A 57,671-nucleotide genomic window follows, 5' to 3' on the forward strand; every position below is an offset into this window, starting at 1 on the left:
CCAGGTTTATTATTCTATACTTTACATTCCCTCTCATTATGACAATGAGGGGGTTTGTTTTTGAGGTGATCTGATCCATGATCTGAGTTTCAGATCCCGGACTTCTTAAAGAAGTCCGGGATCTAAGACTAGCAAGTTCTACTGATGTTAAAAGATTCAGCAATTTGTTGATCTTTTTCACCAGATAAAAATTTATCTAGCACTTGTCGCTGTTTAGGGGTTAGTCCGTTAAGTGCGGTCTGGAACTTATCAATGTTCACGGTACTGTGTGGGTAATGTTTTGATTGGGTATATTGTTAGATTAGTGAATATTATACACAGTTGTGAGTTGTTCTACACAGTTATAAAAATTTAGAAATTACTGAGTATGATGGAGTCAGGGTTTGTTCACGGGTAATAGTTACGGAGAGCGAAGCTATCGCTCTATTTGGTTTCCTATATATAGGTCAAGTAGATAGGTCAAGAAATTTTCTTAACTTTTTTCTTACCTTTTGCAACACAGTGTGAATCTACTTCGTATATAAATTATGGACGATTATGGACGATATTTAACATCTCTACTTAGTTCAACAATATACTTTGTCATTGAGAAAACATTAGTTACTACTGACTAACACTATGTCAAATTCCATACCACCGGAAAATCAAAATGCTCAAGAACTAACTGATGAAGATGATTTAGATTCGCTTTCAGCAGTTAATCTTGCTACATCTAACTATAAAAATCCAAAGTTATTAGTAGAAACGGGTAAAAATGCTGTTTTAGATGTCTGGAGTGCGTTAAAACTGATTTGGAATGATCCTAATAATGGACTAGAAACGGCAATTAATAGTTTGGGAGATAGTCGAATTTTATACGCGGGAATCGCACTTTGTATTCTATTTGTTTTAGCTGTTTGGATGGCAGTATTAAAAACCATAGAATCCCTTGCACCATTGTTTTCTTTCGGGGGTTTATTTGGTGCAAGTTATAGTACCGAGTTAAGTTTTTCAGAACAATTGCGAGTTATTTTAGCCGCCACAATTCCCGTGTTAGGGATGATAGCAGTTTTGTGGATTACCCGCAAAATATTTAAGGGTTCGGGAAATTATCAACAATTTACATTTGTGACAGGTTTTTGTTTTGCTCCTATTACCTTTTTTCTGTTCATGTTGTGGTTATTAGGTAATAATGCAGCAGAATTAATGGCTTTAATTTCTGTGTTTTGTTGGACTACATTTGTTTTATTTTTGAATACAGCACTGATAGGAGTGTTGGGTTTATCTTCTCGAAATTCACTATTACTTGTGCCGATAGTTTTGGTTGCTGATTTTTTCATCACTAGAGTTGGTTTAGATATTTTGTACTGAAAGCAGTTTGGGAATAATTAGCAACCTGTCTCACTTTGTTATTATCAATATTTTAAGGAGTCTATCATGGGTCAAACATTTGTTTTTCTGTTAGCAATGCTGGGATTGTTAGGATATTTTGTATCGAAAATTTACAATGAAATGAATAGACTTAATTCCAGAGTTAACAGAAACTTTTCTGGAATAGATACACAATTATCCAGAAGACACGCTGTTATTAAAAAGTTGGTTAGTAGTATTGGTGCAGAACAAAAAAGCATTATTAATCAGTTTGAAGCATTGACTAATTTAGTAGAAAAAGTTATGCAGTTGAGAGATTCTTTACTGGTAATGGTTTTAATACTAGACTAATGGAAGTAGAAACTGCTAGACAGGAAAAGATTAAAAATCAGCTAATTTTTGGGGGATTAATTTTAACTGCACGGATTGTCATTGGTATTTTGGGTTGCAGTATTTTGACTTTCATAATCCTATTTTTTGTAGAGTCAGTATTTTCTTATATTCTGGCTTCTCTAGTAAGTTCAGGTGTTATTTATGGGCTGATGCGTGGTATTAATTGGGCTAAAAATCGCATTGATTCTTTTGTCAGAAAATATAACAATTTACTGTTTTATCTTCGTAAAGATGCAATTGAAGGCTTTGTAAAAATCATTTTTCCGAATGCAGAACAGATAATATTTGAACCTCAAATTTCATCTAAGAATCAGATGCAACCAATATTAGCTAATTTGTTTTACAACAAACTTTATAAATATACAGAAAAAAACACCCTTTCATTTACAATTAATAAACGACCTTTTTACATGGCAGATGTAGAACCTGTTTATATCCTTAATTCCCAGAAAGAATCTATCGAGATTGATAAATTTATTGATAGATATGATAGAAGAACTGTGTGTTATTTTAAAGGCATTGTTTATCAAATGGAATATGAAAAAGAAAATCTTAATAGTGATTTTTTAACAGTGATGATTCCTAAAAAAGCAGCACCTAGTCCCACCAAAAAAATCAGAGAAGACCGTAAAACAATTACAGTTAGTAAAGATTATCCTAGATTAGAACTGTTAAATAGGGATAAACGCAGACCAGAAAGATTTATTCAGCGAGGTTTTGAGGAATACAGTGTAGAAAATATGGAAATAGAAGATAATTTCTATATTTTTACAAACAATGAAAACGCCTCCAGAAAACTACTATCCTATCGGTTTATGGAAAAGATTGTAGAAATTACATCACCCAAAAAAGAAGAAACATCTCAACCAAAAGTAGTACAATTACTTTTAGGTAATCAGGAAAATACTCCTAATTTTTGGATGCAATTTATCAATATTACTCGCGGAAATAATAAACCATTCCAGAAAGTTACAGTTGTAACTACAAATAAGAATTTGACTTTTTTTGAGGTAACAGGAGAAAAATCCTGTAAATTAGATAACTTTTTGGACAGCTTTCAAGAACTGGAAAAAATATTAAGTTCCATAATTACTGCATTAAATGTAGCACCAACCGCTGGAAATTGATATGGAGTGATAACTATGGATTTGAATCTTCAAAATATTAATCTCTATATCTCAGAATCTGACGTGGTAACAACTATCATCAATCAGCGTCTTCAGCAATTAAAATTGCAAGAACCCGAATTAAAATTAGTTTTTCCCCGTGGAACAATCGCTTTTATTTGGTTATTTATGATTCTAGCATCGTTTACTATGTTGGGAATTTCTGTAATTAGTTTTTATCTCAATTTAATAGTGATATCAAAAGTATATTATGATTTTGGTGTTTTTCTAGTATGTTTATTGTTGATACCTTTAATAAATTCCTGGAGAAAATATGTACAAAACACAAAAAGACATAAAAATCAGTTGCATTTTTCAAAAACAGAAGCTATTAATATAGTAGAGATAGAAAGCTATTTTTCCGATCAAAAAAACAATTTTATCAAAACATATCAGGAGTATGTAAACTATGTGCATGAAAAGATAGAGAATATAGGAAAAAGTCAGCATCTTAGTTCAACAACAGTAGATGAAATGCAAAATTTACAAAATCGAATTTCTCAAGCTGTTGATAGACTAGAAATACTAAGAAATGATTACTTTGCACGGTTAGATAGTGTGGAATTGGAATTAAAAAATAGGCTAATTGAGCATAAAAGTGATCAGGAAACAGAAGTAGTGATAGAATCTCAAATTTTAGTAGAAAGATTAGAGGAGGAGGTAGAGGCTATGAATTATTATTTACAAGCTGTGGATGAAATATAGGACTCCTATTTGATTTCTGAACACAGAGATCCCCGACTTCTCGAAGAAGTCGGGGATCTGAAACCCTCACGGTTTACAAATCAAATATGATTGCTATAGTTTAGAGATAATATTGCTGCTAGAGTTTATCTGAATTTAGTTAACAAAAAATGAGGTAAAAAATTATGGGTTGTCTGGCAATTTTCTTGAATTTATTGTTTCCCGGTTTAGGAACTCTGTTGTTTACTAACAAGAGAGTTGAAGGATTTATTCAGTTGTTTTTATCTATTATTAATGACCTGCTGATTTTGGTAACGCTAGGATTTTGGCTTGTTATTGGTTTGTTGATTCATATAGGACTTTTTGCCTGGGCGTTAGCATCTACCATTGGTTTTATGAGTGAACGAGCAGCGAAAAAAGCGATTCAGGAAGAACGCGAACGTCAAGGTTAATTAATAAGAAGTAAAAATAGTATCCCCATCAAAAAAATCAAATTATCCAAATCGTCAATACAAGGGTTAGTATATGCGGCTTAATCAAATAATTGCTACCGGGTTAATTTTTACCAATATTATGTTTTTGTTTTCATCATCAGTACAAGCACAAAATAGAAAACCATCTGTTGAATGTAATGTGTCTTTACAAAGAGCAAAAAAACAAATTCAAAAAAATAGAAAAGTCAAAGTTGTTCATACAAGTCAAGAAAATATTTCTCAACATTACAAAAGTTATCCTAATAATCGTCCATTTTCCTATCTGTTTGAGTTGACTGGTTCAGCAACACAATCAATCTTAAGTTCTGAAAAATTCTTAACTGCGATTTCCACGGAAATTATTAATAAATGTCCATCAATTAGTATGGTTGAATTTAACGAATCACGAACTGATCATGTTGAAAGTTACGGCTTATTAGAAAATAACGACGTTGGACTTTTTAAATGTCTTGATATGGATGATCCAATGGCAAGAACAAAATTGCATTGGGGATACGTGGTTTGCCTTTAAATAACAGATAATAACTAATAACAACTTACTGGATTATTGGAGAAAAAATGAAAAACTTGTTTATCAATTTCACAATCACAACTGTATTAATTACATCAATATCACCCTTAGCATTTGCATCACCCAAACCAGAATCTAAACTTCCTTCAGGTGCTTATTATACCCCAGGAACTATGTTTAATAACTCCAGGAGAGAGATTTTAAATCGTAATGGAAAAATTTGCATCAAAATAGTTGACGGACCACCTAATAACTATCGTGGACGAGAAGAAATTATGATTAGTAGCGTATCAAATCGAGGAGGTAAACTTTACATTGATGGGAACAATCAGGAAATCCAGGTAATGAATGTTAGAGAATTACCAGAGTATAAGTATTATGGACAAAAGACTATAGCTGCTTTTGACGATAATACAGGTGCTGCTGGTGCTTGGTTATTGATAGCAGGAAATAACTCTGATTCTCGCAGTACTCCAGCGCAAAATAAGAGAATGCAGGAATGTATAAATACTAAAGGTAATTATGTCCGTAAAATCAAAGGTAGAATGCTGCAAGGACAATTTTAGATAATTACCTTGGATTACCAGCATTTTTGGGTATTTTGCCTATTTTTCTTATCCTGCAAAGGTTTGGGGCTTATTTTTTCCTGATAAATATTTACAGCACATTCCATAGAAGATTAGCGGGCAAGATGCCCGCACTACATCGCCCCTTTCTATTTTGTTTTTCAAGATTTAGTAGAGGAATTTTTCAACTTTTTGCAACACGGAGTAAATCTGGTTCGTATATAGATTATGGACAACATCTAGTTCAGCAATCTACCTTATTACTCATCAAATATTCATTTCAAAGGAATTGGAAATTATGATCAGAAGTCTTAGTAGTGGAACAGCAATTTTACTATTTACCTTAGTCAATATCATTACCTTACCAACAACGGTAAAAGCACAGGATTCAAATGTAGAGTGTAAAAAGGCAGTTGCTAATGCTAAAAGTCGTTTAAGAAAAATTCCTAATGTGTTAATAGAGAATACTTATACAAAGAATCTTAACCAGTTTTATTCCGATTTCCCAAAAGAACGACCTATGAAATATATCTTTTATCTCACTGGTTCAACACGTAAAGGTCGTACTGTAGAAACTGGTATTAAAAAGGTTGAAAACTCAAAACAATTCATGAAGAATATTAGCCAAGATATCATATCTAAATGTAGTTCAATTGGTGCAGTCGCTTTCACCAGTACAATAGCTCCAACTTGTAGTATCGCTTTTGGATTAATGCGAGATAAGAAAGTTAAACTATTCGACATTGTAATAGTAGACCCAAATGAAGATACATCCCTAAAGTGGGGACAAACATTCTGCTGGTGACCATCAAGCAAATTTTAGTAACATTAACATCGAAATTTATTTGTTTTTAATTACCAACATAAGTTATTAAATCATGAGTAAGTCAATGATAAAAACATCACTTTTATTACAGTATCTAATTACAGGTTTTACCCTTGCTACTTCTATAAATGTAGCTAACGCTAGTCCTTTTGCACGAGCAGATTTCGTCAATGAAAGTCAATTTAATTCCCAAGCTATATTTTCCTATGTTGATTTAGGAAGAGTTACAAAATTAGGAAATAGTAAATATAAATATCTAAGATTAATTACACCAGCAGATTTTGTAGGAGAGTATATAGAGTCTGAAAAAAATCTAGCAAAAAGAAAATTGCTAGAAAGTGAAGTTATCGTCAACTGTAATGATACGAATTCACTGCAAATTCAACAAGACCGTTACTATAGAAATGGTAAATTGATAAAAACAGAGAACACTAATAAAGTTATTAGACATAGCGAATCTAACCCGTTAAAAGAGGGAAATTTAATTGTTTGTCGTCTTTTTGATCCTGCTTCTTCCCAAGCACTAAAACCCGGATTTTATTTTCGTGGCTCCATTGGTATTCAAATTGCTATCAAAGGAAATCGTATCTGTTATGAAGGTATGAGTCGCTATGGTAGAACAGTTGCTTCTGTCATTCGTGACCCCAAATACCTAAATTTTTATAAACTGGAATCTGTTACAAGAAAAGGTTTGTCAAAAGATCCTTTTTATTTAATGCAATTGACATCAGATGCAATTCATTATGGTGATTTTATGGGACTTTCTAGTATTGAAATTGACAGAAATGGGGAAAATACAAATAGTAAAGAAATGCAGCGATGTTTAAAATCCAATAAAACTTTTTCGTTTTTTGAAGAATCCGATAAACATAGGAACTAAAATCAACCTGTAAACATTCATTTCAAAGGAATTGGAACTTATGATCAGAAATGTTAGTAGTGGAACAGCAATTTTATTATTTGCTTTAGTCAATATCACCACCTTACCAACAACGGTAAAAGCACAGGATTCAAATGTAGAGTGTAAAAAGGCAGTTGCTAATGCTAAAAGTCGTTTAAGAAAAATTCCTAATGTGTTAATAGAGAATACTTATACAAAGAATCTTAACGAGCTTTATTCCGATTTTCCAAAAAAACGACCCCTTGAATATATCTTTTATCTCACCGGGACAAAACGCAAAGGTAACATTGTAGAAACTGGTATAAAAAAGCTTGAAAATTCACCACAATTCATGAAGAATATTAGCCAAGATATCATTTCCAAATGTGGCTCAGTCGGTGCAGTTACTTTTGGCACTGTGTTAGCTCCAGGCTGTGGTATCACCTTTGGACTAATGCCTAATGGTAAAATTAAAGCATTTGAGGATGTAGATGTTAATAGACCTTTAAAATGGGGAGAGACTTTCTGTACTTAATTATGCAAAAAGTAAATATTAAATTTACACACTGTACCTTACTCACAAAATAAAAAATCATCCCCAAATATCAATTATGCGTAAATGGCGTTTATTTTTTATTACTCTCATCAGCTTTATAGCTATCTTACGAGAAAATTGGCTTAAAAAAATTATCCCTATTTCTCTCTGTATTTTGCTAAATTCCAACTCCGCAGCTTGTTACATCAATTTTAATGATGGTCGAGTTGACGCTGCTATTTCAAATATTAATTTAACTGATAATAGTAGTCATAAAATTTTGAAGATAAATCAAGATTTACCCACAAAACAAGAGGATGATTTTCAGCACAAATTACCCTCACAACTTGCCATACCTCCCATTATTAGACCAGCAGAAACTAACTTATATCTCCAAAATGCTTTACCTAAAGATTTCCGCATTAGTAGTCAAATACCTTATAGTTCAGGTAAACAGGAAATTCTTCTAGTATCTCCCTCCACAGGTGCAGAACAGTTATATACTTTTAATGTTCCAGGTTCTAGGAGCTTTCAGCTATTTGAAGTTGAATATAAGAAAGTATCAGCTATTGATTTTACCAGTTTAATCAACACAGATAGTTTAATTGTTAATCCAGAACAAATAAAATCTGTACTGAATAAATTTAAAATTACTTTTGCTAATAACTCTTTATCTAAAATAACTTTATCAGATGGTACAACAGCTAATTTTTTCGCAGGACAAGCTATAATCAAATCCCCCCAAGGTCAAACAGTGGAAACAGTGCAAATTTCCCAAAATGAATTTATTGATAAAAATATATTTATTAGCCAAGAAAGAGGTAAAATGAACAAAAATATAGAAGATATTAAAACTAATAAAGATGCTAATTTATTAGCTAAAACTTCAGAATCAGCTTGTCAAGCTGCGGTGAGTTCATCACTCAATTTTATATCAGATAGTCTAGGTTTATGGGGAAACAAATTAACTACCAGTAAATCCCCAATTACTAAATCTGTAGGTTGGGCTATATCTTTTGGATCTGGAGCAATTAAAAGTAATATTAGTACCAAAAACCCGATGTTACAAGAGGTAAATTGTAGACCTCCTGTACAGTGTGAAGAACAGCGTGTAAGTGGAGGTAGTGAAATTAGAACTGATTTATTTCAAGTTGCTAAAGGTGCAAATAGAAAAGTTAATCTAAAATTTGAATTTTATGTAATTCCCGACAGAATAGAATTATATTTTGATGGTAAACAAATCTTTGGACTTGGACCTAAATCTGGTCCAGGTAATGAAACTTTTGATTTACCAACTAATGCAGAGTATGTGGGAGTGAAGTTAATCGGTAATGACAATGTAAATACTAGATGGGATTATACTATATCTTGTTCTGGTGGTGAGCCAGAAATCGCTTCTCTTAATAAATGGTGGGCGACTATTGGTGAAAAATATTTGCCAATAAAATTAACTATTAAAGTACCCAAAAAAGGAAAATATAGTCTCAGTGTCAATGTTGAAAGTATACGTGGTTGGCAACTAAAATCTTCATCTAAAGTAATCATTGACGGTAAGACATTAGAATCAAAGAAATTTTTATTTCCTCGTTCTTCACCAAAAGCCATGCCAAGTTTTCGTCAGGCAATAGTAGAGTTAGATGAGCTTGATGCTGGTGAGCATAAAGTTGAGATTGATGCTTTTGAAGTCCCTCCCATGCCTATAGTACAGGAAATTTTGTTTAAATTAAAAGGTGATAATTCTCAGCAAGATAAACTCGTGGCTCTTTTTGTAGCTGATTGGCCAGAAACTGGTAATTATCAAGCTTTAGTTGATAAGTATGCACCAATTCTTTACTTTGATAATGGTCAAGGAACTCCAGGGAACAAACCAGAAAAGTATAACATTCCATATGATGTTGAAAAGACAACATGGTTAAACAAACCAAAAGACTATAAACTTGGTGACTCAACTACTGTGATTGATCTTTCCTCTTATGCCATTAAGCCACGCAATAATACTTCAGGAAAAGTTTATGCTGCTGTTGTCAAACATCCCACCAAGGGTGAAGTAGCTATTAACTATTATTTCCACTACCCACGTAGCAACTGGGAAGAGCATGGTGGACATAATACTCATGAAGGAGATTGGGAAGGTATCACAGTATTCCTTGATAAATATTTCCGCCCATCACAAGCTTCTTTTGCCCAGCATATAGAGGTAGGAAAAGTATTGATAAATACCCCCATTAATCCATTCGGCGAAGGTGATGGTGGTCAAACTGTTTTATGGCAAGCTCTAGAATTGGAAAAGGGTAGACCAAAAGTTTATGTTGGTCTTGGTGGTCATGCAAGTTACCCTTATCGTGGCACTACACTTTGGAAATTACCCTCCCAAAAAAAAATTGTTGAGTTTCATCGAGGTAACTTAGCTAATCCATTTGATTCTCAAGGACGAATCCAATATCTATCGAGAATTGGTAATCCAATAGCTCCAGATTGGCTCAGATATCCAGGTTATTGGGGTCGTCAAAATATCTTAAATAAAAACGATGGAAACGATGGAGACGACGGTCCACGAGGTCCCGTATTTTTAGACCTGAGCATCATCAATCTTATGAGATCTACTGGGCGTGGAGAGCGTTGGTTAGATCCTTGGGAATGGTCGAAAAATTTCGATGTAGTTGAGAAGAAATAGCTTAACTAATAAATATTAACTATGTCCGCTTAAACATCAGGAGCAATCAATAATTATGAAACTTTTACGCAATTCAGGTTTAGCTTTATTTGGTGCAATACTATTCACCAGCACCAGCTTACTACTACCCAATCTCAAAATCCTATCCATATCGCCATCGGTAGCAGCTACTCCCACAACTAAATCAGAAAACATCCATAAGTCACCAATCTTTCAACATCACAAACTGTTTCAAGGTGAAAATGTAGGGAACAAAGCTGAAGATACTACAAATTTCACTAAATCTAAATCACAGATTGTAGCCACATTACTACAAAAACAAGGAAACCTCAAACCAAGTGATTCAGTAATCACCGATGATAGCACTTTCTATGATCAATACACTTTTTCAGGTTCTAAAAATCAATCAATCAAAATTTACTTAGAAAGTCAAGACTTTGACCCCTATTTGATGCTGCTGGATGCCCAAGGTAACAAATTGGCTGAAAATGACGACCGGGGAGAAGATAGTTCTAATTCATTTCTTCATGTTAGCTTACCCAAACAAAATACTTATCGTGTAGTTGTTAATAGCTACCAACCTCAAAGCCAAGGTAAGTATAATTTGAGGGTAGTTGAAGATAATTTAGATGAACTTTCTGAAAATGATCTGAAAGATTATCTGATCAGTGCCAATACTAACAAATCTAGCCAATACTCCCAGAAAGAATTTGAAACTTTACTGAAAGCTGATAGACTTTACCAACAGGGAAAAAGAACAGAAGCAGAAAAACTTTATCGTCAAGTCAAAAAACCTTTTGCTCAAGATAGCAAAAATAGCAACTTCCCAGAAGCGATAACTGATCCAGAACAATTGTCACCTGCTGGTAAAGTATATTGGCGCAATGCACAAGCAGGTTTTCAACAGGGATTAGAAAGTAAAATATTCGTATCATTACAATTGTTGAGCGAAAAAAATCCCGAATTTGTACCTGGTCATATCTTACTAGCGCAAGCATTGGAAAAATATAATAAGCCAAAAGAAGCAAGAGAAGTTTTAGAAAGAGCCTCTAGTTTATTTCCCTATAATCCAGATGTGGCTAAGGCCAGAGTTAAAGCTTTAGAAGCAGATGAACAATGGTTAGAAGCCTCTATTGCTGCTCGTCAGTTTGCTATTGTTAATCCCGATCATTCAGAAAAAGCAGAATTTGTAAATCTTGCTGACAAAAATTTTGGGCTGTTTCGTGGTGATTTGAATAATCAAATTATTACCACAGCAATTTTGGGTGGTCTTGGTGGTTTCTTGACAGGTGATTTTAAATCTAGTGCTTTTCAAGCTGTACAACTTGCCCAATTGATGATTAAAGGTGAGTCAGCAATGGGAGAGCAATTTGCCAATGGATATAAACAGCAATTACCCTTGGTACAAGATGAAATAGTTCAAAGTTATATCAATACCATTGGTCAGGATATTGCTAAGTTGATGGGACGAAGTGAATTTAATTATGAGTTTTATGTCGTCCAAGATGATTCTCTTAATGCTTTTGCTTTACCAGGAGGTAAAGTATTTATCAACACTGGGTCTATTCTTAATACCAAATCTGAAGCAGAATTAGCAGGTTTAATTGGTCATGAAGTTGGCCATGCGGTTCTTTCTCATGGCTATCAACGTATTGCTAATGATAGCTTATTAGCTAATTTAAAAGGAGTTATTCCCTTTGGCAACTTTTTTACTACTTTGGTAAGTAGAGATTATAGTCGTGGTAATGAACGCCAATCTGATATTATTGGTTCTCGCGCTATAGCTAGTTATGGTTATGCTGCTGATGGTTTGCGTGGCTTTATGCAAACTCTACACGAACGCTATGGTTCTAGTGGTCAAAATTATGCTTCAACTCATCCATCTTCTCAAGAACGGGTTCGCTATTTAGAAGATTTGATTACTAGCAGTGGTTATAATCGTTATGCTTTTGAAGGTGTAGAAAAACACAGTTTGATTCAAAAGCGAGTTAGAGAGTTGGCGGGAAAATAGGAGTGTCAAACTCAAAATTAGTAGGGGTAATTCATGAATTACCCCGATAAAAGAATCGGGTTTTTAGTGCAATATTAACTATAGCAATCCTATTTGATTTGTGTTAGCGTAGCGTCCTGTAGGGATATACTCCAAGGGTCAGATCCCCGACTTCTTTAAGAAGTCGGGGATCTTGTTGTTCATAACTCATTGAGGACTGCTATATAAACAAATATAAATAACTATTTGCAACACGAGTTAATTATTTTTCGTATAAACAATAGAGATTATTATATACTTAATGATGTTATTACTACAATCATAAGTGTATGGATGATCTAAACCTCCACCTGCAAATCGTCGTCAAAGCAGCTTGTACCTACCCCAAAAACACCTGCCAGCATCGTCAAGCAATTAACGATTTGCTGCGCTCTCTCCTGAAATCAGGACGTATTTGGAGTCCATCAGCAGAGAATGATAACAACGACGATATCTATGAAGAAGCATTACAAAAAACTATGCTTAATTTAGTCAACAAAACATTATGTGAGAAATATGATCCAGAACAGGGATTATTTCTACATTGGTTTAACAAATGTTTAGAGAATAAGTACAAAGATGAAATCAGAAAAGTCAAGCGTTATCAAGATCGGATACAATCTGTCTTAGAAAATGATGAAATGTCTATTGATATGATAGATAAATTAGTTTCTCCCATAGATGCAACTTTACTCACGCAAATTTGGGAATCATTTAAGCAATGGATCACAGAAGATCCTGATAATGTTCTTAAAAATTGTCACATCAGAAATAATCCAAAAGCTAATTGTCAATTATTGGCTGAGTTAAAACTGATCATGGGTAAAGAATGGCAGGAAATAGCTGATACAGTTGGATCACCACAGGGTTCGCTTAGATCCCATTGGAATAGAAAATGTGAACCATTGCTGCAAAAATGGTTAGCAGAAAATCAAAAATTATTTGGAGAAGAAAACAATGAACGATAAACTAGATAAACTAAATGTATTACAGGATCTAGCCATTCCCTTTCCCATTACTGCATCATTTCGCCACCAAGCTAGAGCTTATGCAGCACAATATTTTACACCAAATCTTCAACACAGAATTTATTTTCATACCTTAGCTGTATTTATTGCTGATGCTTATTTTCGGATGCTCGGTTTTGAGACTAACCTGAATCTGCCAGAAAGATGGAATGCAATTCATCGTTTATGGAGTGAAGCTAACGAATTAGAATTATTAGGATTAGGTAATTTAGAATGTTGTGTCATCAAAAAAGAACAAGAAAAAATAATTTTGCCATCTGATATTGTTAGGAATAATATCGGTTATTTATTTATAGAAATTGCTGATTCAGAAAAAGAAGCCGTATTGATGGGTTTTTTACCTGCTTTTGATACTGAAACTGCTAATGAAGAATTACAAATAACAGATTTACAATCTATGGATGATCTAATTGATTATTTATCTCAAAAAGAAACATCTTCACTAGCAGAAACAGCAAAAATTGATGAGTTATCCTTAGAATTTACAGAAAAAAAAATTACTTATTTAAGAAATTGGTTGAATAATATTTATGAGGGAGATTGGGAACCCTCAATGCGGGATCTGAGAAATGCTACCTGCAAGAAAAATATCCCCCTAGCAGGACAAATATTTAAAATGCAGCTTTCTGTTTCTCAAAACAGTGAGGAATTAATTTCTGTGATAGTCATTATCCAAGGTGAAAATACTTTTTTACCTATCGGTATGCAGGTGAGTGTACCAGACGAATCAGATATTTATACAGAAACAGTGAATGAATCTGGAAATTTGATAAAAATAGCTCTAGAATTATCTCCAGATGAGGAATTTTGGGTAGAGTTGCGGATAGGAGAAACCTTTGTTAGAGAATACTTTATTGCTTAAAAAGGAGTATTTATGACTTGGAAAATCTCCTTTAAAATTGGTGGTAGGGTGCAAATAAATAATCAAATAAATAATGCTGAAGTTTTACCTGTCACTCTTGCTATTTATGATCAACATGGACAAATAGAAGAACTGGTTTCTTTTCTTTCTCCTCTACCAAAATCTTTATCAAACAAGTTTAAAGATTGGCAAGATTATATTGGTTTGCAAGGCGATCGCAAAGTTGTCAAAAATCGGGAAAATCGCACTTCTGGAGTAATTAATCTCACAGAATTAGCCAATTCTTTGAAAGCAGAATTAAATAAATGGTTAGGTATGGATGGTTGGGTTGATGAAAATGGACAACCAGATCCTCGTGTAAGTCTGGTTTTGGAACAATTTAGGGAGAAAATAACTGAAAAAGATGAAGTCCAAATTATTGTTCAAACAGAAGATAGACAATTACGAGGACTTCCTTGGCAAGAATGGGATACTTTAGCAGGTTATACTAGCAATGGTGTAGAAGTTGCCATTAGTGCTACTAATTTTAAACGCTTGACACAAAAGCAAACAGCACAATTGAAAGCAACTGCTCGGATATTGGTGGTATTTGGTGATGAAAAACTTGATTTTGCAGAAGAAATCAGTTTTATTAAAAGTTTGCGGCGACATGGCGGAGATCCTCAGATCCTCAGACAACCTACACGCCAGGAGTTAGAAAGGAATTTACAAGATAGTCAAGGTTGGCACATTTTCTTTTTTGCTGGTCATAGTGAAAGCGATCGCAATGGACGCATTGGACGGATTCAAATTAATCCCGCCGATGGGGAAAAAGGAATTATTGAAATTGCCGAATTGAAAGATTTATTAACAGGTGCAATTGAGAAGAAATTACAAATAGCTATCTTTAATTCCTGTGATGGTTTGGGATTAGCAAATCAGTTAACTGAGCTATCTTTGCCTTATTGTATTGTCATGCGCGAAAGGGTTGAATCTGCCGTAGCTAGAGAATTATTAAGGTATTTTTTAGAGGCATTTGTACAAGATCGCTCTTTATTTGCGGCGATGAATTATGCCCGTCAACAGTTACAAAAAAAATTTGAACCCGGTAAAAGTTGGCTACCTGTAATTGTTGCGAACCCCTTAGCTAAAGAAGTAACTTGGAATCGTTTATTTTCTGAAAGAAGGTTATCTTGGCAATGGGAAATGGTTTTAGGATTGATAGCGATCGCCATACTTATTTGTCTACCTGTGGGCATATTCACCGAGTTTAATGGCCGGGAAACTTTAACACTTTATGCTCAACTTTACCCCCATATTACAGTTTATCCCTCCCTATTTCTTTGGATGTCTCTATTTGCAGCTTATAGAGCACATTGTATGATTCGGGTACAAACTCGGTCTTTTTTAATTTTAACATTGGTGACAATTTTTATTACTTTAGGGGCGTTGTTTTTCGAGATTAATGGCGATCGCATGATGTTTTTAGAATTTAATTCCCAAGCAATGACAACAATTAAATCTGAGAAACTAAAAACACTGTATTTAGATTGGGGAACTTCAGAATCACAGATCAAAAGTATTCCCCAAGAAATTTTTAATATTGATCAAGCTTTTGACAACCAAGGAAATTTAATTATCAAAAAATCTGCATTAGAAACAGCTATTAAACGACTACAAAAAAGCAATAATAGAACAGGATTTCAAGGACTTTTAAGAATTGCTACCTCCTATCAAGTTTGGCGACAAAATCATCAATATTTTTCCCTAAGTAGATGGTTTTATGCTGTCAATTTTGTCAGTATTGTTGCTTGTGGTGTTCAACTTGTAGCACTGGTTTCAAATATTCTTTTTGCTCCAGATTCTATCTTTAATAAAAATAAATACCTCACTTATCTGATTATTTGTGAGTTAGGTATTCTCCTATGGTTGCCTTTTCAAAGCTATAGTATAGAACATACCAAAAGTCTGTTATTTTCCTCTGATTTCCGAGGTACTCTAGCGGGAATAAATGTGATTACCTATGCGATTATTGCCATTTTATTTTTCACTACTATTAGCAGTATATACAAAAGTGCTACTAAAAAATATCAGCCTATTTTGTTCTCATTCTTATTAGGTAGTTTATGTTTTACTGTGTTAAGTAGTATTTTTGGTGTTTCTATTATTGATCACTTATTTGGGATGAATAGTACCGATCCTTTAACTCCTTGGTTTGCAAGTATCGTATTTTTTACTCCTTTATTTTGCTTACTGGTGCGTTGGATTGATTTGCGAGTAGGCGATGATTAAATGTAAGATCCCCGACTTCTGAAATCAATTTATAATTCGTGGACACAATAAATAAAAGAAGTCGGGGATCTGGGTATGACCGAGTGAATAGTAAGGACAATTCATGAATTGTCACTACAAGAATTGTACTTACAATGGTTTGGAGGTTATGCAGATTTCATTACTACAAAATGTCTATTAAATATGGAAAATCAGCAACTTTATCAAGAAAGACAAAGAGTAATTTTGATTGTATTTTTGACATACATTCTACCAGTTTTACTTGTATTTTTAGAAGTAATTCCTTTTTCCTGGCGGTTTTATGTGCTAATTTTTGCCGCTATAGTCGTAGCAGCGATCGCCTATTTATACCGATTTTCTCCTGTAGAATTGGGATTTACAAATAAAAACTTAAAAAAATCTTTGACAGCGATCGCCTTACCAACATTAATCTTTACTGGGTTAATGTTTATTTATTATTTAACTCATGGATCACGGTTAGATAACTCAGCATATCAATGGCTATTTTACCTTTTCTTTGTGAGTTTATCTTCTCCCATACAAGAGTTTTTATATCGGGGGTTTTTATTTGCTATTTTTAAGAGAGCAAAATTTGCAACTTGGGTACAGATTATACTCTCTAGCTTACTTTACAGTTTTGTACATCTGATTTATAAAGATATACTGACACTGGTATTTACATTAATTATAGGTATGATTTGGGGATGGAACTACGCAAAGTTTCGTAATTTATATAGTATTATTATTATTCATTCCTTACTGGGAGCGATCGCTATTCTGGTGGGTTTAGTATAGGTGAGGACTTACACAAAACATCACAAAAGTAGGGGTAATTCATGAATTACCCCTACATGAATTACTCTACGCAAGAATACAGTAGCGCAAGCATCTTGCTTGCATTCATTATCTTTTACATTGTAACGCGAGCATCTTGCTTGCATTCATTATCCAGATTAAAAGCACAACAGCTTACCTCATTGCAATATCACTTTGTTCCATTGTAGTAAAGTTTTACACAAAGTGCCATCGCTTCTTTACAAGAGACTACGCTAAGAGTCTCCTATAGATAGCATTTGCGAATTTACCAAATTTATCAATATTGCCTAATTCAAGCGATAAAGATAGCCGTATTTCATCTGTACTTTCTCGAGAATGGGTTGAAATTCGAGAGTAATTTTAGGTTTTTTAGTTATACAGTGAGTGCTGCACATCAGTATTTTGGCAAGGATCCACTCCTTCATAAAGATCACCGACTTCTTTAAGAAGTCAGTGATCTGATTTTTCTATAATCCCGTAACTTGCCGATAATGGGGCTCTAATTTCATGAAAGTTGGTGATTTTTGTCGCATTTGCCAATTACTAAGATTGAATAGTTTTTGTTTTAAATGATCAACATTAATAGTGGTAATTTCACCATTAGCGACTATTTTTTTACCGTTTACCCAAGCATTACAAACTGCATGATCAGGACGACCTAATATTAATAAACCAATGGGATCTGTGCGCGGAAGTAAAGATAAATCTGTTAAATCATATAATACTAAATCAGCGATTTTACCCACTGTTAAAGAACCTAGTTTATCATCTACTTTTAAACCTTTTGCACCTCCTAAAGAAGCCATTTCTACAGATTTATGAGGTGTAATCCATGTTTGATAATCCTGATCTGTGATATTATGTAAAATTGCACCTATTTTAATGGCTTCTAATAAATTTTGTGAGTCATTACTACAACTACCATCACAACCAAAACTAACATTTACTCCAGCTTGCATATATTTTAAAACTGGGGCAATACCACTACCTAAACGTAGATTACTTAAAGGGTTATGCACCACTGTAGATTGAGTTTCTGCTAATATTTTAATGTCGTTATCTGTCAACCAAACACAATGGGCTAAACTGGTTTTATGGGTTAAAAAACCAATTTTTTGTAAATGTTCCACAGCAGTACAACCATATTTTTCCTGGGCTAATTTTTCCTGGGCTTTAGTTTCTAATAAATGGGCATGAAGACATAAATTATAGCGATCGCTTAATTCCAGACAACCGATAAATAAATCATCTGTACATAACTGTATCCCCGTTGGACCTAGTAAGATATTCATACCATTTGCCGGATCATGAAACCTTTGAATAGCAGTTTCCATCATCTTTAAGATGTCCTGTGCTGTGGCATGAAAAGGCGTATCTTCCAACTGAGATTTACCATTAGGAAAACAGTATGTAAAAGGTTCATCTTGAATTAAAGGGGCAATAAAAGCCCGAATACCTACTTCTTGATATGCGCGTACTGCGGCCGCAATTGTTTCTAATTCTTGTCCAGGAAGTAATATTAAATGATCTACCACACTTGTACCACCAGAAAGTACAGTTTCTACTGCTGTTCCTAAAGCAGTTAAATAAACTTGTTCGACATTTATAGGAGGAGAATCATATAAACTTGCTAACCATAATTCTAGAGGTAAAGGTGGAATACTTGCCCTAAACCACATTTCTGAAGAATGAGTATGGGCATTAAAAAACCCTGGTAATAAGAGTTTATTTTCACCATTAATTACTTCACCAATTATGGGTAAATTAGAATCTATAGCTGCAATTTTCCCATCAATGATTTGCACATCCGTAGTTATGTAACCATTTGTAACGTTAATTAAACAATTTTTAACTGTAAAGTGCATAATTTTTACCGGATTTTAAGCTAGAAAATAAACAATGATCTTAGGCTTGAGATTTATGAATCTACCATTGCGGAATTTAGGAGTTAGTCCCAATAATTGGAGTGTCAATGAAAATTTTGCTGATATTACTCGTCCTCAAAAAACTCCCCAAGCGATAATTTTAGCCACAGAAACTAAAGCCTTGCGGATAGACTTAGCCAAAACTGCTATCATGGTCATTGATATGCAAAATGATTTTTGTCATCCTGATGGTTGGTTAGCACATATTGGAGTAGATGTAACACCAGCAAGACAACCCATAGAACCTTTACAACAATTATTACCACAATTGCGGGTGGTTAATGTACCAATAATTTGGTTAAATTGGGGCAATAGAGAGGATTTATTGAATATTAGCGCAGGATTACACCATGTTTATAATCCTACAGGACAGGGGATAGGATTGGGCGATCGCTTACCAAAAAACGGTGCAAAAGTATTAACTTTTGATAGTTGGGCTGCGGCTGTAGTAGATGAACTACAACAACTACCAGAGGATATTTATATTCATAAATATCGCATGAGTGGATTTTGGGATACAGCATTAGATAGCATTTTAAGAAACTTAGGTATAACCACAATTTTATTTACAGGAGTGAACGCAGATCAATGTGTTTTTACAACATTATGTGATGCCAATTTTTTAGGGTATGACTGCATTTTAATTAAAGATTGTACAGCCACAACATCACCAGAATACTGCTGGTTAGCAACTTTATATAATGTCAAACAATGCTTTGGTTTTGTTACAGATTCATCGGCAATTTATCAAGGATTAAATCCTTAAAATTCACTTAAAATTCACTTAAAATTAATATGATAGAAACTTGCCATTGTATGATTCCCGTGCTAAAATCTCCCAAAGATTATCAAGCCTATAGAATTAGTCCCCATGATAGCAATAGATTAGCAATAATTTTTGATTCCACCACTGCAAATACTTCGTTAACTTGTTGTGTAGAAATTTTTGATGTAGGAGGACAAACACCACCAAATCGCCATCAAAATGCGGTAGAAATGTTTTTTATTCTCAAAGGAGAAGGAATAGTAATTTGTGATGGAAAAAAAGCAGGAATTAAAGCGGGAGATAGTTTATTAGTGCCACCAACGGGAACACATTTAATTAGAAATACAGGTGATACTCGCCTTTATACCTTAACATTTATGGTTCCTAATGAAGAATTTTCTGAATTAATTCGTAGTGGTATTCCTGTAGAATTTGATGATGAAGATATAGCAGTTTTAGGAAGATTAGACTCTTGTAAATTTATCTAATGGATAAGATACCCGACTTCTGATTTAATCTAGTAAATAAACAATAAATTGATATTAGAAGTCGGGGATATCATTTACAATTGTGAAAATAACCTTTCCCAATCAATAGTATTTGTTCTTTCTCCCTGATTGACTATTTCAAAAACCTTATTTACTGTAGTTTCGTAAAATAAACTTTCCACACAAGCTGCTGCTACATCAATTCTACTAGATTCACCAGAAATTTGATCACCAGTTCCTAACACAACATTTAATTTACCATTAGTAGTAGCTTGAAGTAAAGTATTCAAATCAGAAGAAGTATAAGGTCCATCAATTAAACGCGCAGGACGAATGATAGTGTAGGGAATACCAGAATTAATTAAAAAATCTTCACCTTGTTTTTTGGCATCCAAAACACCAAAAAGATTGAGAATTTTAAAGGGAAATTCATTTTTTCTGAGAATACCACAGGAGGAAACTAATACAAAGCGATGTAAATTTTTAGGTGCTAAAGAAACCAATCTTTTTACACCTTCACTATCAACTTTCATCGGACTATTCTTAGCTTTACCTTCTAAAATATCACGATTAAAAATAGAAAGTGCCACATCAATGAAATTAGGAGATGTAGTAAATTGCCATTTATCAGAAGGAAAAGCACTAGTTCCTGTACAGCAAATAATTGACGTAACATTTACCATTGCTGATGTGATGGTATCAGATTCACGAATATCACCAATAGCAATATCTACTTGATGATTTTCATGGTTAAACATTTGATTAACTTTGTCTCTATTGCGTGTAAAAATACGCACTGGAAGATTTTTAGCTAATAACTTACCTACCACAAGTTGTCCTACACCACCAGTAGCCCCAACCACTAAGATCATATTTTCCGAAGAATTTACCACAGGATTCATAATTGATCAACATTGTTATTTCATCATTTACTGTCAATCTTACCGGAACTTGTACAGAATATATACATAACTTTTGATAATTCGAGAATCTTAGCAAAAATCAAGTCGGTAATAAACCGAAAAATAAATCAAAAAATAAATGGAAAATTAGTTAAGATTATACGGAATAGGGGATAACATCTATGAAATATTTAATACTGATTAGATAAACTAGATACTCTAAATTCAGTCTAAATTCAGGGGTATTAAGCTGATATGCAGCACTCACTGTATAACTAAAAAACCTAAAATTACTGTAGTGCAAGCATCTTGCTTGCATCTATTATCCAAATTAAAAGCACAACAGCTTACCATCCCACTAATCAGCTATATATAAAACATAGCCAAAATTAGACAATTAGACACAAGGAATCTACTACAATGGCACGTAAAAATAATAGCAATAATAAAATTTTCCAGCAATCAGGAGTTATTCCCTATCGTGTACAAGATGGAACAGTGGAAGTTTTATTAATTACAACTCGTAACCGTCAAAGTTGGGTAATTCCTAAGGGTGGAATTTGTAAAGGAATGACTGAATATCATTCCGCAGCTAAAGAAGCATGGGAAGAAGCAGGAGTGATTGGGACAGTGGAAAATCAGATTTTAGGTAGTTATAAATATCGCAAAAATGGGAATATCTATCAAGTAAATATGTTCTTACTTTCAGTAAATAAAGTATTAGAAGATTGGCCAGAAGCTACTCAAAGACAAAGACAATGGTTAGATATTAATCAAGCGTGTCAATTAGTTAAACAAAATGCTCTGAAAAAAATAATTGCTATTTCACCATCACAGATTAAAATTATAGATTATGGGCAATTTTCATCAGAAATGTGTTTAGCTTATTGAACAATAAGATCCCGGACTTCTTTAAGAAGTCCGGGATCTAAATCTGACGGAAAGCTTAAATAATATCCACCATTTCCAATTCTAAATTATGACTTTTACGAAAATTATGGGTAAAATGGTCAATTACATTAGTATCACTTAATTCTAAATTATAAAAGTCCACAAAATCATGATCAAAAAATGGTCCTGCGTGCCAAGTTCCCACTTCTAATTTAATAAAACAATTCCCAGGAATGCGAAAAGCAGCAATTTTTTCTAATACAGGTTCATTACTATCATTATTAGGAGGACATACAGCCATTAACCAATCTTTACCATCCAAAGAACCTAAACATTGAGTACATTTTATATGACGAGTAATATGATTAAATTTTCGTCCTTTATTTTCCAGACGCATAATATAAAATCGGGGAATGCCATGTTCTAAATTTAATTTAGCATCTTCTTGATCAAATGTTTTTCCATCTTGAATAGGAAATATTACCTGTCCATAGGGTTGGAAATTTTCTGGAGTGATAATTTGTAATTGTAATCGTTGAATTGTTGTTGATGCACTCATAACATACTCCTATACAAGCTATTAGCTATCAGCTATCAGTAAAAAAACTGACTACTGATAGCTGATTACTGACTACTAATAACGTTCTATACTATTAAGTTCAAATTCGCAAGCCCTAGAAACTGCTTCTAATGGTAACTGTTCAAAAGTTACTAATGGTAAATTAGCTGGTTGTTCTATTAACTCTTTTGCTAATAAGAAACCAGCAATAGTCCAAGTTTGATATTTCCTGGCTTGTTTACCAATTAATCTCCCTTTTTTACCATCATAATATTCTGGCCATTCATCTTCACTTAGCTTATCTTTAGCAATTTCTATAGCTTTTCTGGCCATATCTAATCTATTAGTCTTTAATGCAGCAGCTGTTAACATCCACATTAATACTGGCCAACTTCCAGCATTATGATAGGACCAAGGAATATTTTTAGGATCACATCCTGTAACTACTCGATATTCTTCACCCTGTAAAGCAGGATAACAGATTTTCATAGGCATATCTCCTATTAAATCATCCCATCTTTTTTCAATCAAATTCATGATAGCTTCTGCTTGTGTTTCATTAGATAACCCAGAAATTACAGCCATTAAATTTCCTAAAGTAAAAAAGCGAGTATCTAACTGAGAAGGTCCTACATTTCCGGCAAAATAACCTCCTTTTTTTGGTAGCCATTTATCTAAATCATAATAAGGTAAAGAGTCAGCATAAATATTAAAAAGATTCACTGCTTCTTTTCCATACTCTTCACTTTTAAAACGATAAACAGCATTCAAACGGTGAATATCTATCCAATAATGTTGGCGTAAGTGACTACATAATAAAGGTAATCTGTTATCAATTGCTTCCACAATTTCTTCATTACCTTTACAAATTAATAATTCTCTAGCTACTCGTAAAGCCGCAAAAAATAACACTTGAATTTCTAAAGGATGTCCATATATTCCCATCCTTCTATCTATCATACAAGCACCATCAGGAACTAATAATGTGGGATACATATCAAAACGATTTGCTAGACAAATATCCATAATTAGCTTAATTCCTGTTTGAAATTCAGGACGATAGGCTATTTCATAATCATTAGTAGCTACTATGTAGGATCTTAATAAAATTAGCCACCATAAACAAGAGTCTACAGGGGTAACTCTAGCGATCGCGTGTTCTCCAAAATCAGCTTCTAAATATTCTTCTCCATTACTATTAGTTACTACTTTAAAACTTGCTGGAATCAATCCCCGTCCTGGTTTATAAGCATTTAACGCCCTCTCTTTTGGTTGTAACTTTAAAGTTTCTTCGAGGAAATTTTTCACAATCTCTGTTCTGCCCTTAATTAAAAATAACAAAGCAGAAGAAACAAAATCTCTCACGAAACATTGATCATAATTTAGTGCTTCCACAGAAGCATCATAAGCTGCTAAAGTACCAATTGGCCGACCTTGATAATAAAGAATAGAATTTTCTAGTAGCTGCCATGCTTCATCTTCTATGCTGATCTTTGTTTCTAATTTATCCAGTTGCATTGGTAAAATAACTCCATTTAGATAGTGAATATGTAGTAGATGCGCCTTTATTTCTGAATATAAGAATCAACGGTTTTTGCCAATATAAAATACAAATCAACGGCGAAAATATTACCATAGTACATATTATTTAATAAATCATCATTCTCCGAAATAATAAGAATTTTGACTTACTAAAATATATACTTATGGCTATTACACATCTGTTAGTAGTTTAAATCACTGCCACCATATTTACATAATTACAATTTAGGTTTGCAAACTAGAAATTACATTATTCCCCTACAAATTTACAATTTATAACGTTTTTTATAAATATGCAACATAAACCTGCACAAAAATCAACAAAAGTATGTAAAAATTTAGAATGTTATATTTTTCACCAAAAATTGAGGAAAAATAGTTAATATTCTATGATATTGCTTATTTATAACAAAATATAACCATCTATTGTGCTACTAGTTTTTATTGCTTGAACTTGCTTGTTTTTGAAAACTTTGATACGCTTCATTAACTGCTTACATAGCAGATTTAGCATTAATAGAGGTATTAATAGTTAGCTGGTTTTATAGCTTACAAATGTTAATTTGATGATATTACAGCACATTCCATGTACATGAGGAACAGGCAAGATGCCTGTGTTACAAGGGTTTTATCGTTAACATCTGTACCTCATAATAACGGAAACTCCTGTACATACCCAGATCATCTGACTGTATTTTGATATTAACGTTGCTAGTTATGGAGCGGGAAGCAGGCAGAAAATTCCTTATTCTGACTCCTAACTCCTCAATCTCCTGACTCCTATTCTTAACTTGTTTTTTCTGTGGAGTTAAGATTAACGATAGAATAACCTTTGCAGGATTAATTATCTTTTTTCAGAAAGATCATAAACTGCGATAATTTAAGAAAAGCGTATTGATCTTTAGGTGAACTATGGCACAACGGACTAGATTAGGAGATATCCTCAGACCCTTAAATGCTGAGTATGGTAAGGTATCTCCAGGTTGGGGAACTACACCGCTAATGGGTGTCTTCATGGGCTTATTTTTCGTATTTCTCTTAATTATTCTCCAAGTTTACAACAAGTCTTTATTAATTCAAGATGTACTTGTAGATTGGCGCAGTTTAGGTGGTTAATAGCATTAACCATACATATAAACTAATTAATTAGTATTATACCCGGCTTGCCCGGGTTTTTTTAGCTATCAGCTTTCAGGAGTCAGAATTTTCACCCCGTACTTGGTACTTGGCGCTCGGTACTGATTGAATAGAAACTACACTTAAATAATATTTATAAATAATATTTACAGCAGTTTCCGTTATTATGAGGTACAGATTTTAATGATAAAACCCTTGTAACACAGGCATCTTGCCTGTTCCTCATGTAGATGGAATATGCTGTAATTATTTTAGGACTTACGCAAGTAATGAATTTTCAAGTGCTTGAGTTTAATGGTGAAGATAATCACGTTCATGCACTTATTTAGTATCCGCCCAAACTATCTATCTCCCAGATAGTAAATGCTTTAAAAGGCGTATCTAGTCGTAGATATGGGCAAGCTGGCTACAAAAAACCCCATAAAGAAGTATGGTGGAGTTCCAGTTATTTTGCTATCTCTGTAGGAGGTGCGCCGCTAGAGATATTAAAGGAGTATATCAAAAATCAAGAAAAGCCGTCCTAGAAGGACAGGGCTTGTATTCCATTATTTTCGGTCAGTAGTCAGCAGTCAGTAGCCTGACGGCTGACGGCTGACGGCTGACAGTTATTCCACCGTTACAGACTTAGCCAAATTTCTCGGCTGGTCTACATCTAAACCTCGTCGTGCTGCAATATGATAAGCTAACAACTGTAAAGGTATAACTGTGAGAATTGGTGATAAAATTTCCTCCACATCAGACACAGGAATTAAATCATTAAATATCTCTGTTGCTTCATCATCTTTTACTGATGTTATTCCTATTAAGCGTGAATCTCTAGCTTTTGCTTCTTGGGCATTAGAAATCACCTTTTCATATACATTACCAGGCATGGCGATCGCTACCACAGGAACTTTATTGTCTAATAAAGCAATTGGTCCATGTTTCATTTCTCCTGCGGGATATCCTTCCGCATGAATATAACTAATTTCTTTTAATTTTAAAGCTCCTTCTAACGCAATGGGAAAATTAATTCCTCTACCCACAAAAATGAAATCTTTAGTTTCTGTAAAGTCATGTACCAACTGTTCAATATACTTTTCTTGTGTTTCTAAAATTGCTTCAATTTCTGATGGTAACTGACGTAAACCTGTAATTATTTCTGTTAATCTAGTTGCTGATATTTTCCCACTACGATAACCCAAATCCAAAGCCAACCCATAGAACGCCATTAATTGCGCTACAAAGGTTTTTGTTGCAGCTACACCAATTTCAATCCCACCATGAGTGTTAATAATATTAGGTATCATTTGTCCTAAACTACTTTCAGGACGGTTGGTAATGCCTAAAAATCGTCCTTTGTACGGATCATCCTTACCTTGACGACGTTCTTTTTCCATACCTAAAGCTGCTAAAGTATCCGCAGTTTCACCAGATTGTGTTACTCCGATAGTTAAAGTATTTGCTGTTAATGGTGATGGTGCATAACGAAATTCCGAAGCATATTGTACTTGAGTAGGAATTTCTGCCAATTGTTCTAACAAATATTTGCCGACTAAAGCAGCGTGCCAACTTGTACCACAAGCGACAATTTCAATTTGAGCTAAATCTGTATAAATTTCTTCTGGTAAATTTAGACTTACAGGTATATCCCCGACACTAGGAAAATATGCTTCCAAACAAGCTCTAACCACTCCTGGTTGCTCATAAATTTCCTTGAGCATAAAATGTTTGAATCCCTGTTTTTCCACCATAATGGGATTCCAGTTTAAAGTGCGAGGATGCTTCTTTAAACGATGTCCAGCGAAGTTATAGACTTCCACCCCTAAAGGAGTCAAACGAGCAATTTCGCCATTTTCTAGGGGCAATACAGCGCGGGTATGGGTAACAATTGCGGGCGTATCCGAAGCACAGAAAAATTCACCTTGGCCAAAACCGATGACTAAAGGTGCTTGTTGACGAATTACAATGAGTTCATCGGGATAATCTGCACAAATAGCAGCGATCGCAAAAGCACCTTTTAGTTTATTAATGGCTTCTTGGACTGCTGTAAAGAAATGAGAAGGAGAAGCGGGATTTTCTGGAGTATGCTGTAAACATTCAGCGATGAGATGGGGAATAACTTCCGTATCAGTTTCGGACCTAAATTCATGGCCTAATGCTTTGAGATACTCTCGTAATTCGCGGTAATTTTCCACAATACCATTTTGCACCACAGCCACACGCAGAGCATTATCTTGATGAGGATGAGCATTATGTTCTTCTGGCTTACCATGAGTAGCCCAGCGAGTGTGGCCAATACCAACCTGAGCAGGATGTTCAACTTGTTCTAGTTTAGAGCGTAAATTGAGCAATTTACCTTTAGCTCGGACACAATGAATATTACCTTCCCAAATAGTAGCAATACCAGCAGAATCATAACCACGATATTCTAATTTTTCTAAACCTGATAATAAAATATTATTTGCTGCTTGAGTGCCTATATAACCAACTATTCCGCACATTTTTGTAATACTCCAGTTAGAGGATAAGTTTATTATAGGAGTCAGGAGTCAACAGTTGTAGGAGTTGGGAGTCAGGAGTTGTAGGAGTTGGGAGTATTATATGTGTATTGCATCACCAATCACCAATTTCCTGAATTAAAACATAGGGCTGAATAATCAAACTATTAAATCTTTTACCACGATTAAGGTTCCATTCTCCTATTTGTTGCACAGTTGGTTTAGCAATAAGTTGTTCATCTATCCAACGTCGTACAGCAGAACTTTGATCACCAGCGATCGCTTCCCCCACACTTAACAAATCCAAACCATGAGATACTACAATTACGGCATCTCTTTGACAATGGGGAATTAACCACTCCCATTCCGCTTCATCTAAATTTTCTTCTAATTCGCTTCTTAAATCACTCATAATTTTACCTATATTTTAATTTACCTAGTTGGGAGTGCGGAGTGCGGAGTGAAAATTCTGACTCAGTGACTCCTATCTACCCAGATCGTGCATTTCATTAATTACCATTGCACACTGTTGAGTGATGGCTGTCAACTCTTCTTTATTTGTGGAAGTAGGAGCATCAATCAACTTACCAATTCTAATCGTCAATGGTATAGGACGGGGAAAAGATGAACCAGATTGTAAAATTTGTTCACTTCCCCATAAACACACAGGTAAAAAGGGAGCTTTTGCTTTAGCAGCTAATAACGCAGCACCACGTTTAGGATCTTTGATTTTACCATCTTCCGTCCTTGTTCCTTCTAAAAATACTCCCACTGCCCAACCATTTTCTAAATATTCTAGAGCAGCCTTAATTGCAGCACGATCAGCACTACCACGACTAACAGGATAAGCACCGTATAATTTAATAGCTTGGGATAAAATAGGAACTTTAAATAATTCTTCCTTAGCCATATATGCTACAGGACGACCTACACAGTTAGAAACTATGGGAGGATCAAAATAACTGGCATGATTACTAACTACTATCACAGGACCTGTTTGTGGTACATTTTCCGTACCGTAGATTTTTCCACGAAAATAAGCGTGTAACATAGGGCTAACTATAGACCACTTAAAAGCGTGGTATAGAGCTAAACTAATTAAAGGTTCACGTTTTCTAGTCACAATTATGAATTAACGTCAAATAAAATCTGATGATATCAGGAGTTAGGCAATTCACACAAGGCATCGCCCACAGACAAAAAAATAATGACGAAAATAGATGATTATAAGCTGTTACGCAGCTAAATCTAATAATCTTAATATTGTTAAGTGTTGTGGTGCAGGTATCTTGCCCGTTAGACTTATACAAGTTAAATGTACCACAGTTTATAACTTACGTATGGACAGAATCAGCTAAATATGGGCTATGGGTTTCGGGCATTTTAACGTGATTTTTTCATGATTTCTTCATGATTTTTGAGTGATAGCCTCCCTTGCCGTAAACATTGCTATTGATCGGAAGTTAATCGCCAAAAGCCTAAAACAACGGATTTTCGTTCATTCACATCATAGTAAATTTGTACAGTGCGTAAGTCATAAAGCCTATTTCATCAGGAGAAACAAATGAAAAAATTGCTGTCCACCTCTAAGTCCGGTGGGCATTACCCCCAACAGATTGATTCTTGGTTTGATAAACGGGTGTTGGTTGCCCTTGTGTTGGTACTTTTGGGAATAGTGCAGTGTCTTTCCATCTGGCGTTCTCATGGAGACATGATGCGACCGTATATTAATGCCATTTTATATGGTGGTGCTCTATATTTTTATTATGAACGGCAGCATCAGTTGCGGTTTCCCCGCCAGGCGATCGCCCAACTATTAGGGGGAATGTTACTGGGGTTAGTGGTATTAAAACTCTTTACCCTTGAGAACACAGATACAATGGCGTTTTGGGGTTTTGCGCCAGCGATCGCTGTTTTAGGTCTGATTCTGTTGGCAGCGGGATTCTATGGCATCAAACAATTTTGGCGACTGTGGGCGACTATGTTCCTATTTGCCGGCGTTTTCATACGAATCTATTGGTTTATTCAACAGAATGTTTCCATTACGGTTCTGTCAGCTAAACTTTGCTCCCTGGTGCTGTGGTATGTTGGTTTTGATTCTTCAACCCAGGGGCAACTTGTTTATGTGAATGGTTGGGGAATTGATATTTACCCAGCCTGTACAGCTTTTCCTGTGATTTTTGCTTGTCTTGAATTATTACTGATTGTCTATTCTTTCTATGTCAGTATCTCGAATAAATGGGATATTTTTCTTAATGTTGCTGTTGCTTTTGTGTGGCCTTTTTTGTTGTCAATTATTCGCTTATGTATTATGGCACTAGTGGTCAATGACACCGCTAAGTTCAAGTATTGGCACGGTATTCCCGGATCTAATCTATTTATGACCCTGGGTTTAATTGGGTGTGGCTTATTTATCATTATTCGAATGCCAGAACGTATCACTTCGCCTCCCTTGGTAAGCCACGAAACCCTATGGCGATCGCCTCAAAAGGAAGGGATCGTTAGAGGCTATTTATGCCTAATTTCCCTTGGACTCATTCTGTTGATTGCTTGGCCAGAAGGAGCCGCACAACGCATTGCCGGCTATCAATTTCCTGAAATAATTACCCTAAAAAATTGGCAAATGGAACGAAGCGAGCCATTGTCCACTAAAGCCATGGGATTTTTCATTGACACTCAGCAAGGGGAGACGATCACTCCGGAAAAGATTCAACAGGAGCAACGGCAACAAAAAACAAGCAATATATTGATGGCGGGACGGCATTACTTTTATCAGCAAAATCAAACCTCGTTAGAGTCTGTTTTAACCTATGTGATTAATAGTGAAGCCCAAATTCCCTATTTAGACGATCCGGATTTTGTGGCATCAGACCATACAGAACAACTGACCAATGTAAAACTAAAACCCAATACGCCCTATTTAATGGTTAAGGGTCAAGAAAAAACCCACTTAGCAAGTTGTCTCACCTCCCAAGGTCAAACGGTAACCAATGACTATGATTTTCGCAGAGTAAGTCGTATTCGGGATATCCTTCTAAATCCCCAGAATTTTGCTCAATGGTTCCTTGGCAAACGGCTGATGTGGGATCGTCGCTGTGTATGGGTTCATTTAGCCTCGCCATCCTCTAACCCCAATGTAGAACCATTGCTAGTCTCTGCATGGGAAGAATTACGAAACTATTACCAACAAAATTTTCCCCGTTTCTAATAGATAGTTATGTAGGGGCGATCGCTTGGCTAAGATGTAGGGTGCGTCAGATACCAAAAATCTGTTTATTTACATAATTTATGCAGTCTGACGCACCATAGTTATGTAGGGGCGATCGCTTGGCTAAAATGTAGCTAATTTGCATAATTTATGCAATCTGACGCACCATAGTTATGTAGGGGCGATCGCTTGGCTAAGATGTAGGGTGCGTCAGATACCAAGAATTTGTTTATCCCACAATAGCATCTAATAATATATCACCACTAAATCTAATCGGATCTGTACAAGGTAAACCTGTTTCTTCACTAACCTTAACAATTGCCTTTTGTGCTGCTGCTTCATCTAAATATCTAGTATTTAAAGAAATACCTACCACAGATACATCATTAAATGCTCCTGCTCCTCTAGCAACTATATTATACATTTTAATCACTTCCGGTAAAGGTGGAATGATAAAACCAGGGTTATTACGGTTGTGAGTTTGTCCTGCTTGATGCACTAAAATTAAATGTGTTGGTTGTGATCCCCTAATTAAAGGTAATGTAGCAGTTGAACCAGGGTGTAAAAGCGAACCTTGCCCCTCAATCTGCAAAATATCGTAATGTTGACCAAAACGCATTACTATATGTTCCACAGCACCCGCAGCAAAATCTACCCGCACTGCATCTAAAGCTACTCCATCCCCTTCTAACATTAATCCAGTTTGACCAGTTGCTAAAAACTTAGATCGTAAACCTCGGACTTTAGCTAAATAGTTTAATTCCAAACTAGTGGACATTTTACCGATCGCCATATCTGTTCCCACAGTCAAAACCCGTTTACATGGCAAATGATGAGCTAAACCAGAGCCTATTTCTAAATTAGCAGGTTCTTTGCGTACATCCCAAATCAATTTTCCTGGTTTTAACAGAGCTTGTAACTCTGGTATATTTGCTAGGGGAGTATGTAATCCATTTACCAAAGACATACCCGCTTTCAATGCTGATTGAATATCTACCCAATAATCATCAGGAATATTACCACCTTTGGGTGCAATTCCAATTACTAATACTTCTGGCTGATAAGCCAGAGCATCATTTACAGAGGCAACAATTGGCACATTGCGATTAATACCAGTGAGTTCTAATAAAGATTGTCCCACAGATTGACGATCAATCACAGCCACAATGGGAGATTCAGAGTATCGTAAAATTGATAACCCTGTTTTCCCCTGATTTCCACTGATTCCTTCGTGTAATAAAATAGCAACTTTTTGATTAAGAGATAAGCGCACGGTGTTTTACTCCCAAACCTGGTAAATTATTTGGTACAATACATCCTTCGGAAACTACTGCACCAGTGAAAGGATCATCTAATAAATTTAAATGACTATCTAAATCCAAATAATCTGCTAGTGGTGCTAATTGTGCAGCCGCAGTATTAGCTAAAGAACTATCAGAATAACAGCCAAACATCACTTGTAAATTGTGAGATTTAGCCGTATTAACCATCCTCATAGCCTCAGTTATACCTCCTGATTTCATGAGTTTAATATTAATCCCATCTACATCATTTGCTAGTTTAGGGATATCCGCACTAGTGAAACAACTTTCATCTACAAAAATTGGTAAGGGGGAATTTTTCTTAATAATTGATAAGTGATTTTCTTCTCCTCTTGCTAATGGTTGTTCAATGTATTTTACACCTAAATCTGCCAACCAAGAGCACATATAAATAGCGTTTTCCACATTCCAACCTCCATTAGCATCCACAAATATCTCCTTATTTGGGGCTACTTCCTTAACTGCTAAAAACATTTTTTTATCTGCGTTTATTCCCTCCGTTGCACCTAATTTAACCTTTAATAATTGCACATTCATTAAATCCAGCCAGTTTTGAGTTCTGAGTTTTGCACCTTCTGGGGAATTAATACCAATTGTAACCGAAGTGGGAGCGATCGCCTGAATATCTAAACCCCAAATTTTCCACAAAGGTAAATTCACACTTTTCCCCAACCAATCATATAATGCCATATCTATAGAAGCTTTCACGGATGAAAGTACAGAAATTTTTGTTAATTCTCGTTCAATTTCTTGTCGTTGCCAAGGAGTAAACTTTTGTAAAATGGGGATAATTTCCTGAAAATTGCGTATAATATCTTGAGTAGATTGAAGATAATTACCCACACCAAAAGGAGATGCTTCACCTAAACCAGTAATACCATCTTCTGTGATAGATACCCAAATATTTGTCGTTTGGGAAGTAGTTCCTCTACTAATTGTCAAAGGAAATCGTTTATTAACCGTAAACTGTTGAAATTTAATTTCCATAAAAATAGTCACATAGGGGATAATCAAATGAATTAGGGTTAATTTAAGACCATGAAAATGCACAAATGAGCCATTATAAATACAAAATTACCTGTATTTATAGGCACTCAAATAAATTCAGTATACTCTCCGTGCCTCTGCGTCTCTGCGTGCAAAAATAACCAACCCAAATGAAAACAGATAGCATATTTTAAGCTAATGTGCAGCCAAACTGTATAATTAAAAAACCTGAAGTTACAGTAGCACAAGCATCTTGCTTGTATTAATTATTCAAGTTAAAGGCACAACAGCTTACCAAGTTATTTGCCTCGATGAATTAGGAGAAATAACTTAGGTAGCTGGGACATTGGTAGGGTATGGTTCGACAAGCGCACCAACTACATCAGACAGTATAAATCATGTAAATAACCAAGTTGTTGATATTTGACGCACCCTAAAACAGATTTTTGAGTGTGACACTTGCGTAAGTCCTATGTAAAATAAAATGACTAATTTACAAAAATGGCAAATATTAACCTGAAAAATATATATATCAGTAGTTGAGCTTTAGCTGCAACAGTCTAATATTGTTACTATATAATTATATGGGATCAGATATTTTGCGGTAATTCTTGTAGAAAACGCTGATGTAATGACTTCTAACACTATATTTCGATTTTCGCAGTTAAACTAGATTAGCCAACTATAATTTATGTATATGGCAATTTTGGAAAATAATCGAGTTTTTAGCTATAACAGGTAACTATTATGGAAAATTTGCAAAAAAAAGTTCAGAAAAAACCAAGTTTTTTAAAATTACCTCACCGCACTATTTTAGCGAGTATTGCATCTGCTTCATTTATAGTATGTCCAATTATAATAGGCATAAATCCAGTAGCAGCGCAAAAAAATGAAGCTAATACACTGAGTTATAGTAAGTTAATTGAAAAAACCCAACAGGGACAAGTAAAAAAGGTAAAAATAGATGAAGTAGAACAAGTTGCGCAGGTTTATTTGGTAGGGAATAAACCCGAAGATCCACCGATAAGAGTAAAACTTTTAGCACAAAATCCAGAGTTAATTAATATCCTCAAAAAGCAAAATGTGGAATTTGAGGAGGTTTCTTCTGCTGGTAATCGCGCAGCACAGGTATTCTTATTTAATATGATGTGGGTTTTGCTACTGGTATCTTTGGCCTTACTTTTAATCCGTCGTTCTGCTAATGCTTCCAACCAGGCGATGAATTTTGGCAAGTCTCGCGCTAAATTCCAAATGGAGGCCAAAACAGGGGTAAAATTCGATGATGTGGCAGGTGTGAAAGAAGCTAAAGAAGAATTAGAGGAAGTTGTCACATTCCTAAAGCAACCAGAAAAATTTACGGCGGTGGGTGCGCGTATTCCCAAGGGTGTATTATTGGTAGGACCGCCAGGAACAGGTAAAACATTGTTAGCTAAGGCGATCGCTGGCGAAGCTGGTGTACCATTCTTTAGTATGTCAGGTTCGGAATTTGTGGAAATGTTTGTTGGTGTGGGTGCTTCCCGCGTCCGAGATTTGTTTAAGAAAGCTAAAGAAAATGCTCCTTGTTTAATATTCATTGATGAAATTGATGCGGTAGGAAGACAACGCGGTGTGGGTATTGGGGGAGGAAACGATGAAAGAGAACAAACCCTCAACCAATTATTAACGGAAATGGACGGTTTTGAAGGCAATACGGGCATTATTATTATTGCTGCTACTAACCGACCTGATGTATTAGATTCTGCTTTATTGCGTCCTGGTCGTTTCGATAGACAAGTAATAGTGGATGTACCTGATTTAAAAGGAAGATTAGATATTTTGACAGTTCATGCCCAAAATAAGAAAATTGATCCAAGTGTATCATTAGAAGCGATCGCTCGTAGAACCGCAGGATTTACAGGTGCGGACTTAGCTAACCTACTCAATGAAGCGGCCATTTTAACAGCGAGAAGACGCAAAGAAGCCATTACCGACCTAGAAATCAATGATGCCACAGATCGAGTAGTTGCGGGAATGGAAGGAACACCACTATTAGATAGTAAGAAAAAACGAATTATTGCTTATCATGAAGTTGGTAAAGCCTTGGTAGGAACATTAATAGAAAAACATGATCCTGTACAAAAAGTGACCCTCATTCCTAGAGGACAATCTTTAGGTTTAACATGGTTTGCACCCAACGATGAACACTTTTTAATGTCGCGGTTGCAACTATTAGCAATTATCACTGCCATTTTAGCTGGTAGAGCGACAGAAGAAGTGGTATTTGGTGCTAAAGAAATTACCTCTGGAGGTGGTAAACCCGAAGGAAGAGAAATAGAATATGTAACGTCCATAGCCCGTGATATGGTGACAATGTACGGTATGTCAGATATTGGTCAATTTTCCCTAGAACCTCCTAATCAAGAAACATTCATGCGCCGTAATGGTATGAGTAAAACAGATTATTCTGAAGTGATTTCTGCAAAAATAGATCATGCAATTCGGGATATCATTATGCAGTGTTATGAAACCGGAAAAAACCTGATTACTAACAATAGGAAATTAGTGGATCATTTAGTAGAAATTCTCATAGAAGAAGAAACTATTGATGGTGACAAATTCCGGCAAATAGTGGGAGAATATTGTACTATTGCAGAGGAAAAATTGACCATGAATTTAGTCAGATCATAATAATAAGCTGATGTGCAGCACTCACTGTATCGCAAAAAAACCTGAAATTACAGTAGCACAAGCATCTTGCTTGTATTTATTATCCTAAAAAGCACTCACTGTATCGCAAAAAAACCTGAAATTACAGTAGCACAAGCATCTTGCTTGTATTTATTATCCAAATCAAAAGCACAACAGCTGATTACAAAAATACAGCACATTCCATCTACATGAGGTACACTAGGAACAGGCAAGATGCCTGTGTTACAAGGGTTTTATCATTAATATCTGTACCTCATAATAACGCAAACTGCTGTAAATCGGGGATTTTTGTATACATGAATTATCTGTCTCCTGGATCTATTGTTACCTGTCGCAGTCGTCAATGGGTAATTTTACCTGATGAAAATAAAGACCTGATTCGTTTACGTCCTCTTAGTGGCAATGAATCGGAAACTATTGGTATTTATCGTCCTTTAATTGAAAACATCGAAACTATAGAACCTGCTAGTTTTCCTTTACCCGTTGTTGATAATATTCAAGATCATTCAGCAGCTTTATTACTGATGGATGCAGCTAGACATTTATTAAGAAGTGGTGCTGGTCCTTTTCGTTGTTTGGGTAGGTTGTCTTTACGTCCCCGTCCCTATCAATTAGTACCATTGTTAATGGCTTTAAGGTTAAATACGGTAAGATTATTAATTGCTGATGATGTGGGTATTGGTAAAACTATTGAAGCTGGTTTAATTGCCCGCGAATTATTGGATAGAGGTGAAATAAAACGCATGGGGGTATTATGTCCACCTCATTTATGCGAACAATGGCAACAGGAATTAAAGGAAAAGTTCCATATTGATGCGGTGGTTATTCGTTCTGGCACTGCTTCCAAGTTAGAAAGAGTTATTCCTGGGGGTTCTCATATATTCGCCTATTATCGTCATATTATCGTTAGTTTGGACTATGCTAAAGCTGAACGTCGTCGCGCTAGTTTTATTACCCATTGTCCAGATTTTATGATTGTTGATGAAGCACATACTTGCACCACTGCTAATATTAAAAATTCTTCTCAACAACAACGTTATCAATTAATTCAACAGGTTGCAGAAAAATTAAATCGCCATTTATTATTATTGACTGCAACTCCTCACAGTGGTATAGAGGAGGCTTTTCTGTCTTTGTTAGGGTTAATTAAACCAGAGTTTAGTAACTTGTATCTTGAGGATCTCACAGAGGTACAACGCAATACATTAGCCAGTCATTTTATTCAACGCCGTCGGGCTGATGTTAAGCTATGGTTAGGCAATGAAACCCCTTTTCCTAAAAGAATATCAGAAGAAAGACCTTATAAGTTATCCCAGGAATATAAAGCACTCTTTGATGATGTTTATGATTTTGTGCGGGGTTTAGTTAAAAATACTACCGCAGATATGACTCACGCTCAAAGAAGAGGACGTTACTGGTCAGCATTGGCTTTGATTCGTTGTGTTATGTCCTCTCCTGCTGCGGCTATAGCCACGTTAAAACGCCAGGTCAATAAATCTACGGATAATAATGTGATATCTGAGTTAGATGAAAGATTAGATGAAAGTTTGATGAGTGTGTATGTTGATGATGCTGTAGATCAGGAAAAAGCCGTTGATACTTCGCCAACAATGGTTATAGAACAAGGGCAAAAAAGTTATAGCGATGGGGATAAACGTAAGTTACAGTATTTTATAGAAACTGCGGAAAAACTACAGGGTAATAAGGATCAAAAATTACAATCTTGTATTGTTCATGTCCAAAGTTTGTTAGCAAGTGGTTATAATCCTATTATTTGGTGTCGCTATATCGCTACAGCTAATTATTTGGCAGATGCTTTAAAACAAAAATTAGAAAAGAAAAACGGTAATTTGCGAATTATTGCTATTACTGGAGAACATTCAGAGGATGAAAGAGAGATTTTTCTGGCTAATTTAAAATCATATCCACAAAGGGTGTTAATTGCTACTGATTGTTTGAGTGAAGGGGTAAATTTACAGTCTCATTTTAGTGCAGTGATCCATTATGATTTACCTTGGAATCCCAACCGTTTGGAACAACGGGAGGGCAGAATTGATCGTTATGGACAAGTAGCAACAGATGTAAAAATTTGTTTACTCTACGGACAAGATAACCCAGTAGATGGGGCAGTTTTAGAGGTGCTGATACGTAAAGCAGTACAAATACATAAGACTTTAGGAATTACTGTACCTGTACCAATGGATAGCACCACTGTTTCTGAAGCTGTATTTAAGTCATTGTTCGATCGCTCTACTAATGCTGTACAGTTATCTTTATTAGACTTATCAGAAATTAATGCTATTGAGCAAATTAATAAACAATTGGATAAGGCTGTGGAACGGGAAAAAATCAGTAGGACTCGTTTCGCCCAACGTGCTATTAAACCTACAGAAGTGGAACAGGAGTTAATTGAATCAGATAAAATTTTGGGTAGTGAGGAAGATTTAGTCAGATTTGTAACTACTGCTTGTCAGCGTTTATCCTGTTCTTTAATTCAGAAAAAACAAGGGTGGTTATTGAAAAATATCCCTCTATTTCTACAACCAATTTTAGGAGATCAAGAAAGGTTGATGAGTTTTACAACTCCAGTAGCAGAAGGGGTGGAATATGTGGGAAGAAATCATCCTTTGGTGGAAGGTTTAGCCCGGTTTATCCTAGAAAACGCACTACTGAATAATGGTGACGTTAAAGCCGCTAGATGTGGAATGACTGTTACTGATATGGTGACAAAACGCACTACTTTGTTTTTGTTACGGTTACGTCATTTACTCAAGCAAAAAGCTAGTAGTAGGGTTAAGCAAGGGGACGAAAATAATCCAGAACATGAGTTATTAGGTGAAGAATGTGCGGTAATTGGTTTTACTGGACCACCATCCCATCCAGTTTGGTTAAGTGCTGATGATTCTAAGGGTTTATTAGAAAAAGCTAATTCAGTAGGTAATGCTGTTGATCCTCAAGGAGAAATAGGAGAACTATTAGAACGTTTAGACGAAGTAATCCCAGATTTAGAAAAGTTTGCAAAAGAGCGATCGCAGTATCTATTACAATGTCATAATCGTGTGAGGAAGATCACACAAGAGGGTTATATTGAAGTAAGATCATTATTACCCATAGATATACTAGGGGTGTATATTTTACAACCTAAATAACCAGACTAGATCCCCAAGATCCCGGACTTCTCAAAGAAGTCCGGGATCTGAACACCCCACCACAAGATCCCCAAGATCCCGGACTTCTCAACTAAGATACTAAAAAGATCCCGGACTTCTCAACTAAGATACTAAAAAGATCCCGGACTTCTCAAAGAAGTCCGGGATCTGAACACCCCACCACAAGATCCCCAAGATCCCGGACTTCTCAACTAAAATACTAAAAAGATACCGGACTTCTCAAAGAAGTCCGGGATCTGAAACACCACAAGGAGATGTAAAAATGCCACAAAGAAAAACACCATTAAAAACTGATAATTTTTACCATATTTATAATCGCGGAAACAACCGTCAAAACATTTTTTTTGAACAGGATAACTATATATATTTCTTAAAACTAATCAAACTATATCTTATCAATCATGTAGATATTTTAGCTTATTGTTTAATGCCCAATCATTATCATTTTCTACTATATTTAAAAGATGAAAACCTATCTGACGCAATGAAATCACTTTCCGTAGCTTATACAAAAGCAATTAATAAAAGGTTTAATCGTTCAGGAGTATTATTTCAAGGACGTTTTCAAAATATTCATGTTGCGGAAACAGAATATTTAATTAATCTTGTCCGTTATATTCATTTAAACCCCATCAAAGCGGGAATAGTTGATAAAATAGAAGAATGGGAATTTTCCAGTTATTTAGAATATGCAGGACTAAGACCAGGAAAACTACCTAAAATGGACTATATTAAAATGGAAATAGATAATGAAACAGAATATAGAAAATTTTTAACAGATGACAAATTACCCCATAGCGATAACTTTCATAAACTGCTACTTGATGACGACTAAGATCCCCAAGATCCCCAAGATCCCGGACTTCTCAACTAAAATACTAAAAAGATCCCGGACTTCTCAACTAAAATACTAAAAAGATCCCGGACTTCTCAAAGAAGTCCGGGATCTGAACGCCCCACTACAAGATCCCCAAGATCCCAGACTTCTCAACTAAAATGCTAAAAAGATCCCGGACTTCTCAAAGAAGTCCGGGATCTGAACGCCCCACTACAAGATCCCCAAGATCCCGGACTTCTCAACTAAAATACTAAAAAGATCCCGGACTTCTCAACTAAAATGCTAAAAAGATCCCGGACTTCTCAAAGAAGTCCGGGATCTGAACACCCCACCACAAGATCCCCAAGATCCCAGACTTCTCAACTAAAATGCTAAAAAGATCCCGGACTTCTCAAAGAAGTCCGGGATCTGAACACCCCACTACAAGATCCCCAAGATCCCGGACTTCTCAACTAAAATACTAAAAAGATCCCGGACTTCTCAAAGAAGTCCGGGATCTGAACGCCCCACCACAAGATCCCGGACTTCTCAAAGAAGTCCGGGATCTGAAAACCAATAATAAATACACAACTTAAATCTATGTTAACCGCTATTCAATTTCAAGGAAATCTCCTAGCGGCAGATATCACCAACGACCTATTAACTGCTAATATTAAAGGTCAAACTCCAGAAGATTTTGGATTACCTAAATCTGATAAATTAGAAGATGAAATTGCCATTGTTTGGGGCTATGCTAAAGCCTATTGGACAGATTTTAACTATCAATTAAATAAACTCAGTACAGAAGATACCGCTACCAGTATCACCCGTGAGGTGTGGGTAGTTCCTTTATTACGTCGTCTTGGGTATTTTCCCTTATATACTCCTAAAGCAGAAGTGGTAGATAATCAAACCTACGCCATTTCTCATCGCGCTGCATCAAAACCTGACCCTTCCATTACCAATCACCAATTACTAATTACCAATTACCCACCTATTCATATTATCGGTTGCCGTCTGGAACTTGATAAACGTCCTCCTAGTGGTAATCCTCGCTTATCTGCCCATAGTTTAGTACAAGAATATCTTAACAAGACTGAGCATCTTTGGGCTATAGTTACCAACGGTTTTCGCTGGCGGTTATTACGTGACTCTTCCCTGATGACTCGTAATACCTATATTGAATTTGACCTAGAACAAATCCTTAATGGTGAAAACTTCGCTGAATTTTCGATATTTTATCGGCTGTTCCATCGTTCTCGTTTACCGGAAACTGCGGAGGATGCGGATAAATGTCTATTAGAATATTACCATCAAGAAAGTTTACAACAAGGCGGAAGAGTTAGGGAAAAACTGCGGATAGGTGTGGAAAAAGCATTGATCCTGTTAGGAAATGGTTTTTTGCAGTATTCAGATACCGGACTTCTGTATTCAGATACCGGACTTCTGTATTCAGATACCGGACTTCTGTATTCAGATACCGGACTTCTTAGAGAAGTCCGGTATCTTGGAGAAGTTTCAGATACCGGACTTCTTAGAGAAGTCCGGTATCTTAGGTATTATCGTCAATTATTAAGGTTAATCTACCGTTTATTATTTTTAATGGTCGCTGAATCTCGCAATTTATTATTAACAGAAAATGACCCAGAAAAAGCCAGAATCTATCTTGAATATTATAGCATTGAACGTTTACGAGAATTAGCAGAACGTCCCTATTTTCGTCGGGAAGGTTTTCAAGATATTTGGCAAGGTTTACGAGTCACTTTTCAACTTTTTAATGAAAATTGGCGAGGTGAAATTTTAGGTTTATCTCCTTTAAATGGTGATTTATTCGGTTCGCAAACTTTACAAGATTTAGATAATTGTGGTATTGATAATTATGATTTATTGTTAGCTATTAAACATCTCTCTTTATATGAAGATAAGGGACAATTACGCCGGGTAAATTATGCCGCTTTAGATGTAGAAGAGTTGGGTAGTGTCTATGAAAGTTTATTAGATTTTAATCCGCAAATTAGACAAAATAACGGCATTTTTGAGTTTATTTTAGTATCTGGAAGTGATAGAAAAACCACAGGTTCTTATTACACACCTCCCCAACTTGTACAACAGTTAATTAAAACCGCGTTAGAGCCAGTCATAGAAGATAAATTGAAGAACCTAACCCCCCAACCCCCTTCCCTACAAGGGAAGGGGGAGAATATCTTACCCGCTTCTTCTGTATTACCTTCTTCTCCTGCATTATCGCCTTCTTCTGTGATACCCCCCTCTTCTGTTTTACCCCCCTCTCCTCTCAGGAGAGGGGCTGGGGGAGAGGTCATTTCCTCCCAAGAACAAGCATTATTAAGTATTAAAGTTATAGATCCTGCTTGTGGTTCAGGTCATTTTTTATTAGCAGCAGCAAGACGCATAGGTAAAGAATTAGCTAAAGTGAGAACCGGGGAAGCACAACCAGCGCCCGAACCTTTACGTCAAGCTGTACGGGATGTGATTCAAAATTGTATTTATGGAGTAGATTTGAACCCTTTGGCAGTAGATTTGTGTAAGGTGGCTTTATGGATTGAAGGTTTTGCCACTGGTAGGCCATTGAATTTTTTAGATCATCGCATTAAATGCGGTAATTCTCTTGTTGGTGTTTTGGATTTAGATTGTTTAAATGAAGGTATTCCGGAGGATGCTTTTAAGGCTGTAACTGGTGATGATAAAAAGTTATCTACGGATGTTAAAAAGCGCAATAAAAAAGAACGTGGTACAGATTTACAAGGACAATTATCACTGTTTAATAATATTGAAGTTGAACGAGATAAGTATATAGGAAATGCGCGAGAGTTGGCAGATTTTACAGAATCTACTCCTCAAGATGTGAAAAAGAAGGAGGAAAAATATCAAGAGTTGAGAAAAATTCCCGGTTGGTGGCGTGATTTTTCTGCTTGTAATTTATGGACTGCGGCGTTTTTTATGACGTTGACGGAACAGAATTTACAGTTGTTGCCAACTACTGCGGCTTTGGTTCAGGTTTTAAATGGTAATTTAACTAATCAAAAATTAATTGATGCTGCGAATAATTTAGCAAGGGAAAAATATTTCTTTCATTGGCCTTTGGAGTTTCCTGAAGTTTTTGAGGATGGCGGTTTTAGTTGTGTTTTAGGTAATCCTCCTTGGGAGAGAATTAAGTTACAAGAAAAGGAGTTTTTTGCTTCTCGTAATTTGGATATTGCTAACGCCCAAAATAAAGCAGCGCGGGAAAAGTTGATTAAGGAATTACCTAAGAAAAATCCAGCTTTAGCCCAATCTTTTGAGGATGCTAAACATGATGCAGAAGCACAAAGTAAGTTTATTCGGGAGTCAGGGAGATTTCCTTTAACTGCTGTGGGTGATATTAATACTTATGCTGTGTTTGCGGAAACTACCAGATGTTTAATTAATGATCTTGGTAGAGTAGGGGTGATTGTTCCTACGGGTATCGCAACTGATGATACTTGTAAACGGTTTTTTGGTGATTTAATTCAAAAGCAGAATTTAGCAAGTTTGTATGATTTTGAAAATAGAGGACATTTATTTACAGCGTTGCACACAAAAACAAGATTTTCTATTCTCCATATTTCCAAAAGTGTAAATAATAATATCTATTTTTCTTTTATGTCTAAACAAGTTAATGATTTAAATAATAAACAAAAAATAATTGTTTTATCTTCAAAAGATATTAATTTCATAAGTCCTAATACTGGCTCTTGTCCTATGTTTAGAACTAACAAAGATGCGGAATTGACTAAAAAGATATATCAAAATGTGCCAGTTTTAGAAAATGAGAAAACAGGAATTAACCCTTGGGGTATTTCATTTATGCGTATGTTTGACATGGCTAATGATAGCGGGTTATTTCACACCCAAGATCCCCAAGATACCGGACTTCTTAAAGAAGTCCGGTATCTGAAAGTACCATTATATGAAGCGAAAATGTTTTATATATATAATCATCGTCACAGTTATTATACAGAAGAAATGCTTAAAAGTAATCAAACAGATTTTCGAGAAATAGAACCAGCTACAATAGATGATTTACAAAATCCAAATTTTTCTGTTAAACCTCGTTATTGGGTAGATAAACAGGAAGTTGAGAATAAGTTAGCTGGAAAGTGGGATAAAAATTGGTTGTTAGGTTTTAGAGATATTACCAATTCAACTAATGAACGTACTGCAATTTTTAGCTTATTACCTAAAGTTGGAATTGGTAATAATTCTCCTGTAATTTTAACAGATGTTAAAGAAGCAAAATTAATCAGTTGTTTATTAGCTAATTTTTGTTCACTAACTTTTGATTTTGTCACTCGTCATAAAGTTGGTGGAACTCACATGAACTTTTTCATAGTCAAACAACTTCCAGTAATTCCCCCAGAAAAATACACAGAAAAAGACATAGAATATATCACCCCCCGCGTATTAGAATTAGTCTACACATCCTGGGATATGCAACCCTTCGCACAAGACATGGGATACAACAGAGAACCCTTCATTTGGAATCCCAATAAACGCGCCTTAATTCGCGCCGAATTGGACGCATATTACGCCAAACTTTATGGTTTAACCCGCGATGAACTGAGATATATATTAGATCCTGCGGATGTGTATGGTGCAGAATTTCCCAGTGAAACATTTAGAGTATTAAAGAACAATGAAATCAAACAATATGGAGAATATAGAACCCAAAGATTAGTATTAGAAGCGTGGGATAGAATGTAATTTTTAATTGTCACAAATCAGAATAACCAGGATTAAAAGATGTACAGGATGTAATTTTTACCCAGTAATTATTTTGTCTGAATCAAGATAATTATATTTTATAATCTTAAATATTCACCAATAACTTATCAATAACATCCTGTAAATCCTCAAATCCTGGATATCCAGATACCGGACTTCTTTAAGAAGTCCGGTATCTAAAACCCCAAATTAACCTCCTGTAAATCCTCAAATCCTGGACATCCTGATTTAGACAAAAAACAAACTATGATGCAACTAAAAAATAAACTCACTCTTGCAGAATTTTTCGCACTTCCTCAAAATGATACTATTTATGAATTTGTTGATGGTAAAGCTGTACCTAAATATAAAAATAATCAAATGTCTCCTAAATTTTTCCATAGTTCCATCACAGGATCATTATTTATCTTATTATCTACATGGGCGGAAAAAAAAGGTCGCGTTGTGATAGAATGGGGGATAAAATTAACCAAAAATAATCAAGACTGGATACCCGTACCTGATTTAACCTATGTATCTTATAACCGTCTTCCTACGGACTGGTTAAAAGATGAGGCCTGTCCTGTTATACCAGAATTAGTCATTGAAATTATTTCACCTGGACAAACTTTTGGAGACATGATAGACAAAGCCACCTATTATTTAAAAGCAGGAGTTTTACTAGTTTGGATTATAGATACAATATCTCAAACCATCACAGTTTTTACAATATCTTCTCTACCTATAACCTTTAGAGAAAACGAAATTATTAGCCATGAAGTATTACCAGAATTAGAAATTACACCGCATCTTATTTTTCAACGTGCTGGTTTAATTCCTAAATTTCCTCCACATACCACCAGATCCCGGACTTCTCGACTAAGATCCCGACTAAGATCCCGGACTTCTCGACTAAGATCCCGACTAAGATCCCGGACTTCTCAAAGAAGTCCGGGATCTGAACACCCCACCACAAGATCCCGGACTTCTCAAAGAAGTCCGGGATCTGAACACCCCATGATAAAATCCCCAAATCACAACTATGGCCACACAAGTTAACCTCCATGAATTACTCTTAGAAACCGACGAAGATATATTATATTTTAGTTCTCGCATAGCCAGAAAAAAAGCCTTAATTGATTGTAGCGACGTTGATAATATACCATCAGATAAACTCAACCTAATTTTTACTCACATCCCCGCAGATTGGGATATTCAACAACTACAAGAAGTCCTAAATTTTAACACCATTACCGAATCATTATATCAGCAATTATCAAATTACATAGATCACCGTTTAGGAAAAACCACACCATCACCAATTACCAATTACCCATCACCAAATACCAACTACCTAGACATTTTTCAATTTAGAGATGAAGTAGTAGGAGACTATCGCCATTATATTGAAAGTTTCTTAAAAATCCGTGATCCGAAATTAAGAGAATTTGTCCATCAAGAACTAGAAAAAGGATATTTATGGACAAAACCACTCATCCAACTTAACCCTAAATACCGTCCAGGTTCAAGCGTTACAGAATTAGTAAATAGAGGTATATTACATCCTGAATGTACTCAATATTTCTCCAGAAATAACACACCTATTCACTTTCATTATCACCAACAACAAGCCATAGAAACCGCATCTCGTCAAGAATCTTATGTATTAACAACGGGTACAGGTTCAGGTAAAAGTATGACTTATGTAGTCCCCATAATTGACGACTTATTACGTCATCCAGAAATTACTGGAGTCAGGGCTATTTTAGTATATCCTATGAATGCTTTAATTAATTCCCAAGAAGAAGAATTAAAGAAATTTTTAAGCAACATTCCTAACACTCACATTACCATCGCTAGATATACAGGACAAGAAAATTTAACCAGAAAAAGCGAAATTCAAAATAATCCGCCACACATATTATTAACTAACTATGTCATGCTAGAATTAATGCTTTCTCGCACTTATGAAAATAGATTTGTAGAGTCTCCAGTATTAAAATTTCTGGTATTAGATGAACTACATACTTATCGAGGAAGACAGGGGGCGGATGTAGCAATTTTAATTAGAAAACTGCGTCAACGTTGTGGACAAAAATTAATATGTATAGGGACAAGTGCTACTATGTCCACAGAAGGAACACGCGCACAACGTCGTCAAGTAGTAGCAGAAGTAGCGAGTAAATTATTTGGAGTAGAAATTAAATATAATAATGTCATTGATGAAACTTTAGAACGTTCAATTACCAGAGAAAAACCTACTATTGAAGAATTACAAACCAGTATTAACCAAGAATTACCACCAGAAACAGAACAAACATTAACCAACTTTCAAAAACATCCTTTAAGTTATTGGATAGAAATGAATGTAGGTTTAGAAGAAAAACAAGAAGATAACCAAATATATTTTACCCGTCGTCATTCCATAACCTTAGAAACTGCTGCGGAAAATTTAGCCCGTAGTTGCGCTTCAGCACAGGATTCTGAAAATGCGCTAAAGCGTACCTATGAACAATGTTTAAATATTCTCCAAAAAATGTTTTTATGGGGAAGTAAAGTTAAAGGTTTAGCATTTAGACTACATCAATTTATTTCTCAAGGTGGTAGTGTATATTCTACTCTGGAAAGTTATGAACAACGTTTTTTAACCTTAGAAGGACAATATCAAACCACCGCAGATAAACTACTTTATCCTTTAGTTTTATGTCGGGAATGTGGCCAAGATTATTATGTTGTCAAATATGACAGAGATAAACAAACAATATTGCCATTATTACCCACAGATATAGCCACAAATTCGGAAAATACAGATATCCAAATTGGTTATTTTACCCTAAATGAACCCGAATTATGGGATGAAGATCAGGATGAACTTAGCCTTCCTGATACTTGGTTTACCGAAACTAAAAAAAGAGAAAGAACTCCTAAAAAAGATTATGCAAAATTCATTCCGCAAAAATTAACAGTTCTCCCCAACGGAAAAATTACCGAGTCCTTATTTACAGGAAATACAGGTTGGTTTGTGGCTAAACCTTTTCGTTTTTGTTTAAAGTGTGGCACAATTCATGATGGAAGAAAAAGCGAATTTAGTAAACTTTCTCGCTTGAGTAGTGAAGGACGCAGTACCGCTACTACCTTACTTTGTTTATCCACTGTAACCCGGCTAAAAGAGGTTTTAACAGGTGAAAATCTCGCTGCTGCCAAAATTCTTAGTTTTACCGATAATCGCCAGGATGCTTCATTACAAGCGGGACATTTTAATGATTTTGTGCAAACCAGTTTTTTACGTGGTTCATTATTAGCAGCATTACAAAAAAATGGTCAACTTACCCATAGTGAATTAGTCACAGAAGTAATTAAAGAAATGGGACTTTCTCAAAATGATTATGCTAAAAATGTCGCAGAAGAAGGTTATGCAAAAGCAAATAGAAATCAGGACGCTTTTCGTAAGTTAATTGAATATCGTTTGTATGAAGATTTACGCAGAGGTTGGCGTTTTGTTCAACCAAATTTAGAACAATGTGGACTATTAGTAATTGAATATATTGAATTGGAAAAAACTTGTCAAGATCAGACTATTTGGAGAAAATACCCCCATCCTATTTTATTACAAGCAACATCAGAGCAAAGATTTACAGCAGCTAAAACCTTATTAGATGTTTTACGTCGTTCTTTAGCCATAGATGCGAAATATTTACAAAAGGAGGAACCCGAGAAAACCAAAAATGAAGTTAACCAATTAATTAAAGATACTTGGGCTTTTAATGAAGATGAAAGACTAGATATTGCCACTTTTGCAACTACTAACCCCCAGGATAAAAAAGCCGTTGTTAAATTAACTTCCCGCAGTCAAATAGGGCGGTTTTTACGTTTTCCCCAAAGGTGGAGTTTACGCAGTCAATTCTTATCAGAACAGGAATATTTAGACTTAATTAATGTGTTAATTACAGTATTACGTCACAGAGGATTTTTAACTAATGAAAATTTACCATTACAACTGTGTATTGATGCTTTAGCTTGGAAAGCTATTCAATTAGATGAAATTCCCTTAGATGTATTAAGGACAAAAATATTAAAAGGAACAGAGAAAAATACTACATCAGTGAATAAATTCTTTCAACAATTCTATCAAAATAACGCCCGCAAAATTAAGGCGATGTCAGGAAGAGAACACACAGGACAAGTTAAACAGGAATATCGTCAAGAAAGAGAAACATTATTTAGAGAAGGAAAATTAGCGAGTTTATTTTGTTCCCCCACAATGGAGTTAGGAATTGATATTTCTGATCTTAGTGTTGTTCATTTAAGAAATGTACCTCCAAGTCCTGCAAATTACGCCCAACGTAGTGGCCGGGCTGGTAGAAGTGGTCAACAAGCGTTAGTTATTACCTATGCTGCTATTGGTAGTGGCCATGATCAATATTTTTTCCAACGTCAAAATCAAATGGTAGCTGGTACTGTTACACCTCCTCAACTAGAATTAGGAAATAAGGACTTAATTACTTCTCATATTTATTCTATTTGGTTAGCACATACGGGAGTATATTTAGAAGATTCTATGAATAGGATTTTAGATGTAGAAAAACCTAATTATCCTCTCAAAGAAGAGTTATATTTAAAATTAAGATTGAATCGGCAAAAATTAGCTGAATGTGTCCAATCTGCTAAGATCATTCTCAATGATATATTTTGTCAAACTGACTTACAAAAAACCTCGTGGTATTCAGAATATTGGTTACAATTTACTTTAGAAAATGCAGTAAATACCTTTGATCAAAAATGCGATCGCTGGCGTAAACTATATAGTCAAGCCCAGGAACAATTACAATCAGCCCGTGATATGATAGATCGATCTGCTGCTGGTTATGTTACTAAGGAAGAACGAGATCAAGCTGAACGTCAACAAAAAGAAGCCAGCCGACAAATTGCTTTATTATTAGGACAAAATCAAAAACAAGGTAATAATGAATTTGAATTTTATCCCTATCGTTATTTTGCTTCCGAAGGATTTTTACCAGGGTTTAATTTTCCTCGTTTACCCATTAGATCATTTGTAAATACTAGTGATAGCGTAGAATGTATTTCCCGTCCGCGTATTGTGGCTTTAAGAGAATTTGCACCTAATAATATTATTTATTATGAAGGTAGTAAATTTATGGTATCAAAAATTAAAATTCCTGCGGCGGGAATTGATAAACAATATCAACAGGTATCTGTATGTTTTAATTGTGGTTATTTTCAAAAAGATTATAATCTGAATAACTGCGAAAATTGCCAGCAAACCATAGTAGATAGTCAAAGTAAAAACCTAGCCAAATTATATCATGTTTTAGACATGGATACAGCATTAACTAAAAAAAGAGACAAAATTACCTGCGATGAAGAAGAAAGATTAAAATATGGTTATAATATCACTACCCATTTTCGTTATAGCAACAATAAAGCAGATCAAATAGCCATAGTTAAATCTGCGGAAAACATACCATTATTAAAATTAACCTATGGTAATTCAGCCAATATTTACCGCATCAATAGAGGACTAAATAGAAACATAGATGAAAGAGGTTTTAAACTAGATATCAAAACCGGAAATTGGTTAGATAAAAATAGCAATGTTCCTCCAGAAAATATCCAAACAGAAGTTTATTTAATGGTAGAAAATACCTCCAACATTCTGGTTATTGAACCATTACCGGAACTATTAAATAACCTTCCCCAAGAGAAAATACCCGCATTTATAGCCACATTACAATATACCTTAGAAACCGCAATTCAAGCAGTTTATAAATTAGAACCGGATGAATTAGACTCAGAAAACTTAACTTCAGGTTTAAGTTCAGGAGGAACAGGAAAATATTTACTATATTGGGAAGCAGCAGAAGGAGGCGCTGGAGTATTATCGCGGTTAATTCAAGAAGTAAATTCTTTCCAAAAAATAGCCCAGGAAGCCTTAGATATTTGTCACTTTTTACAACCTAAAGACAGTTGTTTTCAAGCCTGTTATCAATGTTTATTATCCTATCAAAATCAATTTGATCATCCATTAATTAACCGTCATATCATCAAGGATTTTCTGGATATATTACTATATAGTCAAGTAGAGATAGAGATTAATGAACAAGAGAGAGAACAACAATATCAGAAACTGTTAGCACAAACAGATCCCAAATCTGATTTTGAGAGAGAAGTTTTAAAGGTAATATATGAGAGAGGATATAAATTACCAGATACAGCCCAAGAATTAATTATAGAAGCCAATTGTAAACCAGATTTTGTTTACAAAAATGAGAGGATCGCCATTTTTTGTGATGGTGCTGTGCATGATAGCATGGAACAGAAAAAACAGGATAGAATAGATAGAGATAATCTCAAATATAATACTAATTATCAGATATTAGTGCTAAAATATAATGATGAAAATTGGCCAGATAAACTAAAAATTATTTAAAATAAAACAAAAGATCCCGGACTTCTTTAAGAAAAGATCCCGGACTTCTTTAAGAAAAGATCCCGGACTTCTTTAAGAAAAGATCCCGGACTTCTTTAAGAAGTCCGGGATCTGGGTGATCTTTATGATAAAATCTCCTAAATATCCCTGATATCCTTGAGGAGTCAGGGATATAGACCACATAAATTACATTAACTACTTTGATATTCAAACCATGATCATTGATATATTCGCTTTTCAAATTTACATAGATAAAATTGCCATTGCTGGTACAAGTTTATGGTCTTTAGCACTATATATTAGTCTACTAAAACTTAAAGAATGGGTAATATTACAATTAAATAGATGGTTTAATTTTGCAGAGCGATCGCTATATACTAGTGAAAAAGAATTTGAAAAAACTCGTCAAGCAAGAGAATCACAAAACGCCTTTTACGCTTCCTTATGTAGTATAATTCCCTTTTTAATCATTGGTGGTTTATGTAATTGGGGAATACAAATTAGTTTAGGACCTAGTTGGGCAATTAGTACAGGTATATTAGCCACCATGGGCGCTGGAATTTATGATCTTGGCCGTAAAAGTTGGGAGGAATAACTTGCAGTGTGGAGTGTAGGAAAACTTTACCAATTTACCAATTATCAATTACCAATTCTACTCCACCAAACCATTTTTCATGGCAAACCTCACCAATTCTGCACGATTATTAGTATCAGTTTTCCTTAATAAACTACTCACATATTTTTCCACAGTTCGCGCACTTAAGTGTAATTGATTACCTATTTCTGCATTAGACAAACCATAGGTTAATAAATCTAAAACTTCCTGTTCTCTAGTAGTTAATAATACAGAATTAACCGCAGTTAGGGAAGTATTTTCGTTTATCATAGTATAATTTTTAGATTCTAAGCTCTTTTGAGCGACAAACATATACTCAGAACGAATTATTTGCGATCGCTCTAATAAATTACGAATTGCAGCAGATATTTCTTCCAATTCAAAGGGCTTAGGTAAATATAAATCACAACCCGACTGATAACCCAAAATTCTTTCCTGAGTTTCAGTTCTGGCAGTCAAGAGAATTACGGGTAATAATTTAAACATAGATTGCTGACGGACACGGCGTACCAACTCATAACCATTCATTTTTGGCATCATAATATCTGTCACTATTAGATCAGGATGGTATTTTTCCACCATTAATAAAGCATCTTCACCATTATTAGCCGTAATTACATGATAACCAGAAAGTTCCAGATAATCGCTGATAGATAAACGAGTACCAAAGTCATCATCCACAACCAAAATAGTTAGATCACCCATAGCCATTAGCAGTGTATAAAGTGCATAAAGTCTATAAAGTATATTACCAAAAAATACTTAAAAAATATCATATTGGTTTTAAGCGTAACACAAAATATGGTAAGCTGTTGTGCCTTTAACTTGAATAATTAATACAAGCAAGATGCTTGTGCTACTGTAACTTCAGGTTTTTTAATTATACAGTGAGTGCTGCACATTAGCTTACAACATCAGGAATATAAAACTTGGAAATTTAGTATAAATTTACTATTGCTTATTTTGCAGAATAAATATATAATAGATCAGATGGGTATTGAGATTAAATATTCCAGTCTCAAACACTATGGTCTAAATTATACTCCAAAGACAACTTATTGACTTATTGGGGGTACGTAGCTCAGTTGGATAGAGCATCCGCCTTCTAAGCGGACGGTCACAGGTTCGAGTCCTGTCGTACCCGTTAATGTAGCAAAGTAAAAAAATCTAGCTCTGGAATGGATACTCATTCCTAGTGAGGGTTTAGCAGCGCTCACTGGTGTCAACTTACGTAAAACCCATAGACGGGAAATGGATGAATTCCCACATTAACAGCAAAAGTCATCTTAAGACATCTCAAGATGACTAAATCACTTGAGTTAGAGGTGGTTACTTTGGGGGATGAACATCAGGCTGTATATTAGTTATAATATTATAAGCTGTTGTGCCTTTAACTTGAATAATTAATACAAGCAAGATGCTTGTGCTACTGTAACTTCAGGTTTTTTAATTATACAGTGAGTGCTGCACATTAGCTTATTACAATAGATAATAGATGATATATTTGCTAATTTATCCTTAAATATCCCCAAATTATGCCAACATACACCGGAATTTCCAGCGAAGCCTTTAGACATCCTTTAGATATTCAAGCAGAACAAGCACTACGTAACTTACCAGGCTTTGATTTAGTCGCTCGTAAATTTGTAGAATTTGTATATGAAAGACCACAACTAATTTATTTACTAGGTAATAGTATCCAAGTAGGACCTAGACAATATTCTACCATTTATCAAATATTCCGGGAATGTACCAAAGACTTAGACATTTATCCAGAACCAGCATTATTTGTCAGTCAAAACCCCGAAGTTAATAGTTATGCACTGGGAAAAGAACATCCTTATATAGTAGTAAATACTGGTTTATTAGACTTACTGAATGAAGCAGAAATTAAAACAGTTTTAGCCCATGAATTAGGACATATTAAATGTGGTCATACCATTTTAATTCAAATGGCAATGTGGGCAATGAACGCTGCTTCTGTAATTAGTGAATTAACTTTTGGTGTGGGTAATTTTGTCAGTCAAGCCTTAATTTATGCCTTTTTTGAATGGCGACGTAAAGCAGAATTATCTGCCGACAGAGCCGCATTATTAGTAATGGATGATTTAAACCCCATCATGTCATCAATGATGAAATTAGCAGGAGGCAGTCATAAATACGCACATGAATGTAGTTTACAAGAATTTATTCAACAATCAGAAAATTATCAAGGATTGAATGAAGATGGACTAAATCAAGTGTATAAGTTTTTGACTTACAATGGCGCACAAGGAATGATATTAAGTCATCCTTTTCCCGTAGAAAGATTACATTATTTGCGAAGTTGGTCTGTATCACAAGAATATCAAGAAATCAAAAAAGGTAATTATCAACGTTCGGCCGATGGTTCAGTAAATGTTACCCCAGAAACACCAGAAACACAAGCAGAAAGACTAAAAAAACAAATTGCTGAATTGCAAGAACAAATTAATAAAATGCAGCAAAAATAAAGAAATACAGCACATTCCATCTACATGAGGTACACTATGAACAGGCATGTGCCTTTAAGTTGAATAATTAATACAAGCAAGATGCTTGTGCTACTGTAACTTCAGGTTTGTTAATTATACAGTGAGTGCTGCACATTAGCTTAGTGTACTTCATAATCACGGAAACTGCTGTATCATATCTGACGCACCCTACAATACCTAATTTTTTTCAAAATTCAAATATGAGTCCTATATAATACGATGATGATCACTCAATCAAAATTATATGTGAATCAAAATGGTAAATTTTGTGGTGTTCCTGAATATCCTCCTGTCATTAGGGTTATTTTATTTAGCTAAAAAAATCTGGAATATTAAACAGACTTTGGCTAAAATAGCCGATAGATTCAACAATTATGAACAAGCTACTTATATAGTTCTGCAAACAGCCCCAAACTACATTTATCTCAGTCAAGAGAAAATTAAAAATTTACATGAAAATCAACAAAAACTTACCAAGCAAATTCAACAATTAAGACAAATTTTTAATTTAATTGTGTTAGGTAGAAAAATTTGGCAACGTTCATTATTTTGACATACTCACCGACCTAAAAGCGCGGTGATTCTTGACGCTTCACTGACGGATGCTACTGTGGTAAGCTAATGTGCAGCACTGTATAATTAAAAAACCTGAAGTTACAGTAGCACAAGCATCTTGCTTGTATTCATTATTCAAGTTAAAGCCACAACAGCTTAGTCTTATTCTGTCTCTGATTCGGTTTAGAGTCGTGGCAATGCCCTATCCCGACTTTATTTATAATTACAGTATAAATCATGTAAATAACCAAATTGTTGATATCTGACGCACCCACTCAACAGATTTTTTACTGTGACACTTGCGTAAGTCCTAAAGGTAAAGGATTATAATTTACCTGTAAGTAGCCAAGGCTATAGGAACAGCCGTTAATTAACCCTAGTCCCTGCCATAACATAATGCAATTAGGAGCAAAAAAAATGTCTCAAAAGCGATCGCTGGTATTTATTGGTGGTTTAATGATAGGAGCAGCCATTGGTGGTGTAACAGGATTATTGACTGCTCCCCGCACAGGAAAAGAAACTCGCAAAATTGTCCAAAAATCTGCTGATGCTATCCCGGAATTAGCTGAGGATATTTCCACCAGCGTGCAAATTCAAACTCATCGCCTTTCTGCCCAAACTGTGAGAAACTGGAATCAGACCATAAATAGATTACGGGATGCGATCGCTGTTGGTATTTATGTCACACAACAACAACGCCAAACTTTAACCAAGGAAAATAGCATTAATATCAACACCACAGTAGATCATCATTAATCTTCCCTAATCAACCAGCAAATAGACAGTTCCTAAGCAAGTTTGTAAATAGCATAATCGTGATTGATCCTCTTTTTTGGCTGGGACTTTCTTTACTTTTAGTTGCTGCTAGTCTCACAGCCGTTTTAGTAGCAGCTATACCCGCTTTGCAAGAATTAGCTCGCGCTGCTCGCAGTGTGGAAAAATTCTTTGACACTCTCTCCAGAGAGTTACCACCCACGTTAGAAGCTATTCGCAATACCAGCTTAGAGATATCTGATTTAACTGATGATGTGAATACAGGTGTAAAAAGTGCTAGTCAAGTAGTCAAACAATTTGATCAAGGACTAGATCATGCTAAAAAGCAAGCGCAAAATATTCAAATAAATACTCGTAGTGTAATGGCAGGAGTTAAAGCAGCGTGGAAAACTTTTAGGCATCAAAGGCCACAAATAAGGAATAGGTCAAAACCATAAGACGTAGAATTTTGTGGAGAAAAAAACTACAGATCATGGACAAGACTATGTTAATTGAGCGAAATTGTGTTATCAAAGTAGATATAGCTGTTACCAACTAGCTGAGGATATAGTGATGATCCAATTTCCACACAATATGACTTTACAAACTTGTTCGCTGGTGTCACTTCCTAATTGCTCACTATACAGTAAACTAAAATTGATGAAACAAAATTTCGCTCAAAACTAAAGGTTAAAAATAAGTGCTAAAATTGATTCATTCAACTTACTGGCTATCAACCGTGAAAGTAACTGCTTAAGGTTTGATATTCCTGGGGTAAAACCCAACTTTTGACAGGTTTAACTACGTTGTATAAAAAGGTAGAAGCTGTACATGCTACACCGCAAGATTTATCAACTGTGTTGCGATGGGCGGGAGGTATGTGTATTTTTACGGGATCAGCAACGCTGGATAGAGCGGGCCCGTATTATAGATATCGAGGGTGACTTAGTGACTCTACGCTATGAAACAGATGAAGAAGATGAAATTTGCTCTTGGGAGGAAATGGTTCGCCTCGAAAGCATTGGCGCTGTCACTCAGAAGTTAGCTTCTGTACCCAGGGGAGGTATAGAACCTCTGGTTACTGATGAATGTCCTGAAGCTGAACGTATTCATAACCCTTACAGTGATTCTAACCCAGATTAGTCTTTGCTGTACTCGAACTTAGACAAGTATTAGTAGGGTGCAGAGTAAGGCTTAGGGAGTAGAGAATAGGGAGAAAATTCTTTATTCTGACTCCTTGAACTTCTGACTCCCATTCCCTAAGTTCTAAATATCAGGAGTTAGTAGGCGTTCAAAAGCTGGACAATAACCTTCAAGAGTAACTTTAAAATTATATAAGGGGGCGGCGGTATTTCCACACCGTTGTCCTCTTTGGTGTCTACAAATAGCACAACATTCTATATCAGATAACTGTAAACGTTGTTTCCTACGAGCTTCTTCTATACTATTTTGATGCAGTAATTCTCGTTGAGATAGTCCTCTTAATACTAACTCTTCTCCTTGCCAACGAGCTTCTATTAAACCAGTATCAGCAAAATCTCGCCAACGAGGATCCGCCATAATCGTTTCTGGTAAAGCTATAGTAATCATAGTTTCTAATTCGGTCAATTCCCCTTCATAATTACTCTCTGGAGGTGCTGGTTGTAAAAAAGTTTCTCCTATGGGTAATTCTACTAGTGTGCCAGCGCAGGGCGAATGGATATGATAACGATTTTGCAACTCTTCCAAGCTAGTGAGATCCGCTAAATAACTGCGAGAACCATGTAGAAAAACAATGTGCTGCGGACGTAAATTATGTATTAATTGGGTAGTTCCTGATCCGTCACTATGTTGAGCTAAAAGATAGCTTTCAACTTGATTGAGTATAGTTTGTGTATTATTAATAGCAAGTTCTGTTTTTTCTGGTAGGAGAATTAACCATTTTTCAGGATTATTTTGATAGTATTTACTTAAATCTGTAGTTATATCTGTGATAATAATTACAGGATATTGTCCCAGATCCGCGAGGTCTTCAAATTTTAGTCTTTTGACACGGGGTTTTACTCGTTCATCCCAGAAGAGAGGTTGATGTTTAGCGAA

Annotated in this window: 44 protein-coding genes, 1 tRNA gene and 2 pseudogenes (1 of these 47 running past the window's edge); 35 read left to right on the plus strand and 12 right to left on the minus strand. The window is 35.2% G+C overall.

Translation table 11 applies throughout. The annotated features are described in order from the left end of the window. Nucleotides 1–128: 128 nt before the first annotated feature. Nucleotides 129–260, minus strand: coding sequence for a LuxR C-terminal-related transcriptional regulator (locus H6F32_RS21215; protein ID WP_190369620.1), 132 nt, complete (start codon nt 258–260; stop codon nt 129–131). Nucleotides 261–618: 358 nt separating this feature from the next. On the opposite strand from H6F32_RS21215, the gene H6F32_RS12260 reads away from it, so the two are divergent. The 16 genes from H6F32_RS12260 to H6F32_RS12335 all read left to right on the plus strand — a co-directional run bounded on the left by H6F32_RS12260 (nt 619) and on the right by H6F32_RS12335 (nt 17,064). Further along, entirely contained in the window at nt 619–1,350 is a 732-nt protein-coding gene (locus H6F32_RS12260) for a hypothetical protein (RefSeq protein ID WP_190369621.1), read from the plus strand. Between the two features lie 66 nt (nt 1,351–1,416). Beyond that, the gene (locus tag H6F32_RS12265; RefSeq protein WP_190369622.1) at nt 1,417–1,701 is read left to right on the plus strand and encodes a hypothetical protein; all 285 of its coding nucleotides are present in this window, start codon (nt 1,417–1,419) and stop codon (nt 1,699–1,701) included. Then, complete coding sequence (locus H6F32_RS12270) at nt 1,701–2,870, plus strand: DUF3137 domain-containing protein (protein ID WP_190369623.1); 1,170 nt, start codon at nt 1,701–1,703, stop codon at nt 2,868–2,870. Before H6F32_RS12265 ends, H6F32_RS12270 begins: the two co-directional genes overlap by 1 nt. 15 nt (nt 2,871–2,885) lie before the next feature. Further along, nucleotides 2,886–3,614, plus strand: a complete 729-nt coding sequence (locus H6F32_RS12275; RefSeq protein ID WP_190369624.1) for a hypothetical protein — start codon at nt 2,886–2,888, stop codon at nt 3,612–3,614. A gap of 164 nt (nt 3,615–3,778) precedes the next feature. Beyond that, entirely contained in the window at nt 3,779–4,045 is a 267-nt protein-coding gene (locus H6F32_RS12280; protein ID WP_190369625.1) for a hypothetical protein, read from the plus strand. 73 nt (nt 4,046–4,118) lie between these two features. Then, complete coding sequence (locus tag H6F32_RS12285; protein WP_190369626.1) at nt 4,119–4,598, plus strand: hypothetical protein; 480 nt, start codon at nt 4,119–4,121, stop codon at nt 4,596–4,598. Nucleotides 4,599–4,645: 47 nt separating this feature from the next. Continuing rightward, entirely contained in the window at nt 4,646–5,164 is a 519-nt protein-coding gene (locus tag H6F32_RS12290; protein ID WP_190369627.1) for a hypothetical protein, read from the plus strand. Nucleotides 5,165–5,462: 298 nt separating this feature from the next. Then, entirely contained in the window at nt 5,463–5,969 is a 507-nt protein-coding gene (locus H6F32_RS12295; protein ID WP_190369628.1) for a hypothetical protein, read from the plus strand. An 85-nt stretch (nt 5,970–6,054) separates the two neighbouring features. Continuing rightward, nucleotides 6,055–6,870: a hypothetical protein gene (locus tag H6F32_RS12300; protein WP_190369629.1), complete on the plus strand. Its 816-nt coding sequence runs from the start codon at nt 6,055–6,057 to the stop codon at nt 6,868–6,870. Between the two features lie 40 nt (nt 6,871–6,910). Then, nucleotides 6,911–7,405 carry a hypothetical protein gene (locus H6F32_RS12305; protein WP_190369630.1) on the plus strand — a complete coding sequence of 165 codons (495 nt, stop codon included), beginning with the start codon at nt 6,911–6,913 and terminating at the stop codon, nt 7,403–7,405. A gap of 76 nt (nt 7,406–7,481) precedes the next feature. Next, nucleotides 7,482–10,079, plus strand: coding sequence for a hypothetical protein (locus H6F32_RS12310; protein WP_190369631.1), 2,598 nt, complete (start codon nt 7,482–7,484; stop codon nt 10,077–10,079). 55 nt (nt 10,080–10,134) lie between these two features. Then, nucleotides 10,135–12,090 (plus strand): M48 family metalloprotease, encoded by a 1,956-nt coding sequence (locus H6F32_RS12315; protein WP_190369632.1) that lies wholly within the window; start codon nt 10,135–10,137, stop codon nt 12,088–12,090. A gap of 308 nt (nt 12,091–12,398) precedes the next feature. After that, a complete protein-coding gene (locus tag H6F32_RS12320; protein ID WP_190369633.1) occupies nt 12,399–13,076 on the plus strand; it encodes an RNA polymerase sigma factor in 678 nt (225 codons plus the stop codon). Then, a complete protein-coding gene (locus H6F32_RS12325; RefSeq protein WP_190369634.1) occupies nt 13,066–13,998 on the plus strand; it encodes a DUF1822 family protein in 933 nt (310 codons plus the stop codon). Before H6F32_RS12320 ends, H6F32_RS12325 begins: the two co-directional genes overlap by 11 nt. A 12-nt stretch (nt 13,999–14,010) precedes the next feature. Next, nucleotides 14,011–16,269 (plus strand): CHAT domain-containing protein, encoded by a 2,259-nt coding sequence (locus tag H6F32_RS12330; protein WP_190369635.1) that lies wholly within the window; start codon nt 14,011–14,013, stop codon nt 16,267–16,269. Between the two features lie 108 nt (nt 16,270–16,377). Next, nucleotides 16,378–17,064, plus strand: coding sequence for a CPBP family intramembrane glutamic endopeptidase (locus tag H6F32_RS12335; protein ID WP_242031117.1), 687 nt, complete (start codon nt 16,378–16,380; stop codon nt 17,062–17,064). A gap of 488 nt (nt 17,065–17,552) precedes the next feature. Here H6F32_RS12335 and H6F32_RS12340 read toward each other — a convergent pair whose 3' ends face one another. Beyond that, the gene (locus tag H6F32_RS12340; protein WP_190369636.1) at nt 17,553–18,950 is read right to left on the minus strand and encodes an amidohydrolase; all 1,398 of its coding nucleotides are present in this window, start codon (nt 18,948–18,950) and stop codon (nt 17,553–17,555) included. A gap of 55 nt (nt 18,951–19,005) precedes the next feature. Between H6F32_RS12340 and H6F32_RS12345 the strand changes: the two genes are divergently transcribed. Together H6F32_RS12345 and H6F32_RS12350 are read left to right on the plus strand one after the other, a co-directional pair. Then, nucleotides 19,006–19,776: a cysteine hydrolase family protein gene (locus tag H6F32_RS12345; RefSeq protein WP_190369637.1), complete on the plus strand. Its 771-nt coding sequence runs from the start codon at nt 19,006–19,008 to the stop codon at nt 19,774–19,776. A 29-nt stretch (nt 19,777–19,805) separates the two neighbouring features. After that, the gene (locus tag H6F32_RS12350) at nt 19,806–20,264 is read left to right on the plus strand and encodes a cupin domain-containing protein (protein WP_199294557.1); all 459 of its coding nucleotides are present in this window, start codon (nt 19,806–19,808) and stop codon (nt 20,262–20,264) included. Nucleotides 20,265–20,338: 74 nt separating this feature from the next. On the opposite strand, the gene H6F32_RS12355 is transcribed toward H6F32_RS12350, so the two are convergent. Beyond that, entirely contained in the window at nt 20,339–21,166 is an 828-nt protein-coding gene (locus H6F32_RS12355; protein WP_190369638.1) for an SDR family oxidoreductase, read from the minus strand. A gap of 420 nt (nt 21,167–21,586) precedes the next feature. On the opposite strand from H6F32_RS12355, the gene H6F32_RS12360 reads away from it, so the two are divergent. Continuing rightward, nucleotides 21,587–22,057 carry an NUDIX hydrolase gene (locus H6F32_RS12360; protein WP_190369639.1) on the plus strand — a complete coding sequence of 157 codons (471 nt, stop codon included), beginning with the start codon at nt 21,587–21,589 and terminating at the stop codon, nt 22,055–22,057. A gap of 55 nt (nt 22,058–22,112) precedes the next feature. On the opposite strand, the gene H6F32_RS12365 is transcribed toward H6F32_RS12360, so the two are convergent. Both H6F32_RS12365 and H6F32_RS12370 read right to left on the minus strand, forming a co-directional pair. Further along, entirely contained in the window at nt 22,113–22,616 is a 504-nt protein-coding gene (locus H6F32_RS12365; RefSeq protein ID WP_190369640.1) for an ureidoglycolate lyase, read from the minus strand. 75 nt (nt 22,617–22,691) lie between these two features. Beyond that, a complete protein-coding gene (locus H6F32_RS12370; RefSeq protein ID WP_190369641.1) occupies nt 22,692–24,134 on the minus strand; it encodes a glycoside hydrolase 100 family protein in 1,443 nt (480 codons plus the stop codon). A gap of 936 nt (nt 24,135–25,070) precedes the next feature. Here H6F32_RS12370 and psbH point away from each other — a divergent pair. Both psbH and tnpA read left to right on the plus strand, forming a co-directional pair. Continuing rightward, nucleotides 25,071–25,274: a photosystem II reaction center phosphoprotein PsbH gene (psbH, locus tag H6F32_RS12375; RefSeq protein ID WP_190369642.1), complete on the plus strand. Its 204-nt coding sequence runs from the start codon at nt 25,071–25,073 to the stop codon at nt 25,272–25,274. 290 nt (nt 25,275–25,564) lie between these two features. After that, nucleotides 25,565–25,819, plus strand: a pseudogene (gene tnpA / locus H6F32_RS12380) (IS200/IS605 family transposase); the annotation flags it as partial. Between the two features lie 81 nt (nt 25,820–25,900). Here the strand turns inward: tnpA and glmS are convergent. The 3 genes from glmS to H6F32_RS12395 form a co-directional block, all read right to left on the minus strand. Next, nucleotides 25,901–27,778, minus strand: a complete 1,878-nt coding sequence (gene glmS, locus H6F32_RS12385; RefSeq protein WP_190369643.1) for a glutamine--fructose-6-phosphate transaminase (isomerizing) — start codon at nt 27,776–27,778, stop codon at nt 25,901–25,903. A gap of 112 nt (nt 27,779–27,890) precedes the next feature. Next, entirely contained in the window at nt 27,891–28,187 is a 297-nt protein-coding gene (locus tag H6F32_RS12390; RefSeq protein ID WP_190369644.1) for a DUF2288 domain-containing protein, read from the minus strand. Nucleotides 28,188–28,259: 72 nt separating this feature from the next. Next, a complete protein-coding gene (locus tag H6F32_RS12395; protein ID WP_190369645.1) occupies nt 28,260–28,898 on the minus strand; it encodes a 1-acyl-sn-glycerol-3-phosphate acyltransferase in 639 nt (212 codons plus the stop codon). Nucleotides 28,899–29,339: 441 nt separating this feature from the next. Between H6F32_RS12395 and H6F32_RS12400 the strand changes: the two genes are divergently transcribed. Beyond that, nucleotides 29,340–30,983, plus strand: coding sequence for an archaeosortase/exosortase family protein (locus H6F32_RS12400; protein WP_190369646.1), 1,644 nt, complete (start codon nt 29,340–29,342; stop codon nt 30,981–30,983). A gap of 229 nt (nt 30,984–31,212) precedes the next feature. Here H6F32_RS12400 and H6F32_RS12405 read toward each other — a convergent pair whose 3' ends face one another. Beyond that, a complete protein-coding gene (locus tag H6F32_RS12405; protein WP_190369647.1) occupies nt 31,213–32,256 on the minus strand; it encodes a DUF1611 domain-containing protein in 1,044 nt (347 codons plus the stop codon). After that, the gene (locus H6F32_RS12410) at nt 32,240–33,292 is read right to left on the minus strand and encodes a dipeptide epimerase (RefSeq protein ID WP_190369648.1); all 1,053 of its coding nucleotides are present in this window, start codon (nt 33,290–33,292) and stop codon (nt 32,240–32,242) included. The genes H6F32_RS12405 and H6F32_RS12410 overlap by 17 nt, the downstream gene beginning before the upstream one ends. Before the next feature lie 747 nt (nt 33,293–34,039). Here H6F32_RS12410 and ftsH point away from each other — a divergent pair. From ftsH to H6F32_RS12445, 7 genes and pseudogenes are all read left to right on the plus strand, one after another. Further along, nucleotides 34,040–35,959, plus strand: coding sequence for an ATP-dependent zinc metalloprotease FtsH (gene ftsH / locus H6F32_RS12415; protein ID WP_190369649.1), 1,920 nt, complete (start codon nt 34,040–34,042; stop codon nt 35,957–35,959). Between the two features lie 317 nt (nt 35,960–36,276). After that, complete coding sequence (locus tag H6F32_RS12420) at nt 36,277–39,129, plus strand: helicase-related protein (protein ID WP_190369650.1); 2,853 nt, start codon at nt 36,277–36,279, stop codon at nt 39,127–39,129. Between the two features lie 283 nt (nt 39,130–39,412). Further along, nucleotides 39,413–39,985, plus strand: coding sequence for a transposase (locus H6F32_RS12425; RefSeq protein WP_190369651.1), 573 nt, complete (start codon nt 39,413–39,415; stop codon nt 39,983–39,985). 582 nt (nt 39,986–40,567) lie between these two features. Beyond that, nucleotides 40,568–44,707, plus strand: a complete 4,140-nt coding sequence (locus H6F32_RS12430) for an Eco57I restriction-modification methylase domain-containing protein (protein ID WP_190369652.1) — start codon at nt 40,568–40,570, stop codon at nt 44,705–44,707. A 267-nt stretch (nt 44,708–44,974) separates the two neighbouring features. Continuing rightward, nucleotides 44,975–45,544: pseudogene (locus H6F32_RS12435) on the plus strand (Uma2 family endonuclease); the annotation flags it as partial. A gap of 205 nt (nt 45,545–45,749) precedes the next feature. Further along, nucleotides 45,750–51,155, plus strand: a complete 5,406-nt coding sequence (locus H6F32_RS12440; RefSeq protein ID WP_190369653.1) for a DEAD/DEAH box helicase — start codon at nt 45,750–45,752, stop codon at nt 51,153–51,155. A 214-nt stretch (nt 51,156–51,369) separates the two neighbouring features. Next, nucleotides 51,370–51,750 (plus strand): hypothetical protein, encoded by a 381-nt coding sequence (locus H6F32_RS12445; protein WP_190369654.1) that lies wholly within the window; start codon nt 51,370–51,372, stop codon nt 51,748–51,750. Nucleotides 51,751–51,807: 57 nt separating this feature from the next. Here the strand turns inward: H6F32_RS12445 and H6F32_RS12450 are convergent, their stop codons facing one another. Then, entirely contained in the window at nt 51,808–52,476 is a 669-nt protein-coding gene (locus H6F32_RS12450) for a response regulator transcription factor (RefSeq protein ID WP_395939603.1), read from the minus strand. A gap of 365 nt (nt 52,477–52,841) precedes the next feature. On the opposite strand from H6F32_RS12450, the gene H6F32_RS12455 reads away from it, so the two are divergent. From H6F32_RS12455 to H6F32_RS12480, 6 genes are all read left to right on the plus strand, one after another. Then, a tRNA-Arg gene (locus H6F32_RS12455) sits at nt 52,842–52,915 on the plus strand. A 391-nt stretch (nt 52,916–53,306) separates the two neighbouring features. Then, nucleotides 53,307–54,263, plus strand: coding sequence for a M48 family metallopeptidase (locus tag H6F32_RS12460; RefSeq protein WP_190369656.1), 957 nt, complete (start codon nt 53,307–53,309; stop codon nt 54,261–54,263). Nucleotides 54,264–54,540: 277 nt separating this feature from the next. Continuing rightward, nucleotides 54,541–54,837 carry a hypothetical protein gene (locus H6F32_RS12465; RefSeq protein ID WP_190369657.1) on the plus strand — a complete coding sequence of 99 codons (297 nt, stop codon included), beginning with the start codon at nt 54,541–54,543 and terminating at the stop codon, nt 54,835–54,837. 419 nt (nt 54,838–55,256) lie between these two features. Continuing rightward, the gene (locus tag H6F32_RS12470) at nt 55,257–55,595 is read left to right on the plus strand and encodes a YtxH domain-containing protein (protein WP_190369672.1); all 339 of its coding nucleotides are present in this window, start codon (nt 55,257–55,259) and stop codon (nt 55,593–55,595) included. Nucleotides 55,596–55,654: 59 nt separating this feature from the next. Further along, nucleotides 55,655–56,050: a hypothetical protein gene (locus H6F32_RS12475; RefSeq protein WP_190369658.1), complete on the plus strand. Its 396-nt coding sequence runs from the start codon at nt 55,655–55,657 to the stop codon at nt 56,048–56,050. 373 nt (nt 56,051–56,423) lie between these two features. Continuing rightward, on the plus strand, nt 56,424–56,735 hold the full coding sequence (locus H6F32_RS12480; protein WP_190369659.1) for a DUF6679 family protein: 312 nt from the start codon (nt 56,424–56,426) through the stop codon (nt 56,733–56,735). Between the two features lie 123 nt (nt 56,736–56,858). Here the strand turns inward: H6F32_RS12480 and H6F32_RS12485 are convergent, their stop codons facing one another. After that, a protein-coding gene (locus tag H6F32_RS12485; protein WP_190369660.1) for an MBL fold metallo-hydrolase crosses the window boundary here: on the minus strand, nt 56,859–57,671 show its 3' end. The gene runs 858 nt beyond the window's last position; the window shows 813 of its 1,671 coding nt (coding positions 859–1,671); its start codon lies beyond the right edge, outside the window — the gene reads right to left on this strand; the stop codon is at nt 56,859–56,861.

Origin of the sequence: Anabaena sp. FACHB-1237 (assembly GCF_014696225.1) — a bacterium.
In the GTDB taxonomy this organism is placed as follows: Bacteria; Cyanobacteriota; Cyanobacteriia; order Cyanobacteriales; family Nostocaceae; genus FACHB-1237.

Coding starts and splice junctions, on each gene's coding strand:
- H6F32_RS12260 (WP_190369621.1), top strand. CDS start 619: ATGTCAAATTCCATACCACCGGAAAATCAAAATGCTCAAGAACTAACT.
- H6F32_RS12265 (WP_190369622.1), top strand. CDS start 1,417: ATGGGTCAAACATTTGTTTTTCTGTTAGCAATGCTGGGATTGTTAGGA.
- H6F32_RS12270 (WP_190369623.1), top strand. CDS start 1,701: ATGGAAGTAGAAACTGCTAGACAGGAAAAGATTAAAAATCAGCTAATT.
- H6F32_RS12275 (WP_190369624.1), top strand. CDS start 2,886: ATGGATTTGAATCTTCAAAATATTAATCTCTATATCTCAGAATCTGAC.
- H6F32_RS12280 (WP_190369625.1), top strand. CDS start 3,779: ATGGGTTGTCTGGCAATTTTCTTGAATTTATTGTTTCCCGGTTTAGGA.
- H6F32_RS12285 (WP_190369626.1), top strand. CDS start 4,119: ATGCGGCTTAATCAAATAATTGCTACCGGGTTAATTTTTACCAATATT.
- H6F32_RS12290 (WP_190369627.1), top strand. CDS start 4,646: ATGAAAAACTTGTTTATCAATTTCACAATCACAACTGTATTAATTACA.
- H6F32_RS12295 (WP_190369628.1), top strand. CDS start 5,463: ATGATCAGAAGTCTTAGTAGTGGAACAGCAATTTTACTATTTACCTTA.
- H6F32_RS12300 (WP_190369629.1), top strand. CDS start 6,055: ATGATAAAAACATCACTTTTATTACAGTATCTAATTACAGGTTTTACC.
- H6F32_RS12305 (WP_190369630.1), top strand. CDS start 6,911: ATGATCAGAAATGTTAGTAGTGGAACAGCAATTTTATTATTTGCTTTA.
- H6F32_RS12310 (WP_190369631.1), top strand. CDS start 7,482: ATGCGTAAATGGCGTTTATTTTTTATTACTCTCATCAGCTTTATAGCT.
- H6F32_RS12315 (WP_190369632.1), top strand. CDS start 10,135: ATGAAACTTTTACGCAATTCAGGTTTAGCTTTATTTGGTGCAATACTA.
- H6F32_RS12320 (WP_190369633.1), top strand. CDS start 12,399: ATGGATGATCTAAACCTCCACCTGCAAATCGTCGTCAAAGCAGCTTGT.
- H6F32_RS12325 (WP_190369634.1), top strand. CDS start 13,066: ATGAACGATAAACTAGATAAACTAAATGTATTACAGGATCTAGCCATT.
- H6F32_RS12330 (WP_190369635.1), top strand. CDS start 14,011: ATGACTTGGAAAATCTCCTTTAAAATTGGTGGTAGGGTGCAAATAAAT.
- H6F32_RS12340 (WP_190369636.1), bottom strand. CDS start 18,950: ATGCACTTTACAGTTAAAAATTGTTTAATTAACGTTACAAATGGTTAC.
- H6F32_RS12345 (WP_190369637.1), top strand. CDS start 19,006: ATGAATCTACCATTGCGGAATTTAGGAGTTAGTCCCAATAATTGGAGT.
- H6F32_RS12350 (WP_199294557.1), top strand. CDS start 19,806: ATGATAGAAACTTGCCATTGTATGATTCCCGTGCTAAAATCTCCCAAA.
- H6F32_RS12355 (WP_190369638.1), bottom strand. CDS start 21,166: ATGAATCCTGTGGTAAATTCTTCGGAAAATATGATCTTAGTGGTTGGG.
- H6F32_RS12360 (WP_190369639.1), top strand. CDS start 21,587: ATGGCACGTAAAAATAATAGCAATAATAAAATTTTCCAGCAATCAGGA.
- H6F32_RS12365 (WP_190369640.1), bottom strand. CDS start 22,616: ATGAGTGCATCAACAACAATTCAACGATTACAATTACAAATTATCACT.
- H6F32_RS12370 (WP_190369641.1), bottom strand. CDS start 24,134: ATGCAACTGGATAAATTAGAAACAAAGATCAGCATAGAAGATGAAGCA.
- psbH (WP_190369642.1), top strand. CDS start 25,071: ATGGCACAACGGACTAGATTAGGAGATATCCTCAGACCCTTAAATGCT.
- glmS (WP_190369643.1), bottom strand. CDS start 27,778: ATGTGCGGAATAGTTGGTTATATAGGCACTCAAGCAGCAAATAATATT.
- H6F32_RS12390 (WP_190369644.1), bottom strand. CDS start 28,187: ATGAGTGATTTAAGAAGCGAATTAGAAGAAAATTTAGATGAAGCGGAA.
- H6F32_RS12400 (WP_190369646.1), top strand. CDS start 29,340: ATGAAAAAATTGCTGTCCACCTCTAAGTCCGGTGGGCATTACCCCCAA.
- H6F32_RS12410 (WP_190369648.1), bottom strand. CDS start 33,292: ATGGAAATTAAATTTCAACAGTTTACGGTTAATAAACGATTTCCTTTG.
- ftsH (WP_190369649.1), top strand. CDS start 34,040: ATGGAAAATTTGCAAAAAAAAGTTCAGAAAAAACCAAGTTTTTTAAAA.
- H6F32_RS12420 (WP_190369650.1), top strand. CDS start 36,277: ATGAATTATCTGTCTCCTGGATCTATTGTTACCTGTCGCAGTCGTCAA.
- H6F32_RS12425 (WP_190369651.1), top strand. CDS start 39,413: ATGCCACAAAGAAAAACACCATTAAAAACTGATAATTTTTACCATATT.
- H6F32_RS12430 (WP_190369652.1), top strand. CDS start 40,568: ATGTTAACCGCTATTCAATTTCAAGGAAATCTCCTAGCGGCAGATATC.
- H6F32_RS12440 (WP_190369653.1), top strand. CDS start 45,750: ATGGCCACACAAGTTAACCTCCATGAATTACTCTTAGAAACCGACGAA.
- H6F32_RS12445 (WP_190369654.1), top strand. CDS start 51,370: ATGATCATTGATATATTCGCTTTTCAAATTTACATAGATAAAATTGCC.
- H6F32_RS12450 (WP_395939603.1), bottom strand. CDS start 52,476: ATGGGTGATCTAACTATTTTGGTTGTGGATGATGACTTTGGTACTCGT.
- H6F32_RS12460 (WP_190369656.1), top strand. CDS start 53,307: ATGCCAACATACACCGGAATTTCCAGCGAAGCCTTTAGACATCCTTTA.
- H6F32_RS12465 (WP_190369657.1), top strand. CDS start 54,541: ATGGTAAATTTTGTGGTGTTCCTGAATATCCTCCTGTCATTAGGGTTA.
- H6F32_RS12470 (WP_190369672.1), top strand. CDS start 55,257: ATGTCTCAAAAGCGATCGCTGGTATTTATTGGTGGTTTAATGATAGGA.
- H6F32_RS12480 (WP_190369659.1), top strand. CDS start 56,424: ATGCTACACCGCAAGATTTATCAACTGTGTTGCGATGGGCGGGAGGTA.